Annotated in this window: 43 protein-coding genes and 1 pseudogene; 24 read left to right on the forward strand and 20 right to left on the reverse strand. The window is 61.9% G+C overall.

Features of this window, described 5'->3' with window-relative positions; genetic code table 11:
* Positions 1-60 precede the first annotated feature (60 nt).
* The 8 genes from NKI20_RS24075 (at position 61) to NKI20_RS24110 (ending at position 8,370) form a co-directional block, all read left to right on the forward strand.
* Positions 61-1,101: a branched-chain amino acid ABC transporter permease gene (locus NKI20_RS24075; RefSeq protein WP_352834974.1), complete on the forward strand. Its 1,041-nt coding sequence runs from the start codon at positions 61-63 to the stop codon at positions 1,099-1,101.
* Between the two features lie 83 nt (positions 1,102-1,184).
* Positions 1,185-2,522 (forward strand): ABC transporter substrate-binding protein, encoded by a 1,338-nt coding sequence (locus NKI20_RS24080; RefSeq protein WP_352727289.1) that lies wholly within the window; start codon positions 1,185-1,187, stop codon positions 2,520-2,522.
* A gap of 84 nt (positions 2,523-2,606) precedes the next feature.
* Positions 2,607-3,413, forward strand: coding sequence for an ABC transporter ATP-binding protein (locus NKI20_RS24085; protein ID WP_352834977.1), 807 nt, complete (start codon positions 2,607-2,609; stop codon positions 3,411-3,413).
* Positions 3,414-3,436: 23 nt separating this feature from the next.
* A complete protein-coding gene (locus tag NKI20_RS24090) occupies positions 3,437-4,684 on the forward strand; it encodes an SfnB family sulfur acquisition oxidoreductase (protein WP_352834980.1) in 1,248 nt (415 codons plus the stop codon).
* A 68-nt stretch (positions 4,685-4,752) separates the two neighbouring features.
* Positions 4,753-5,313: an FMN reductase gene (gene msuE / locus NKI20_RS24095; protein WP_352608150.1), complete on the forward strand. Its 561-nt coding sequence runs from the start codon at positions 4,753-4,755 to the stop codon at positions 5,311-5,313.
* Between the two features lie 120 nt (positions 5,314-5,433).
* A complete protein-coding gene (locus tag NKI20_RS24100) occupies positions 5,434-5,919 on the forward strand; it encodes a hypothetical protein (RefSeq protein WP_352608152.1) in 486 nt (161 codons plus the stop codon).
* 330 nt (positions 5,920-6,249) lie between these two features.
* A complete protein-coding gene (locus NKI20_RS24105) occupies positions 6,250-7,689 on the forward strand; it encodes an aldehyde dehydrogenase family protein (RefSeq protein WP_352834985.1) in 1,440 nt (479 codons plus the stop codon).
* Between the two features lie 105 nt (positions 7,690-7,794).
* Complete coding sequence (locus tag NKI20_RS24110; protein WP_352608155.1) at positions 7,795-8,370, forward strand: DUF1349 domain-containing protein; 576 nt, start codon at positions 7,795-7,797, stop codon at positions 8,368-8,370.
* Between the two features lie 121 nt (positions 8,371-8,491).
* Here the strand turns inward: NKI20_RS24110 and NKI20_RS24115 are convergent, their stop codons facing one another.
* Positions 8,492-10,021: a mercuric reductase gene (locus tag NKI20_RS24115; protein WP_352834988.1), complete on the reverse strand. Its 1,530-nt coding sequence runs from the start codon at positions 10,019-10,021 to the stop codon at positions 8,492-8,494.
* Positions 10,011-11,360, reverse strand: a complete 1,350-nt coding sequence (locus tag NKI20_RS24120) for a glucoamylase family protein (protein WP_352834991.1) — start codon at positions 11,358-11,360, stop codon at positions 10,011-10,013. The genes NKI20_RS24115 and NKI20_RS24120 overlap by 11 nt, the downstream gene beginning before the upstream one ends.
* A 529-nt stretch (positions 11,361-11,889) precedes the next feature.
* On the opposite strand from NKI20_RS24120, the gene NKI20_RS24125 reads away from it, so the two are divergent.
* Positions 11,890-13,200, forward strand: coding sequence for an O-antigen ligase family protein (locus NKI20_RS24125; protein ID WP_352834994.1), 1,311 nt, complete (start codon positions 11,890-11,892; stop codon positions 13,198-13,200).
* A 433-nt stretch (positions 13,201-13,633) separates the two neighbouring features.
* Here NKI20_RS24125 and NKI20_RS24130 read toward each other — a convergent pair whose 3' ends face one another.
* Positions 13,634-14,902 (reverse strand): polysaccharide biosynthesis/export family protein, encoded by a 1,269-nt coding sequence (locus NKI20_RS24130; protein WP_031260783.1) that lies wholly within the window; start codon positions 14,900-14,902, stop codon positions 13,634-13,636.
* A 100-nt stretch (positions 14,903-15,002) separates the two neighbouring features.
* Positions 15,003-15,680 (reverse strand): sugar transferase, encoded by a 678-nt coding sequence (locus tag NKI20_RS24135; protein ID WP_023761497.1) that lies wholly within the window; start codon positions 15,678-15,680, stop codon positions 15,003-15,005.
* Between the two features lie 603 nt (positions 15,681-16,283).
* On the opposite strand from NKI20_RS24135, the gene NKI20_RS24140 reads away from it, so the two are divergent.
* The 9 genes from NKI20_RS24140 to NKI20_RS24180 all read left to right on the forward strand — a co-directional run bounded on the left by NKI20_RS24140 (position 16,284) and on the right by NKI20_RS24180 (position 26,821).
* Positions 16,284-16,556: an exopolysaccharide production repressor protein gene (locus NKI20_RS24140; RefSeq protein WP_352834998.1), complete on the forward strand. Its 273-nt coding sequence runs from the start codon at positions 16,284-16,286 to the stop codon at positions 16,554-16,556.
* 613 nt (positions 16,557-17,169) lie between these two features.
* Positions 17,170-18,192, forward strand: coding sequence for a glycosyltransferase (locus tag NKI20_RS24145; protein WP_352608165.1), 1,023 nt, complete (start codon positions 17,170-17,172; stop codon positions 18,190-18,192).
* 290 nt (positions 18,193-18,482) lie between these two features.
* Positions 18,483-18,878, forward strand: coding sequence for a hypothetical protein (locus tag NKI20_RS24150; RefSeq protein WP_352835001.1), 396 nt, complete (start codon positions 18,483-18,485; stop codon positions 18,876-18,878).
* Between the two features lie 151 nt (positions 18,879-19,029).
* Positions 19,030-19,893, forward strand: coding sequence for an endo-1,3-1,4-beta-glycanase ExoK (gene exoK, locus NKI20_RS24155; RefSeq protein WP_352835004.1), 864 nt, complete (start codon positions 19,030-19,032; stop codon positions 19,891-19,893).
* Between the two features lie 67 nt (positions 19,894-19,960).
* The gene (locus tag NKI20_RS24160; protein ID WP_023761503.1) at positions 19,961-21,292 is read left to right on the forward strand and encodes a UDP-glucose dehydrogenase family protein; all 1,332 of its coding nucleotides are present in this window, start codon (positions 19,961-19,963) and stop codon (positions 21,290-21,292) included.
* A gap of 31 nt (positions 21,293-21,323) precedes the next feature.
* Positions 21,324-22,403, forward strand: a complete 1,080-nt coding sequence (locus NKI20_RS24165; protein WP_023761504.1) for a glycosyltransferase — start codon at positions 21,324-21,326, stop codon at positions 22,401-22,403.
* Positions 22,404-22,643: 240 nt separating this feature from the next.
* Positions 22,644-23,894 carry a glycosyltransferase gene (locus NKI20_RS24170; protein ID WP_352835008.1) on the forward strand — a complete coding sequence of 417 codons (1,251 nt, stop codon included), beginning with the start codon at positions 22,644-22,646 and terminating at the stop codon, positions 23,892-23,894.
* A gap of 294 nt (positions 23,895-24,188) precedes the next feature.
* Positions 24,189-25,358 (forward strand): glycosyltransferase, encoded by a 1,170-nt coding sequence (locus NKI20_RS24175; RefSeq protein ID WP_352835012.1) that lies wholly within the window; start codon positions 24,189-24,191, stop codon positions 25,356-25,358.
* A complete protein-coding gene (locus NKI20_RS24180; RefSeq protein WP_352835015.1) occupies positions 25,355-26,821 on the forward strand; it encodes a lipopolysaccharide biosynthesis protein in 1,467 nt (488 codons plus the stop codon). Before NKI20_RS24175 ends, NKI20_RS24180 begins: the two co-directional genes overlap by 4 nt.
* A 225-nt stretch (positions 26,822-27,046) precedes the next feature.
* Here NKI20_RS24180 and NKI20_RS24185 read toward each other — a convergent pair.
* A pseudogene (locus NKI20_RS24185) lies at positions 27,047-28,096 on the reverse strand (polysaccharide pyruvyl transferase family protein); the annotation flags it as partial.
* 292 nt (positions 28,097-28,388) lie between these two features.
* Here NKI20_RS24185 and NKI20_RS24190 point away from each other — a divergent pair.
* The 6 genes from NKI20_RS24190 (at position 28,389) to NKI20_RS24215 (ending at position 36,083) form a co-directional block, all read left to right on the forward strand.
* Positions 28,389-29,561, forward strand: coding sequence for a glycosyltransferase (locus NKI20_RS24190; protein ID WP_352835018.1), 1,173 nt, complete (start codon positions 28,389-28,391; stop codon positions 29,559-29,561).
* A gap of 40 nt (positions 29,562-29,601) precedes the next feature.
* Positions 29,602-30,597, forward strand: a complete 996-nt coding sequence (locus tag NKI20_RS24195; protein WP_352835021.1) for a glycosyltransferase family 2 protein — start codon at positions 29,602-29,604, stop codon at positions 30,595-30,597.
* Positions 30,597-31,547 (forward strand): glycosyltransferase family 2 protein, encoded by a 951-nt coding sequence (locus NKI20_RS24200; protein ID WP_352835024.1) that lies wholly within the window; start codon positions 30,597-30,599, stop codon positions 31,545-31,547. Before NKI20_RS24195 ends, NKI20_RS24200 begins: the two co-directional genes overlap by 1 nt.
* Positions 31,537-32,487: a glycosyltransferase family 2 protein gene (locus NKI20_RS24205; protein WP_352835027.1), complete on the forward strand. Its 951-nt coding sequence runs from the start codon at positions 31,537-31,539 to the stop codon at positions 32,485-32,487. The genes NKI20_RS24200 and NKI20_RS24205 overlap by 11 nt, the downstream gene beginning before the upstream one ends.
* A 73-nt stretch (positions 32,488-32,560) precedes the next feature.
* Complete coding sequence (locus tag NKI20_RS24210) at positions 32,561-33,457, forward strand: UTP--glucose-1-phosphate uridylyltransferase (protein ID WP_352608186.1); 897 nt, start codon at positions 32,561-32,563, stop codon at positions 33,455-33,457.
* Between the two features lie 238 nt (positions 33,458-33,695).
* On the forward strand, positions 33,696-36,083 hold the full coding sequence (locus NKI20_RS24215; RefSeq protein ID WP_352608188.1) for a polysaccharide biosynthesis tyrosine autokinase: 2,388 nt from the start codon (positions 33,696-33,698) through the stop codon (positions 36,081-36,083).
* A gap of 193 nt (positions 36,084-36,276) precedes the next feature.
* Here NKI20_RS24215 and NKI20_RS24220 read toward each other — a convergent pair whose 3' ends face one another.
* From NKI20_RS24220 to NKI20_RS24290, 15 genes are all read right to left on the reverse strand, one after another.
* Complete coding sequence (locus NKI20_RS24220; RefSeq protein ID WP_352727329.1) at positions 36,277-38,184, reverse strand: propionyl-CoA synthetase; 1,908 nt, start codon at positions 38,182-38,184, stop codon at positions 36,277-36,279.
* A gap of 635 nt (positions 38,185-38,819) precedes the next feature.
* A complete protein-coding gene (dhaK, locus tag NKI20_RS24225) occupies positions 38,820-39,806 on the reverse strand; it encodes a dihydroxyacetone kinase subunit DhaK (RefSeq protein WP_352835032.1) in 987 nt (328 codons plus the stop codon).
* A gap of 95 nt (positions 39,807-39,901) precedes the next feature.
* Positions 39,902-40,324 carry a hypothetical protein gene (locus tag NKI20_RS24230; RefSeq protein ID WP_023761518.1) on the reverse strand — a complete coding sequence of 141 codons (423 nt, stop codon included), beginning with the start codon at positions 40,322-40,324 and terminating at the stop codon, positions 39,902-39,904.
* An 11-nt stretch (positions 40,325-40,335) separates the two neighbouring features.
* Entirely contained in the window at positions 40,336-41,922 is a 1,587-nt protein-coding gene (gene ptsP / locus NKI20_RS24235; protein WP_352835035.1) for a phosphoenolpyruvate--protein phosphotransferase, read from the reverse strand.
* Positions 41,906-42,208, reverse strand: coding sequence for an HPr family phosphocarrier protein (locus NKI20_RS24240; protein WP_023761520.1), 303 nt, complete (start codon positions 42,206-42,208; stop codon positions 41,906-41,908). The genes ptsP and NKI20_RS24240 overlap by 17 nt, the downstream gene beginning before the upstream one ends.
* A gap of 21 nt (positions 42,209-42,229) precedes the next feature.
* Positions 42,230-42,619: a dihydroxyacetone kinase phosphoryl donor subunit DhaM gene (gene dhaM, locus NKI20_RS24245; protein WP_352608200.1), complete on the reverse strand. Its 390-nt coding sequence runs from the start codon at positions 42,617-42,619 to the stop codon at positions 42,230-42,232.
* The gene (dhaL, locus tag NKI20_RS24250) at positions 42,616-43,218 is read right to left on the reverse strand and encodes a dihydroxyacetone kinase subunit DhaL (protein ID WP_352835039.1); all 603 of its coding nucleotides are present in this window, start codon (positions 43,216-43,218) and stop codon (positions 42,616-42,618) included. Before dhaL ends, dhaM begins: the two co-directional genes overlap by 4 nt.
* Before the next feature lie 72 nt (positions 43,219-43,290).
* Positions 43,291-44,934: a dihydroxyacetone kinase subunit DhaK gene (locus NKI20_RS24255; RefSeq protein WP_352835042.1), complete on the reverse strand. Its 1,644-nt coding sequence runs from the start codon at positions 44,932-44,934 to the stop codon at positions 43,291-43,293.
* Between the two features lie 85 nt (positions 44,935-45,019).
* On the reverse strand, positions 45,020-46,033 hold the full coding sequence (locus NKI20_RS24260; protein WP_352835044.1) for an ABC transporter ATP-binding protein: 1,014 nt from the start codon (positions 46,031-46,033) through the stop codon (positions 45,020-45,022).
* A complete protein-coding gene (locus NKI20_RS24265) occupies positions 46,026-47,138 on the reverse strand; it encodes an ABC transporter ATP-binding protein (RefSeq protein WP_352835047.1) in 1,113 nt (370 codons plus the stop codon). Before NKI20_RS24265 ends, NKI20_RS24260 begins: the two co-directional genes overlap by 8 nt.
* A gap of 2 nt (positions 47,139-47,140) precedes the next feature.
* Positions 47,141-47,344 (reverse strand): hypothetical protein, encoded by a 204-nt coding sequence (locus NKI20_RS24270; RefSeq protein ID WP_352608210.1) that lies wholly within the window; start codon positions 47,342-47,344, stop codon positions 47,141-47,143.
* Positions 47,345-47,687: 343 nt separating this feature from the next.
* Positions 47,688-48,638 carry a carbohydrate ABC transporter permease gene (locus tag NKI20_RS24275; protein WP_352634341.1) on the reverse strand — a complete coding sequence of 317 codons (951 nt, stop codon included), beginning with the start codon at positions 48,636-48,638 and terminating at the stop codon, positions 47,688-47,690.
* Positions 48,635-49,582, reverse strand: a complete 948-nt coding sequence (locus NKI20_RS24280; RefSeq protein ID WP_032907930.1) for a carbohydrate ABC transporter permease — start codon at positions 49,580-49,582, stop codon at positions 48,635-48,637. Before NKI20_RS24280 ends, NKI20_RS24275 begins: the two co-directional genes overlap by 4 nt.
* A gap of 218 nt (positions 49,583-49,800) precedes the next feature.
* Complete coding sequence (locus tag NKI20_RS24285) at positions 49,801-51,132, reverse strand: ABC transporter substrate-binding protein (RefSeq protein WP_352835052.1); 1,332 nt, start codon at positions 51,130-51,132, stop codon at positions 49,801-49,803.
* A gap of 274 nt (positions 51,133-51,406) precedes the next feature.
* On the reverse strand, positions 51,407-52,084 hold a 678-nt coding region (locus tag NKI20_RS24290), incomplete at its 5' end, for a PIG-L deacetylase family protein (protein ID WP_352835055.1).

A 52,084-nucleotide genomic window follows, 5' to 3' on the forward strand; every position in this document is an offset into this window, starting at 1 on the left:
CTTCCTGTTGATCCGCCCTTCCGGCCTGTTCGGCCAGAAGCTTGTCGAGAGGATCTGAGCATGACCGCGATATCAAGCGATTTCTCGTCGGCGCCGGTGCTGCCGAAATGGGTCGCGCCCGTGCTGCTGCTCGCCTTCGCCTATGGCGTCGTGCCGCTGATCGGCTCGAACTATCTGTTCGAGGCCATCCTGCTGCCGTTCCTGGCGCTCAGCCTCGCCGGCGTGGGCTTGAACATCCTCACCGGCTATGCCGGCCAGGTTTCGCTTGGGAGTGCTGCTTTCATGGCGGCCGGCGCCTTTGCCGCCTACAATCTCAACCTGCGCATCGAGGGCCTGCCGTTGATCGGCAGTATCTTTCTCGCCGGCATTGTCGCGGCCGCGATCGGCATCGTCTTTGGTTTGCCGAGCTTGCGACTAAAGGGTTTCTATCTCGCGGTTTCGACGCTTGCCGCGCAGTTCTTCGTCCAATGGGCGTTGACCAAGTTCAGCTGGTTCTCCAACAACTCGGCGTCCGGCGTCATTGATGCGCCGAAGCTGTCGATTTCAGGCTTTGCGCTCGACGGCGCCGTCGGCCGCTATCTCTTCGCGCTGACCATCGTCGCCATCCTCACCTTCCTGGCCCACCGGCTGGTATCGTCTCAGACCGGGCGCAATTTCATCGCCATCCGCGACAATGAAACAGCCGCCCGCATCATCGGCATCCCGGTGCTGAAGACCAAGCTTCTGGCCTTCGCCGTCTCCTCCTTCATCATCGGCGTCGCCGGCGTCATCTGGGCCTTCGCGTATCTGCGGACCGTCGAGCCGGACGGCTTCGATCTCGACCGCTCGTTCCAGATACTGTTCATCATCATCATCGGCGGCCTGGCTTCGATACGCGGCGCGTTCTTCGGCGCCGCCCTGATCGTCGTCTTTCCGCTGGCTCTGTCTCGCCTCGGCGGCTTCTTGCTCGGCGATCTCTTCGATTCGGGCGTGCTCGACATGAGCCAGCGCATTGTGCTGGGCGCGCTCATCATCCTGTTTCTGATCCTCGAACCCGACGGGCTGGTGGCGCTGTGGGACAGGCTCCGAAGACGGCTCTTGTTCGCCTGGCAAACGACCTGAGCCCGTGCATTTGAAAATAGATCACATTCGAAAATGAACCAGGGGCCGAACCCAAGACGGCCCATACCGGGAGTACCTCGACAATGAATTTCCTCAGCGCAATCAAGGCGGCGGCGCTGTCCGCGGCGATGATCGTCTCGGTGGCCTTGCCCGCCGCGCATGCCGACGAGCAATATTTCCCGCTGCAAAGCTATCGCGTCGGGCCTTATGCGGCTGGCGGCACCGGCTTCTTCGGCGGCTTCATCGACTATCTCAACCTCATCAACATCCGCGACGGCGGCGTCAACGGCGTCAAGCTGACCTGGGACGAATGCGAGACCCAGTATGAGGTCGAGCGCGGCGTCGAATGCTACGAGCGGCAGAAGAGCCATGCCGGTGCCGCCGCGTGGAATCCGCTTTCGGTAGGCATCGCCTACGCCATGATCGACCGCATCACCGGCGACAAGGTGCCGCTGATCACCGTCAACCATGGCCGCACCGACTCCACCGACGGGCGTGTCTTCCCCTATGTGTTCCCGCTGCTGCTCAATCCTTACAGCGAAACATCCGGCATCGTGAACTACATCGCCTCCAAGGAAGGCGGCATCGACAAGCTGAAGGGCAAGAAGATCGTCGTGCTCTATCACGGCTCGCCCTACGGCAAGGAGACCATCCCGATCTATGAATTGCTGGCGCAGAAATACGGCTTCACCGTTCAGCAGATCGAGGTGCCGCATCCCGGCAACGAGCAGCAGTCGCAGTGGCTGACCATCCGCCGCGCCAAGCCGGACTTCGTCGTCCTGCGCGGCTGGGGCGTAATGAACCCGGTGGCGCTGAAGACGGCCGTCAAGGTCGGCTATCCCGTCGATCACATCGTCGGTAATGTCTGGTCGAATTCGGAAGAGGACGTGATCCCGGCCGGTGACGCCGCCAAGGGCTACACCGCTATCACCACCCAGGCTTCCGGCAACTCCTACCCGGTAGTGCAGGAGATCGTGAAGACGGTCTACGGCGCCGGCAAGGGCAATCTGGAAGACAAGTCGCGCATCGGCTCGGTCTACCACAACCTCGGCATCGTCAACGGCATCCTCAATGTCGAGGCGATCCGCGTCGCGCAGGAGAAGTTCGGCCATCGCACACTGACCGGCGACGAGGTCCGCTGGGGCTTCGAGCATCTCAAGCTCGATCCGGCCAAGGTCGAGGCGCTCGGCGCCAAGGATTTGTTCCACTCGATCAACGTCAGCTGGGACAATCATGAAGGCGAAGGCTACGTGACCTTCCAGCAGTGGGACGGCAAGAAGTGGAACGTCGTCTCCGACTGGATCGCGCCGGACTGGGCGCTGCTGCGGCCGATCATCGAAAAGTCCGCCGAGGCCTACGCCGCCGAAAAGGGCATCAAGCTGCGTACCGCCGATGACGCCGACGCGGTGACCACCAACTGATCAGCCAAGGCCGGGCGCTGCGAACGACTTTCCACACGCAGCCCCCGGCCTATTTCGGTTATCGAACCACGGGAATAAGAGCCCATGCCGGACAATGACGTCATTCTTGCCGTGGACGCGGTCCATGCCACCTACAATCACGCCATCACGGCGCTGCACGGCGTCAGCTTCGTGTTGCGGCGCGGCCAGATGCTTGCCTTGCTCGGTGCCAATGGCGCCGGCAAGACCACGACGCTGAAGGCCGTCTCCAACCTGTTGCCGGCCGAGCGCGGCCAGGTCAATGCCGGCACCATCCGCTATGAAGGCAGCGATGTCTCGCGCCGCAAGCCGGGCGATCTCGTGCGTGGCGGCCTGGTCCAGGTGCTGGAAGGCCGCCACTGCTTCAAGAGCCTCACTGTCGAGGAAAATCTGATTGCCGGTGGCATCGGCCGCAGCGGAAGCCGCGCCGAGATCAACAGGGATCTCGAACGGATCTACGGCTATTTTCCACGTCTCAGGGAAAAGCGCCGGACATTGTCCGGCCTGACTTCGGGCGGCGAACAGCAGATGACAGCGATTGGCCGGGCGCTGATGTCGCGGCCGCGTCTGCTGGTCCTCGACGAACCGTCGATGGGGCTCGCCCCGCTCATCGTCCAGGACATCTTCCAGACGCTTAGAAAACTCAATCGCGAGACCGGCCTGTCGATCCTGGTCGCCGAGCAGAACTCGGCGGTCGCGCTCAGATATGCCGACCATGCCACCGTCCTCGAAAACGGTGTCTCCGTTCTCTCTGGCACGGCTGCCGATCTTCGCCAGCGCGAGGACGTCCGGTCCTTCTATCTCGGTCAATCGACCCGCGAGCAACAGGCATCGCCTGCCGCCAAGCCAGCCCATCTCCACGCCGTTGCCTGAACCGAATCTCAAGGAGCAGTGAAATGACCGTTTCGACCGTCAAGACCGACCACGCTTCCGCCGCCGTGCCGCCAGTCGCGCGACCAACCGTGCCTGCGCACATCATCAAGGACGATGCCGAGGCGATTGCCATCGCCCATGCGCTCGCCGCCGAATTCGTCAAGGAGTCCTCCAAGCGAGACCGCGAGCGGATCTGGCCGGTTGCCGAACTCGACGCTTTTTCGCAAAGCGGCCTGTGGTCGATCAATGTACCCAAGGCATTCGGCGGGCCGGAGGTATCCTATGCGACGCTGGCGAAGGTGATCGAGATCATCTCGGCGGCGGACTCCTCGATCGGCCAGGTGGCGCAGAACCATCTCGGCGTCGTCGCCGCCATCCGCACGGTGTCCGACGCGGATCAGCAGAAGCTGCTGTTCGCCGAAGCGCTGAAGGGCACCCGGTTCGGCAACGCCTTTTCCGAGTTCGGCTCCAAGTGCGCCGCCGATTTCGAGACCCGCTTCACCGATGCCGGCGATCATGTGGTCGTCAACGGCCGGAAATTCTATTCGTCCGGCGCGCTGCTCGCCCACCTGGTGCCGATCGTCGCGCTCGACGACGAGGGCCGCGCCTGGTACGCCATCGCCGACCGCGGCGCGCCCGGCCTGACGGTCATCGACGACTGGTCGAGCTTCGGTCAGCGCACGACGCTGTCCGGCACCGTTATCATCGACAACGTCAAGGTGCCGAAGACGCATCTGGTGCCCGGCTACAAGGGCTACGACAGACCGACGGTAGACGGCGCCATCTTCCAGATCATCCAGGTGGCTGTCGACACCGGCATCGCACAGGCGGCGATCGACGAGACGGTCAGTTTCGTCAGGACCAAGAGCCGCGCCTGGATCGACAGCGGCGTCGACAATGCATGGGACGATCCTTACACCATCCAGGCCGTCGGTGACCTGACGCTGCGCCTGCACGCGGCGCAGGCGCTGCTGGAAAAGGCCGGACTGGCAATCGACCGGGCGGTGATCGAACCGACCGCCGAGACGGTGGCACACGCCCAGATCGTGACTGCTGAAGCCAAGATACTGTCGACCGAAATCGCCATCGCTGCGACCAACAAGCTGTTCGAGCTGGCGGGAACCCGCTCGACCCTTGCTGAACACAATCTCGACCGGCATTGGCGCAACGCGCGCACGCACACGCTGCACGATCCGGTGCGCTGGAAGTACTCGATCCTCGGCAAATATTTCCTCAACGGCGAAAACCCGCCGTTGCACGCCTGGAGCTGATTTCCATCGGCGGGCAGGCAGCTCGCCACGTCGACCTTCGACCATCATTCGCAAGAGGCCCCACTGCCATGTCAAATCCAACAGTCGTCGGTTTTTCCGGCAACATCACCCGGCCGTCAAAGACACGTGCCTTCGTCGATTTGGTCACCAGGGACATCGCCGCCAGCCACGGCCTGTCCGCGAGCACCTACGATATCGAGGATCTCGGTCCGTCGCTGGGACCCGCGAAATGGGCCCGCGATCTCGATGGGCAGGCGCGCGCGATACTGGAACAAATCCTCGCAGCCGACGTCCTCGTCGTCGGGTCGCCGACCTACAAGGGCAGCTATACCGGCCTGTTCAAGCACTTCTTCGACCTGATCGATCCGGCAGCGCTGCGGGGCAAGCCTATCGTATTGACGGCGACCGGCGGTGGCGAGCGCCATGCCCTGATCGTCGAACACCAGCTGCGGCCCCTATTCGGCTTCTTCGAGGCCTTTGCCCTGCCTACCGCCGTCTATGCCACCGACAAGGATTTCACCGACGGTGTACTGCACTCCGAGGCCATCCTGAAGCGTGCGGCGCAGGCGGTCGACGAGGTAGGCTTCGTGCTGGCCAACCGCTCGGCCGGCAGGATCGCCGCCGAATAGTCTGGAGCCACCAGATTTCGCCACGATCAAAATAAGCGAGGACAGCGCCCTCGCTTACGCGCAGTTTACGACCGCACGCTACATCCTGTTCCTGTCTGATTCGTCTGGGATAGGAACATCATGAGCAAAGCCCTCACATCCTTCGCACTGGTCGCCGTGCTGATCGCCTTGCTCATGGCCTTGAGCCTGGCTGTAGCCAGGCACGGCTATCCCTATGGCGCGATCGGCGTCAGGCGCCTTGACGGCATTGCCGATGCCGGCGTGTTCATCCCGATTGCCGCTGTCTATTTCTTCAGCGCGATGCTGATGATGATCCTGCCGATCAGGGCGGCTGGCGTCGTCCTGACCCATGCCGCCGACGCCGTCTTCTGGACCGTGATTACACTTTTTGCGGCCATCGTCGGCTGTCTGGCCGCCAGATGGGCCTTCGGCCAGGGCAGCGCCGTGTGGGCGCTGTTGAACTGGCGGTTCCTGTTTGCGGCAGCGATCGTCGGGTGTCACTTCATCATGAACGAGTTGCGCCGCAATGTGCTCTTGCGCAGCCTGTTTTTCGCCGTCTTTGCCGCCGCTACGCTAGCCTGCCTGTTGTGGTCGTTCACCCTCTGACCAGCCGGCTCCAGTCCTTGCGTGCAGTGGATGGCCGTTGACGTTTGCGCGAATTCATCTCCACGAAACAGCGCGAAAAAATCCTCGATATCCTTGGCTCCTCTTCCCAATGACCATGGCGCATGAACATGTCGCGGATGGCGTTGACGCGCTCCTCGTCGGGGCCAGCCGAGTTGAGCTCGATGGGCGTTCTCGCCGCCCACGTCGCAAGCGAGGGGGATTTTTGTCGCGGCAAGCGACGCAGTGTTTGCTTTCCCGCAAGGCAATTGTCTGGCAAATACCAATTCAGACAGATGCCGCCGCGCGGCCAACCAGCAGGGAAGACAGGATATGACGCTGTTTCGACAGAACCTCATCGATGGCGAATGGGTCGGCGAAGCCGGTTCCCGTAACATCAACCCCTCGGATACCGGCGATGTCGTCGGCGATTATGCCTCGGCGGGAGTCGAGCAGGCCAAGCAGGCGATCGCTGCAGCCAAGGCGGCGTTTCCGGCATGGTCCCGTTCCGGTCCGCTGGCGCGCCACGCGGTTCTGAAAAAGGCCGCGGACGAGATCATGGCACGCAAGGACGAGATCGGCCGCAACCTGGCGCGCGAGGAAGGCAAGACGCTGGCCGAGGGCATCGGCGAGACCATTCGCGCCGCCCAGATTTTCGATTTCTTTGCCGGCGAGACATTGCGCCTCTCAGGAGAGGTCGTGCCAAGCGTGCGGCCGGGCGTCGGCGTCGAGATCACGCGCGAGGCGGTCGGCGTGGTCGGCATCATCACGCCATGGAATTTCCCGATCGCCATTCCGGCCTGGAAGATCGCACCGGCGCTGTGCCACGGCAACACTGTCGTCTTCAAGCCGGCCGAGCTGGTTCCGGAGAGCGCCTGGACCATCGTCGATATCCTGCACCGCGCCGGCCTGCCGAAGGGCGTGCTCAATCTCGTCATGGGCAAAGGCTCGGTGGTCGGTCAGGCGATGCTCGACAGCCCCGATATCAACGCCATCACGTTCACCGGCTCGGTCGGCACCGGCAAGCGGGTCGCCGCGGCAAGCGTCGAGCATATGCGCAAGTTCCAGCTCGAAATGGGCGGCAAGAACCCGCTGGTCGTGCTCGACGATGCCGATCTCGCGGTCGCTGTCGATTGCGCGCTCAACGGCGCCTTCTTCTCGACCGGCCAGCGCTGCACCGCCTCGTCCAGGCTGATCGTGACGGATGCCATTCACGACCGTTTCGTCGACGCCCTCAAGGATCGCATGAGCAAGCTGGTTATCGGCGACGCGCTCGACGCGCAGACCCAGATCGGTCCGGTCGTCGACGCCACACAGTTGAAGCAGGACGAGGACTACATCGCCATCGGCGTCAGGGAGGGCGCCACGCTTGCCTTCGGCGGTGAGCGGCTCGACCGCAAGACGCCGGGCTTCTACCTGCAGCCGGCCCTGCTGACGCAGGCCACCAACGCCATGCGCAGTTCGCGCGAGGAGATATTCGGACCCGTCGCCAGCGTCATCCGCGTCAAGGATTATGACGAGGCGCTTTCCGTCGCCAACGACACGCCGTTCGGGCTGACATCGGGCATCTGCACCTTGAGCCTCAAGCACGCCACCCACTTCAAGCGAAATTCGGAGGCTGGCATGGTGATGGTCAACCTGCCAACAGCGGGTGTCGACTTCCATGTTCCCTTCGGCGGCCGCAAGGGCTCGAGCTACGGCCCGCGCGAACAAGGCCGCTACGCGGCGGAATTCTACACCACGGTGAAAACCGCCTATACGTTCCCAGGCTGATCGGCCATTGGCCGATCATGCCGGGCTGATCGGTCGCCTCTGATCGGGCCCGCAACCCCCTACGTACGGTCACTGGGCACATCGAGATTGGAGTGGTGCGAAGCGATGACGGTGCAGAACCTGACCTGGCTCAATCCGCCGCCGCACCATTCCATCGACGGCGATGCCGTTCGTGTGCGAACCGGTAAGGAGACCGATTTCTGGCGCGAGACGTTCTACGAGTTCTGGCGCGACAACGGTCACTTTCTTTACCGGCAGGTCGAGGGCGATTTCACCGCCGAGGTCACCGTCAAAGGCGACTACAAGGTGCTTTATGATCAAGCCGGACTGATGGTCCGGCTGAGCGAAACGCATTGGATCAAGGCCGGCATCGAATACAGCGACGGCGTGATGTACTTTTCCGTCGTCGTCACCAACGATGCCTCCGACTGGTCGCTGGCCACAATTCCGGCCAGTCCCGACGGTGTCAGGATCCGAGTGACCCGTCACGCCGAGACGATCCGCGTCCAGTACCTCGATGCTTCCGACAGCCACTGGAAGCCGGTGCGGCTTGCCTATTTTCCGATCTCGAAGACGGTCGATGTTGGTATGATGTGCTGCTCGCCGCAGCGCGAGGGTTTCGAGGTCACATTCTCCGATTTTTCCGTCGGACCACCGATTTCGCGCGAACTGCACGATTGATCGAAGAGAGCCTCGGCCCCTCACCATGGACGTGCCTGGACGCGTGTATGCGAAGCAGGTCCCGCACAGCACGATGATTGAGCAGCGGGCGCTCCGGACTTTGCGCCGGAGCACGGCGTGGTCACCGCCTGGACCACGCCAGCCAGCGGCCCGCCAGATGTTTCCAGGATGAGGTGAGCTTTGTCCGCCGATAGGCGTCGCCGGCCATCTTGATGCCTTGTGCCTGGGTCGGGAAAGGGTGGATGACGTCGGCCAGCGCGTGCAATCCCATGCCCGACTTGATCGCCAGCGACACCGCATTGATCATCTCGCCCGCATGACTGGCGACGATCGTGGCACCAAGGATGCGGTCGGACCCCTCCCTGACGTGGATTTTGGCGAAACCCTCCTCCTCGCCGTCCATGACTGCGCGGGCGACGTCGTGCATCAGCACCGTATAGGTCTTGACTGGGATGCCGTTCTGGCGCGCCTCCGTTGGATAGAGGCCGACATGGGCGATCTCCGGATCGGTGTAGGTGCACCACGGAATAACCAGTTCGCTTAATTTCCTGCGTCCGAGAAACAGGGCATTGCCCACAACAATCCGCGCCGTCGCCTCGGCGGTATGGGTGAATTTGTATGCGAGGCAGACGTCGCCCGCCGCATAGATGCGCGGATTGGTGGTTCTCAGATAGTCGTCCACTTTGATCCCGGTGGCGTCATACGCCACCCCGGCGTTCTCCAGGTCGAGCCCGTCGACATTGGGCGAACGGCCGATGCCGGTGATGATCTCGTCGACGGAAACCGTCATCGTGTCGCCGTCGCACACAAGGTCGGCGAGCTTCTTGCCGCCTTCTGTCCGTACCGCCACCGCCTCGGTATTCAGGCGAACCTCGACCCCTTCGCGCGCCAGCGCGTCGGAAAGGATCTGGGCGGCGTCGCGTTCCTCGCCAGGCAGAAACATCGGCTCCCGCTGCACCAGGATGACGCTGGCGCCCAGCAGGCAGAAGGCCTGCGCCGCCTCGCACCCGAGCGGTCCGCCGCCAATGACCAGAAGCCGTTTCGGGCACTCTGTGAGATCGAACATCGTTTCGTTGCTGAGATAGCCGGCCTCGGTGAGGCCCGGAATCGTCGGCAGGGCCGGACGCGCGCCCGTCGCAACCAGCGCCTTCTTGAAACGCAGAGTCTTCCCGGCAACCGTGACCTCGTCCGGCCCGGAAAAACGTGCTTCGCCGAAGTAGAGGTCGATGCCTGCGGAAACCACGCTCGCAGCCGAATCGGCGCGGCTGATCCGCTGCCGGATCTGCCGCATCCTCGTCATTGCCCGCTGAAAGTCGATGCGAAGACGGTCCGGCGTGTCGCCGCCGAGATTTTCGGCATCGCGCATATCCGCATAGAGCCTGGCCGTGCGGATGATCGCTTTCGACGGGATGCAGCCGACGTTGATGCAGGTGCCGCCGATCAGCCCGCGCTCGATCAGCGCGACTTTCGCACCGAGGTTTGCCGCCTCGCTGGCAGCGGTCAAGCCGGCCGGCCCGGCGCCGATGACGAGGAGATTGTATGGGCCATTGGGCTCAGGGTTCTTCCACAGCGGTGGATGGGCACCCCTGATCAGCTCGATGTCATGGCGGTCGACAGGGAAGGCGGTGGCCATGGTCCGGTCACGCGACATCGCCACCACCTGACGCCGGGCTTGCCGGCTTAGACAGCCAACCGCCGCTGAATCCGGCTCTGCCCAGGCCGCGGCGGATGTGCGGGTTGGACCGCATCAGTTCCCAGATCAGGCGCGACCGATGGTTCTCGATCATCATCACCACGATGCCCTGATCCAACCCGAAATGGCCTTCCGACACCCAGCCGTTGCGGCCGAATTGTCGCCGGTTGGCCAATGTCGGATTGAAGCCGCTCGGCAGCCGGAAATTGTCAATCACCTCGGGGTAGCGGTCCCTGAGATGGCGCAAGGCCGCCAGGCAGATATCCGGCGCGAAGGGCAGCGACGCCAAACAGGACCATGGGGCGATCGTTCCGTCGTCCGGCCCGAAAGGCGCGCCGCGCGCGGCATAGCCGGAAAACCGGCGACGCTGTCGCTGTACGCTGGCACGAAAGCTGCCGGGTCCGTCGCCCGCCGAAAGTCCCCACAGGTTCGCGTCGTAGCCGCCGTAGCCGTAAGGGTTGTGGCGCGCATAGTCGCGGTGCAAGTACGTCGAACGGCGGCTGTTTTCGAAATAGTCCGAGTTCTTCTCACGCATGAAAGCGTCGCGGATGCCGGCGAAGTCGATCCAGGCATGCGAGAACTGGTGCATGAACAGAGGACCGCCATAGAGCACGTCGTAGCCGTAGATGTTTTCCCACTGATAGGTCGCCGTCCAACCCTCGTAGCTGTCGTCCGAGGTCGGGTTGTCGGGCGAGGCCATCGACAGCACGTAGAGGATCGTCGCTTCGTTGTAGCCTTCCCAGCCATAGTGGAGAAAGCCGCTCTTCGGCTTCCAGCCCTGCCGGAGCGTCGGGCTCGAGCCTTGCGCCCACCGCCAGTCGACGCGCCGGTAGAGCGCCTCGGCCAGTTGGCGGATTTCGGCTTCGTCGCCATCGTCGTCGGAGAAATAGGCGCCTGCCACCAGCATGCCTGATATCAACAATGCGGTATCCACCATCGACAGTTCGCAGCGCCAGACGCGCAGGCCGGTCCGCATGTCGAGGAAATGGTAGTAAAAACCCTTGTGGCCGGTGACCTCGTCGCCATTGCCTTGCCGGCTGGTCGAGAAGAAACGCAGAGCGGCAAGCGTCAGCTTCACGGCCGCATCGCGCGCCATCCAGCCGCGCTCGACGCCGATCGGGTAGCAGGACAGCGCGAAACCGACGACAGCGATGCTGGCCGGCGAATTCGGCCGCGACGTATCGGCGACCAGTCCATTTTCCGGGTTCACGTTCTCGATGAAATAATCGAAGGCGGCGCGCTGATAGCGCTCCAGAAGCTCGTCGTCGGACAGCACGGCAGGTTCGACCTTAAGCAAAAGAAGCAACCTCCCGCCCGATTGCTGTCAATTGCCAAGCGGTGGCATAGCACCGGCAGGTCATTGCCGAACTGTCACGCCGTGTCATGGCTTTCCCCGCATAGCTTTGTTGCATCTCCGTCGATTCGAAGTCTGGGATTATACGCCGCTGCGCACCCGTTCGTTGCACCGTCACGCGGAATTGAGATGCGTCCTGCTTAGTAGGTGGCGCGGCCGCTGGAAAAGTCGAACATGGCGGCCGTCGTGAACGAGCACTCCTCCGAGGCGATCCGCAGGTTAGCGCCACTCGTCGGCCTCGCCAACGCGGGCCATCAGTATCTTTGGCAGTATGAAGTCGATGTGCTGCCGGGCGCCTCTCCGCAAATGCCTCGCTGTAAGACAAGGTGACCGGATTTGCCATTGAGCGCCGGGCGCGATAGGTTATATTGCGCTGCACAATGGAGACGCCGTTTATTGCACGCCCATGTTTGCGAAAATTCCGGCCGGCTCATGGCTTGCCGGCCGTGGGTCGTGCCGGCGGGACTCTGAGATGAAGATTCCAAAGTCGTTGCTGATCGATCCCGAGAAAAACTCGGTCTATGGCGCCTTTGCCGTGGCCGTGTCGATCTGGGCGTTTTCCTACTCCGTCATTTTCGGCCAGGTGCTGATTCTCGCCTATTATGCGGTCTGGCTTCCGCTCATCCTGGTCGATTACCGGCGGTTTATGCGCCAACTGTCCAGCGCCTGGCTGCCGTTGCTGTTTGCGGCCTATGTCTGCTCCTCCGTCTTCTGGTCGCAGGCGCCCGGCGTCACGGCGAGAACGGCCGTCCAGTATTTTTCCCATATAGCCTGCGCCTATGTCGCTGCGCGCACCGTCAGCGTGCGCACGCTGACCATAGGTGCTCTGGTCGGGATATTCGTCGTCCTCATCTATTCGCTGAAGGTCGCGAACTATTCCGAAGACGTTCTGGATGGCACTGTCAACTTTGTCGGCGCCTTCGCTTCCAAGAACCAGATAGGCTTTGTCGGTTCGCTCGGCATCTATTTCTGCGCCGTCTTCCTCGCCTTTTACAGGCGCGGCCGGCTGAGCCTCATCCTGACGGCGCCCGTCGTGCTGCTGTCGGCCTATGTGCTCATCGTATCGCATTCCGCCACCTCGATGGCCTCGATCCCGGCGGTTCTGGCGCTGGTGGCGCTTCTTGCGATGAGCAAACTTTTGTCACGGCGCTATCGCCGCGTGATCTTCCTGATCGGCGCCGGGCTGCTGGTCGTGGTTGCGTTTGTCGCCTTGAATCTCGGGCTGATGGACTTCGTCCTCGGCCTCTTCGGCAAGGATTCAACGTTGACCGGGCGGACCTATCTGTGGGAACAGGGCTGGAATACCGTGCAGAAATCGCCAATTCTCGGTGTTGGCTATGCCGCCTATTGGGTGCAGGGTTTCGCCGAAGCCGAGCGGCTGTGGAACGAATTCTACATCACCACACGCACCGGCTTCCACTTCCACAACACCTACATCGAAGCCCTCGTCGAACTTGGCTTCGTCGGGGCGACGCTGGTATCGCTGATCATGTTGCGCACGCTCTACGGCCACGTCGCCGCTGTGATCTTCAGGACATGGCAGGCGGATTCGGTGATCCTCGCCGGCGTGATGGTGCTGCTGCTGATCCGCTCCTTCGTCGAGGTCGAGGTACTCAATCCCTACATCATGGGCTCTTTCCTGATGTACTTCAGCTTCTTCAAGCTGGCGCGAGTGCCCGTTACCAGCAGGCGACGGTCACAAGCCATAGAACAGGCAGAGGCCAGGGGAGAGGCCGATTGGCCCCGGCATGCTGGCCGTCCGGCGGCCGCCGATCCGTCATGACCCACCGGCTCGCAGGTTGAACTCAGCGCTCGCAAAAACAGTAGTGCCGCTGCGCTTTTCGCGATCTGGGCCGAACTCTGATATACCTGCTGCAATGCATGGGAGGTTTTCATGCCATATGCTGTTGAGACATGCCCAGACGACGTTGATCGATTAAAAACGCTTCTGCACAGCCTTGGTGAAGAGGGCAGTAAGATCGTCAACGTAATCTGGCAGCCCACGCGAGATATTCCGGCGGAGAACGGTCCATTCACAACGCCGTCTGGCTACATAATCATTTTGGAATACCCACGCTAAGTGCCGGCCAGAAACGCCCCACTGACGTGATCGGATTGCCACAGACGACCAAGCCGCCGCCCGTTGATTTCAAATTTCCAACACTGAAACACGTCCCAACCCTATCGGATCGAAATACTGGGCGGTGCCGGCGCGTCTATTGGCTGGCCAGCGGCGCCAGCTTGACCTTGATCACATCGCCAGGCAGCACCGGCGTATCTTCCTTCGCGGCAATTTCGCTGGTCTTGCCGTCGACGATTCTCACCAGTGTGTAGAGCAGGGTAGGCTCTTCATTGGTAGCACTGGCGGCCGCCGTCGTGGCAGGATCGGTTGCCTGGGCGATCAGGCCTTTCTGCATATTCGCCTTCAGCGCCGCCTCGTTCAGCTCGGCTTCGGTCTGCTGCCGGTCGGTGGCGAGCCTTGAACTCAAGGTATTCTGGGCATCGATGGCATCCTGCGTAGCCTTGCTGATCGCCTGTTTGGCGGTGAGGATGGCCGTTTCGTAGTCCAGGATCTTGCCCTGCAGATCGGCAACGTTTTGGCGCGAATCCAGCAGTCGGGCGTTGGCGATCAGGCCTTTCTGCGCCAGCGGGCCGATGCTGGTGAGTTGCTGCTGCGCCAGATCGACCTGCTGCTGCTGGTTGACGATCTTCTTCTGCAGGGATTCGATCTCGGACTGTAGAACCCTCTTCAGCTCGTCGAGCGCCTCGAGTTTCAGCTTTAGCGCTTTTTGGTCGGCCGTCAGGATCGTCATCTCGTCGGCGACGATGGCTGGCAGTCTCGGATCGCCCTCGACCTCCTTCGGTACGTCGAAACTTGTCTTGCCGGTCATGTCCGCGTCGATGCGGGCGCGCTTGACGATTAGCCGAATGCGCAAGTCGTCAGAGATATCGAAGTTACCCTTGGCTGTGACCAGATCCTTGCCTAGCTGAGGACCATAGTCGGGGTTTCGCCTGATGCCACCGGCGACGCTGATCGCCTGCAACACTGTCAGGTCGGGCACATAAGGAAATTTGCCGGGGTTCTGTACTTCGCCCGAAATGTAGAATGGCCGGAACTGCGCCATTTCGACCGAGGCTTCCGGCCTATCCGACAGAGCGAGCTTGCGTTGCAGCGCCTCACCGATCGTCGTTGCGATTTCGGACGTGGTCTTGCCTGCTGCCGGCACTTCGCCGACGAACGGCACCGACAGCGTGCCCGATGGACCGACCGTGTACTCGCCATTCACCGCCGACCAGTCACGAAACGTGCCTTCCACGGTCTGCCATTCGGCAACTCGAATGGTGAGTTTGTCCTGCGAGCCGAGGCGGTAGTCGCCTGCGACGGCGATGTGGGGGACGACGAGCGACATGGCGAGGCACGTGGCCAGCAAACGCGCCCGCCGCAGGCGGCCGGAAACCGGGCTGCTGCGAAGGGCTTCGAACATATCTTTTTTCAACTGAACATTCCGATCCGCTTTAGCCCCATCGCCCGATGAGCTTGCGTCGAATGGCCGGCGCCAATATCTGGCGTTGGCCACCGGCCGGTCAGTAAGAGCCGCGCGACATCCAGACGGCCGGGACGGTCTTGATGATGATGCGAACGTCCTCGAACAGCGACCAGTTCTCGACATAGTGGCGGTCGAAGGCGACGCGGCTGTCATAGGACACATCGTTGCGCCCGCTGACCTGCCACAGGCCGGTCAGGCCCGGGCGGGATTTCAGGTAGTAGACCGCTGACGTGCCATAGATTTCCAGCTCGTCGCGCACGACCGGACGAGGGCCGACTAGGCTCATGTCGCCCTGCAGGATGTTGATGATCTGCGGCAGTTCATCCAGGCTGAGTTTCCTCAGTACGGCTCCGACACGGGTGACGCGCGGGTCGTTCTTCAGCTTGCGGGTCGCGATCCACTCGGCGTTGGCGTCCGGGTTGGTGGCGAGATAGGCCGCCAGCACCTTGTCGCCGTCCGGAACCATGGTGCGGAACTTCAGGCACGAAAAAATCCGCCCGCCGCGCCCGATTCGCCTGTGGCCGTAGAAGATCGAGCCGCCGTCGGAAAACTTGACGAGCAGCGCTATCATGACGAACAGTGGGCTGAGAGCGATCAAGCCAATCAGTGAACCGGTAATGTCGAAACTGCGTTTGAGCAGGCCGCCGATCGGCGGCGGAAAATCGATGTCAGCCTGCGAAAAGCCCGCTGTGGCTGACTTGGCAACATCCCTCATGCCATAAACTCCATGCGTTGAACGAATGGTTCGCGGCAAGATACCAAAAAAATGTTGCAGCGCAACACACAATTTCCAACCGCATTGAAATAGTCGCGTCATGAATTGACTAAATAATAAGCTAGTCATGCACAAATTTCGGCGTACTTAGCACGTTTGTGACAAGAAATGGGCATAGTCGGAAAAATACCGACATTTGTAGGGCGGTTTTTAGGCAAGCCTACCTGCCGACCAAGGTGCGGCGCATGTTAGTGCTTTAGCGTTAGGCGGTGCTTGGACAAAACCATCTAAAATACTACTCAATATTGGCTATTCTACTGAAAAATGCTGATGGCGGGAGATCGGCTTGAATCTCGTTGCGTGCGTTGCAGCATGGCGGAGTCGATCGCAAAAGCCCGATGAAAAATATCCGGAGTTGCCCTTGCCGCCTACTGCTCGTCTTAATAGAATTGCAAATTATATCTGTCACAGTGGCGACAGGTAGAAAAGGCCGGAAGCAACCGGCCGAGAGTGGGCGACCTTAACAAGCCCACATGACAAGGGACGGCGCTCGGGTGGGGCAAAACGTTATATGTACCCGAGCCGGTTTATGGGCTGTTGGGTATGGCACTTCCAAAATTCATCCTCGGGATGATTTTCGCTCTGGCTATCGTGGTCGGCTGGTCCTGGCTGGGCGGCGCATCGATAGGCACAATACTGGTGCGCGTCATCATCTGCGCGGTTGTCATCCAGGCGGGTTACTTCGTGCTCGTCTACGCTATGATCGCCAGGAGCCCGCCGACGCCGGCCGACATGGCTCGTGACGCTGGGCGAAAACTGAATGCGCCCGAAGTTGCCGAAGGCGAGAAACTGAGCGCAAGGCGCGGCCTGCACTAGACGCGGCTTATCAGCCTTACGCAACGTTGGCGGGTTCGCTCTCCGGCTGTTCCCCCGACGGCATCCTCGACGACCGGCTGCCGTTTTTTCCTTCAGCCGCTGATATTTGGCCTCGGCGATACGGCCGCATGGTAGCCTTTTTATGGGTCAAGGCTGTTTATCATCTGTCGATCAATTGCAGGTTTGTCGGCGTCACCCAATGTGAGCCACGCCCAAACCCCGAGATCTTTTGAGCCGATTCCTTGTGCGTAGGGCAGGCGATCTCGGTAACGCTCTGGCTGCAGAATTCCGCACTGCAAAAGGAAGGGCTTTACGGCATCGAGGTTTTTGGTGATGCTTGCTTCGCAACCGCAGCATACGCGTCGCGCAACCGCTTTCTTTGGGAGACTGTGCGCCAAAGTGGCCTTGCCGGATGGTTCATACGAAGGATTGCGCGCCGCCGACTGTGACGACGAGGTGGCCTGTGTGCAGGCCTGCTTTCGCCGGGCCGGACGCCGACTCCGGCGACGTGCCTACGCCTTGGTCCGCTTCCTCGGCGAACAGCATATGACTCGCGGCGACGGCAAGTACGGGGCGAGGGCAAAGCGATATCACCTGTACGAGAGGCAAATCCATGTCGATGACGAAATCCGAGGTCTGCGTGATCATCGCGGCAAGAAACGCGGCAGCGACGATCGCTGTCGCTATCGCGTCCGCGTTGCGTGAGGCGGAAGTGGCGGAGGTCGTCGTCGTCGATGACGCATCCACCGACGACACCGCTGATGTCGCGCGATCCGCAGACGATGGTAGCGGGCGGCTCAAGGTGATGCGCCTCGATATCAATCGCGGCCCCTCCTTTGCCCGCAACGCAGCCATCGCCGGCTCGAAATCGCCGTTCATCAGCATTCTCGATGCCGACGATTTTTTCCTTGAAGGCCGATTTCGCAACCTGTTCGCCGGCGCCGATTGGGATTTCGCGGCAGACAACATCATGCTGATCAGGGATGACGCGACAGGCGATGCGACGAAAATCGTCGCGCCGCAGTTTGCCGCCGATCCGGAATTCCTCGATTTCGAGCGCTTCGTCGAAGGCAACATCTCCAGACGCCGCGTGCAAAGGGGTGAACTGGGCTTTTTGAAGCCGGTGATCAGCCGCGCCTTCCTCGACCGCCATGGCTTGCGCTACGACGAGGGCCTGCGGCTGGGCGAGGACTATGAACTCTACGCCCGCGCGGTCGCCCGTGGGGCGCGGTTCAAGGTCATTCGCTCCTGCGGCTACGGCGCCATCGTCCGCGCCGATTCGCTGAGCGGCCGCCACAAGACGCAGGATCTGAAGCGTCTGGCCGATGCGGACCTGGCGCTGCTGGCGATCGACACCCTGCCGGAAGGCTCGAAAGCGGTGCTGCGGCGGCATGAGCGGCACGTGCGCGACAAGTACCGGCTGCGCAATTTCCTCGACGTCAAGGCCGAGCGGGGGCTGGCATCGGCCGCTGCCTACGCCTTATCAAGCCAATCCAACCTCGTTCCTATCGTGCAGGGCGTCGCTTCCGACAAGCTTGAGGCGCTGTTTCGCCGTGTTGGCCTCGTGTCCAGGCAGAAGCACGTGCCGCCGCTGCGTTTTTTGATGGCCGGAACCAGCATGGGCAAGCAACGTTGACAGCGGCGCCGATCAGGCGCGATCTATTCACCGAGGGCACGTTCATCACGCAAACCATTTCGGCCGGATTTATGAGTTTACGAATTGGGTGGTTGCCTGTCGGCTCCGACGATGGCAGTCTATGGTGCGGTGCAGCAAATTGGATGACCAGCCGAACTGGCCCCCGATCGGATTGGTGTGATGTCTCCTTGATTGGAGCAGGACAATGCGACACGAGTTTTCTGAGCCCCGGCTGCGGGGATCGGCCAGAAGCCCGGCCCAAGAGCCGGCGATGACGGGAATCTGAGTTCATGGCCTCGATATTCGGTTTCAGATCAAGGGATCCGGCCCGCGACCGGCAGACCGACGTTTCGCGCCTTGATCGCCTGGCAAAGCTGTTCGAGCAGATCGCGGCTGAGATCGAGTCCGAGAAAGCCGGGCTTGAGAATCGCTACCGGACCAAGGCGACCAATGCCGCCTTCCTGATCGAAGCGATGGAAAACGGCTCCGCCTCCGACAAACGGTCTTCGGAAGTCAGCGCCCTGACGCAGTCGATCCTGAATTGCGAACGCCGCATCGCGGCGCTGTCGCGCCAGGACGGCATGATGAAAGAGCTCCGTCATTCGCTGCATATGGTCTTCGATGACAATGCCGGTTCGGAAATAGCGGCCAAATTCGCCAAGGCCGCGGGCGCCAGCAGAGGTTGATGGTGGCGGCTCGAAACTGTTCAACGGATTTGATGCAAGGCAGGAAAATCAATTCGGGAGGGTCACAAAAGCAGGTCAAGGTTGCCCGTTTCAGGAGCGGTTCGAACGTCTACTTTGGGTTGGGGACGTGCAGCGCAAAGGTGAGTTTGATATGAATTCGGTTCCGAAACCTACGTCCACGACAGCATTTGGCGCACCGCCGCTCGCACAGCGGACCGCGCAAGCCAGCCGGCGGCGATTGCGTTCGCTCAGTGCCTTGCTGCTGGCTGCTCTTGGAAGTTTCCTGGTAACCCCCTCCTATGCCCAGGACATTCCGACATCGCCGTCCTTTGTCGACGATTTCAAAAGCTTCGATCGTGCTCGCTGGTATGTTTCCGATGGCTGGAACAATGGCAGCCATCAGAATTGCACCTGGTCGAAGCGACAGGTCAGCCTTTCGGACGGGGTGCTGTCGCTGGGCTTCGAGAAGCAGCAACTGAAAAACCGTGAGTTTGCCTGTGGCGAGGTCCAGACCAAGCAGCGCTTCGGCTATGGCACTTATGAGGCGCGGATGAAGACCGATACCGGCTCCGGCCTCAATGCGGCGTTCTTCTCCTATATCGGTCCATCCGACAAGCAGCCTTGGGATGAGATCGATTTCGAGGTCCTGACCAAGAACACTTCCAAGGTGCAGGTCAACGCCTATATTGCGGGCAAGGGCAAGAACGAGAAGCTGGTCGACGTGCCGGGTGGCACCGAGAGTGCTTTCAACGATTACGCCTTCGTCTGGCACAAGGACAGTTTGCGTTGGTACGTGAACGGTCAACTGGTCAACACCATCACCGATCCGGCGAAATTGCCGACCCATGCGCAGAAGATATTCTTCAGCTTCTGGGGCAGCGATACGATGACCGGCTGGATGGGCGCTTTCACGGATCCGGGCCGCAAACTTTCGCTGCAAATCGACCGCGTCGCATTCACGGCCCAGGGTGAACCCTGTCAATTTCCGGAATCGCTGGCATGCAGCGTAAAGTAGTTGGGAAAGTCGTGTTGAACTGGCCGGGCCGAAAACGGCCCGCTGCCTTGCATGGGAACGAAACCGAATGAATTTGACGGTGTTTGGAATTGGCTATGTTGGCCTCGTACAGGCGGCGGTGCTTGCCGAGGTCGGGCACCAGGTGGTGTGCGTCGACATAGACGCCGCCAAGGTCGAGCGGCTCAATCAGGGCCTGGTTCCCATCTTCGAACCTGGACTGGAAAGCCTGGTCAGGGAGAACCACGCCGCCGGCCGAATCAAGTTCACCACCGATGCCGCCGCTGCCGTCAGGCATGGCGAGATTCAGATGATCGCGGTCGGCACGCCGCCCGGCGAGGACGGCTCGGCCGACCTCAAATATGTGCTGGCCGTCGCCGAGACCATCGGCCGTGAGATGGACAAATCCAAGATCGTCGTCGGCAAGTCGACGGTGCCGGTCGGCACCTGCGAAAAGGTCAAGGCCAGGATCGCCGAAACGCTGAAGAAACGAGGCCGCGAGGATCTGACCTTCGACGTCGCTTCCAACCCGGAATTCCTCAAGGAAGGGTCCGCGGTCGCCGACTGCATGAAGCCGGATCGGATCATCGTCGGCACCGGCAGCGAGGACACCGAGGCGGTGATGCGCGAACTCTACGCGCCGTTCAACCGCAACCACGAGAAGATGATCGTGATGGACGTGCGCAGCGCCGAATTCACCAAATATGCCGCCAATTGCATGCTGGCGACCAAGATCAGCTTCATGAACGAGATGGCCAATTTGGCCGAGCAGCTCGGCGCCGACATCGAGGAGGTCCGCAAGGGCATCGGCAGCGATCCGCGCATCGGCTACCATTTCATCTATCCGGGTCTTGGTTATGGCGGCTCCTGCTTCCCAAAGGACGTGCGCGCGCTGATCAAGACCGCCGAAGGTGTCCAGTTCGATGCCAAGCTGCTGCGCGCGGTCGAGGAGCGCAACAACGCACAGAAATCGGTTCTCTTCGACAAGGTGGACCGCTATTTCAAGGGCAACCTCAAGGGCAGGACCTTTGCGCTGTGGGGTCTCGCCTTCAAGCCCGACACCGACGATATGCGCGAGGCTCCGGCGCGCACGCTGATGGAAGCGCTGTGGAAGGCTGGCGCCAATGTGCAAGCCTATGATCCCGAGGCGATGCAGGAATGCCAGGCCATCTACGGGCTGCGCGACGACCTGCTTCTGTGCGGCACCAAGGAGGCGGCACTGCGGGGCGCCGATGCGCTGCTGATCGCCACCGAATGGAAGAGTTTCCGCGCGCCGTCCTTCGACGCGCTGCGAGATGCACTGACCACACCGATCATCTTCGACGGCCGCAACCTCTATGACCCCAAGGTCATCGCCCGCCATGGCATCGAATATCACTCGATCGGCAGAATGGCGGCGTGACGGGAGGGCGGCACAACAAGGAGCCAGGTCCATGAAAGTTCTGTTTGCAGGCGGCAGCGGCTACACGCCGCAATTCAGCGGCGGCGTGCAGTCGAGCACCCACCATCTGGTGGAACAATTGCGCGAGAACGGTCATGATGCTTCCGTTCTGGCGGCGCTGTTCGGCGACGGCATGTTCGGCTTCAGGGCGCGCGCCAAGATGAAGCTCCTTCGTCAGCGCGCCGTCATCGACACTTTCCCGGGCTATCCGGTGGTGCGGGCATGGTTTCCCTGGGAAGCGGTCGGCTTTGCGGTCGAAAAGCTGAGGCCGGATGTCGCCGTGGTGCAATGCCACAACTCGGTTCCGATCGGCAGGGCACTGCAGGCCGAAGGCGTGCCCGTCGTCGTCTATCTGAGGAATGTCGAATTCCGCGAACTGGCCGGCGACCTGCGCGACCTGCATTCGGCGCTCTATATCGCCAATTCCGAGTTCACGGCGCGCACCTACAAGGCAAAATTCGATATCGATTCGACGGTCATTCCGCCGACCATCAATCCCGCGTTCTACTGCACACCGACGACCGGTGAATTTGTCACGCTCATCAATCCCTATGAGGAAAAAGGCTTCGACCTTGCAGTCCGCATTGCCGCCGCCTGTCCTGAGATCCCATTCCTGTTCGTCGAAAGCTGGAAGCTCGATGACGATCATCGGGCCCGGATCGAAGCGACGATTTCTCCATTGCAAAACGTCAAGCTTGAAGGCCGCACCAGTGACATGAAGACGGTCTACGGCCGCACGAAGATCCTGCTTGCACCCAGCAAATGGGAAGAGGCCTGGGGCAGGGTAGCCTCGGAAGCGCATTGCAGCGGCATTCCCGTGGTCGGCTCACGTCGCGGCGGTCTGCCGGAAGCGATCGGCTCCGGCGGCGTGGTGCTGGACTACGACGCACCGCTTGCCGACTGGGTCTCGGCCGTCAGACGGCTGTGGAGCGACGAGGCCGAGTACAAGCGTCTATCGGCGGCGGCGACTCAGTTTTCAGAGCGACCGCAAATGAACCCGGACCGTCAGTTCGCTACGTTCATGGACGTTCTCGACAGCGCTCGGCGTGTCGGCCTGGAGCGGGCTGCCTAAGACGCGGTACGTTGGAATCGACTTACCTGGCGCCCTACGCTGCCAGGCGACTGCAATCGCATAAACGCCCCTGAGCCAGTTCCAGGTCCAGCCATCCGCCGGGCAGTTCGATTCAAATGCTGCAGCGCAATATTCCTGTGGCAATGCAGCAATCAACGTGTATTCTGTCCGCATACATTAGGGCTGGCGCAACGCGGACCGCTTGGGGTCTAGGGCAAGCCCCAACCTTGCAGGCGGGCTATGCGTGTGGGCTTTGTCGTCGGCGAATTCCCTTTGCTTTCAGAAACCTTCGTCGTGGACCAGATGGCTGGGCTGCTGGCGCGGGGCTTCGATGTTGAGGTCGTCTGCGACAGGACGAAAGGCGACGATCGGATAGACCGGCAAATGGAGCCGATGGCGACGCTGCTCGCCAGAACCCAACATTGGTGGAGATGGGCCGCTGGAATCAGCGAATTTGTACGCCGGCTGCCGCCGCGCCTGCGATACAAGGCGTCGACCGCCCTTGATATGGTTTTCGCACGCCGCCTGAACCACTGTGACGTGATTGTCGCTCACTTCGGACAGAACGGGGAAAGAGCGGCGGCGCTGAAGAAATGGAAGGCCCTCAAACCGCCTATCATAACCATCTTTCACGGCGCGGATGTCGCGATCCCCGCGCGACAGGCAGTGCTTGCGACGCAATACGCTGGGCTAATCAAGCACGGCAGCTTGAACCTGCCGGTCAACGATTTCTTCCGCAGGATGTTGCTGGAAGCCGGTGCGTCTCAGGCAAGCACAACGGTCCATCACATGGGAATCGATCCCCGCGAAATCAGCTATCGCTGGGAATCGTGGGAAGGCACCCAGCTGATCGTGACTACGGTTTGTCGCCTGGTGGAGAAGAAAGGCGTCGAGTTCGCCTTGCGCGCCCTTGCCTCTCTAGCAGCGTCCCATCCTGAGATAGACTGGCGCTACGATATTGTCGGCGACGGTCCATTGCGGGTTGGCTTGGAGAAGCTGGCTGTGGAATTGGGCTTGGCGGGTCGCGTAACATTCCTTGGCAGCCTCCCGCACATGGAGGTGAAGAGACGGCTTCGCATGGCGCATCTCTTCTTGCTTCCAAGCGTCACCGCCAGCGACGGGGACATGGAAGGCATTCCGGTCGCGCTCATGGAGGCCATGGCCGCCGGATTGATTGCGGTCAGCACGCATCACTCGGGAATCCCCGAGCTCATCGAGGATCAGGAGACAGGGTTGCTTGCACCCGAGCGAGACGTTTCAGTGCTTGCCGCCAAGCTTGCTTGGGCAGCCGAACATCCGCAGGACTGCGGACGTATCGCAGTTGCCGCGCGCCGCAAGGTCGAGGACGACTTCAACGCCGATGTTCTGAATGAACGTTTTGCACAAATGGTTACCCAACTGGCCACGCCGGCCTCTGCACCTGAACCCGGCAAGCATGCCGGCGCTGCCGAGGTCCTGGCGAGTCCTTCATCTGCGGGCCTTGGTGGTTGATCGGCAGACACGCCAAATTGCCGGAAATCTTGCTCCGCCGCACCAAAAATGTTGCAGTGCAGCAAAGCCTGTACTAATGTCCGTCCCGGGTGGCCAACAGCGGTAGAATTCTATGCTGCATGTCTCGTGCCTTGGGCACGATGTTTTCGGCCCGGCCGTCGTCGGGCGCGCACCGGCTCCCAGTGCGGTTGACCTGCAGCCACCTTGCGAGGTTTCCGTGTCCCCTGCCGGTCCCCATGCGGGGCGGTTCACAACGGGCTGCTTGATCGGTATTCGCATGAATGCATCCTGCCGATGAAGATTTGCTTCGTAGTCGACAAGTTCCCCTCATTGTCGGAGACGTTCGTTCTCGACCAGATAGCCGGGTGCCTTGAGCGCGGCATGGAAGTCGGAGTCGTCTGCAATGAGATGTCCTTTGGCAAGGACGCCAATATCGACGATTCGCGCTGGCACGCGCTGCCGGGAAAGGTCGTATGCTGGTGGGGTCGCCTAGCTCGCTATCGCCCGCTGCTCAGGAAGTGGTCTGGCAGGTTCTGGGATAAACTCTCGACCGCCATCGACATTGCTCATGCGCATAGGTTGCAGAATGCCGACGTGATCGTCGCCCATTTTGGCAACAACGGCATGCGCGTGGCCCGCGCTATTAAACGAGGCAGAATTTCCGCTCCCCTTATGACGATATTTCATGGCCGCGATGTCGGCGAGCCGCTGCATGACGATACACTCTCGCGCTACACGATTGTGTTCGAGAAGGGCGCTCTTCAACTGCCGGTGAATGCGTTTTTCCGCGATGCCTTGATCGACGTTGGTGCATCGCCGACGCAGGTTATGGTTCACCATATGGGCGTGCGGCCGAGCGAGATCGGCTATCGGTGGCGTTCATGGGAGCAAGCCACGCTATCTTTCATCTCGGTCTGCCGCCTGACAGAAAAAAAGGGCATCGAATATGCGCTTCGCGCGCTCGCCAGCCTGCCGCGGCGCAATTGGGTCTATTCGGTGATCGGAGGCGGAGAACTTCTGGAGGAGCTGAAGGGGATCGCCGCAAATCTCGGCATCGCCGACAGGGTGACTTTTCTTGGCCCGCGTCCGCACAGCGAAGTGAAGCAGCGTCTGCGCGATGCCCATGTGTTCCTGCTGCCTAGCGTCACTGCGCGCGATGGCGATCTGGAAGGTATCCCGGTTTCTCTGATGGAGGCGATGGCCGCCGGCCTGACGGTGGTCAGCACATATCACTCGGGGATTCCCGAACTGATCGAGGATCAGAAGACAGGTTTTCTGGCTCCCGAGCGAGATATCGCGGCACTGACTCGCAAACTTGCCTGGATCGCCGAGAATCCGAAGCCCTGCGAGCAAATTGCCCTCGCCGCGCGCAAGAAGATCGAGGCGGATTTCAACGCAGACGTGCTGAACGAACGTTTCGCACAAATCGCCGAGCAGCTTGGCGAAACGAGGGTCGGTTCATGAATGTCAATCCACCGCCCACTCATTTCGGTCGTGTCGCCCTTCGTGGCGGGTTGGTAACGATCGGTGCGCAGGGCTTCAAGATGGCGATCCAGTTTCTCTCCGTCATCGTGCTCGCCCGTCTGCTCGTTCCCGAGGATTTCGGCCTGGTGGCTTCCGTCGGGCCGATCGTGGCCTTCGTTGGTTTGCTTCAAAACCTGGGCCTCCAGCAGGCTGTGGTTCAGCGCAAGGACATCAGCGACCAGCAACTCAACCAGGTTTTCTGGATCAGTGCGCTCGTCGGGCTGGGCAGTACCGTGGTAGTGGCCGGCATGGCGCCTGCGATTGCCGCTTTCTACGGCGATCAGCGCATGTCCGGCATCACTCTTGGCTCCGCCTTGCCGCTGCTCCTCGGCAGTCTTGCCGCGGTGCCGCTGGCACTGATGAATCGCCACCTGCAATTCGGCCAGCTCGCCGTGAATGATGTGATAAGCGCCGCCGCCGGACTTCTGGCCGCTGCGGTCGCGGCCTATGCGGGGCTTGGCTACTGGTCGCTGGTCATCGGCCCGGCTGTTTCAGCGGTTGTCGCGTTGGCGGCCGCGTGGCGCGTGGCGCGGTGGAAGCCGCTACGCCCGGATTTGAAAGTCGATGCCGACATATTGTCGTTCGGCGCCAATCTGACGGGCTTCAATCTTGCCAACTTCTTCTCGCGCAATCTCGACAACATTCTCATCGGAAAATATTCCGGCGCGATCGAGCTCGGCTATTACGACCGCGCCTATAAGCTCCTGTTGTTCCCGCTGCAGAACATCAACCAGCCGCTGACGCGCGTGATGGTGCCTCTGCTAAGCCGCATCCATGAGGACAAGGCTCGATTTCGCGACATTTACGTGCGGACCAACTGGATGCTGGCTGCCGTTACCATGCCCGGCATCGCGGCGCTGACGATGACCTCCGATCAGGTCGTGGCGCTTCTCTTTGGCCAGGGTTGGGCGCCGGTGGCGCCGATTTTCGCCTGGCTGGGCATCGCTAGCCTGGTCCAGTCCGTTTCAAGCACCACAGGCTGGATATTCATCTGTCAGGGCAAGACGAAGACCATGTTCCACTGGGGCATCTATTCGTCACTGACGACCGTAGCCGCCTTCATCGTCGGCCTGCACTGGGGTGCCGTCGGCGTTGCCGCGGCCTATGCCATCAGCGGTTACGTGCTGCGCGTTCCCGTGCTTGCCGTGCTGGTCCATCGAGTCGGTCCCGTCACAGCCGCCGACTTTCTGGTCATGCAGGGGCTTTTCATTGCCTCGTCCCTGCTCGCCTGGCACGCGTACTCGTGGTTGCCGGCGTCGCTGACCGGACAGTCAGACCTGCTCGCGGTCTTTCTCGCGATTGCTCTCAATTACGGGATCGGTCTCATTCTCATGCTTTCGGTCGCCCAGTCGCGCCGCGCGTTGTTCACCACCCTGTCCAATGCCGCGCGCAACATCCGCTGAGTGACCGTCGATCAACGGTGCCAGCAGGTTTGTGGCCGACATCGCCGAGGCATGCTCCTCAAGCACGGCCTGAAGGCTGGTCTGGCGATAGAGGTTGAGGTTTGCTGCAAATCTGCCGAGCTTTTCACTCGCTTCCTCTGACGTCACTGTGTCGATGTCGAGCAGCACGTCGGCGACACCGATCCGTTTGGCCACTTCCTTGGTCTTGAACTCATAGGCGATTGGCAGCACCGGCGTGCCGACACAAAGCGACATGATCATCATGTGCATACGCGTGGCGACCACGAAGTCGAAGCCTTTCACCAGCGCCATCAACTGTTCCGGCGTGTGAAACGCAGCATCTACGGTCACATGTTTGGCGATCTCCGGATCGAGTTCGGCGACGATCGCCCGCGCGGTCTTGGAATCGTCATGCGCGTATTCCGGCACCCCCTGACACGTGGAGACGAACGTCACCTCCTTGCCGTGGTCCCTGACGAGAATCGACGCGATCTCGCGGATCGAATCGAGATAGCGGCGCATGCCGCCTTCGCCATCGCTGACGTAATTCCAGTGGCGGACGGAAATGGCGACACGGCCCGTCGGCGCCGGCGGCTGACCGGAGGCTAGAATTTTCTCGATCCTGTCGGTATCGGCAAGGGCGAAGACGGCATCGGCCACCACGTGGCATTTGCCGAAATCCTTCACCAGATCCTGGATATGGTTTCTGGACCGTTCGTCACGCAGCAGGATGAGCGGGCTGCGGTCGAAGATCGGGCTCAGTTCCTGGCGGTTGTAACTTTTATTGAACGGGCCGAGGGATTGCGTGAAGAAGACCGGATCCTTGCCGAGCACGGCATCAAGCCGGAACTGATTGAGACGTCTTTCGAGATTGTAGTTCTCGACGAGATAGGTCCCGCCTGTCGTGACCACGAGATCGGCGCCAGTGTAGATATCGAGGCTGCGACGGTCACTCCGGCTGAAGAAAGTGCCAATCGCGCTGCTCCCGAACCACCGCAGGGCCTGAAGGACAATTTTGTTGTAGATCGGCTTGATCCAGTTCTTCAGTCCATCGCCATTCTTATACCGGAAAAGGGACTCCGACAGCAGCTTGTGAAATTCAAGGTCCGGATAATCCCTTTGCGGGTAGAGCCTCGCCGCGACCTCGGGCTGGCTGTCGAAGATGAAGAATTGCAGGTCAGTTCGGGCGACTGCCTTTAGGATGTGCCGGATCGCTAGCAAAATAGCTGCATCCCCGGTGTTCAGGCAGACTGTGTTTTCGACCACGATCTTCATGGAATTACCTCATATCGTCAGCAGGTTCCGCGGCCAGGCCAGCGGTGCTTAAGACGGGGGTGACCGAAAAATGCTGCACGCCAGGACGATCCCGATGCGCTCCGCGTCACGATTTAGGGCGCCGCACCAGGTGACCAACCGCACGGTCCGAGTGGCGCTAAAAGCTAGCCCGAGATTAACGCCTCAATTTTGCAGTGCAACAGAAAAGGTGGATCGTTGCACCAAAAATGTTGCGATGCAGCAAGACCTGTACTAGGATTCCTATGGGTGGGCCAACAGCGGTCGAGTTTTCATGCTGCATGTCTTGTACCTTGTGCACGACGTTTCCGACCCGGCAGTGCGCCGAAGGATTACGATGCTCAGGGCAGGTGGGGCCCAGGTCACCTTGGCCGGCTTCCGTCGCACCACGAATCCGATTGCGGATGTCGAGGGATTGCGGCCGATCGACCTTGGCGCGACGCGTGACGGGCGATTCGGCCAGCGCCTCGCGGCGATCGCCAAGGCGACACTATCGATGGGCTCGAAGCTTGCCGGAGTGCCGAGGCCAGATCTCATCATCGCGCGCAACCTGGAAATGCTGGCGCTCGCCCGCCGCGCCAGGTCAGCCTTAGGTGCGTCGGTTCCGATCGTATACGAGTGCCTCGATATTCATCGCCTGGTGCTGCGCAACGATGCCCTGGGCAAGGCGCTGCGCGCCACCGAACGCTTTCTGGCAAGGGACGTGAAGCTGCTGGTGACCAGTTCGCCGGCCTTCATAGTCAATTACTTCAAGCCGTTCGGTCAGGTCGCGGCACCCATCGAGCTGGTCGAAAACAAGTATTTCGAGATCGCGGCGGTCTTGCCTGGCGATGCTGAAGCGGTTGAGAGCCCGCCCGGCCCGCCGTGGCGGATCGGCTGGTTCGGCGCCTTGCGCTGCCGCCGTTCGCTTGAGTTGCTGGCCGATTTCTCCCGCCGAATGGAGGGACGCTTCGAGGTCGTGCTGCGCGGCCGCCCGGCTTTGTCCGAATTCCCGGATTTCCATGGCTTCGTCGAAGCCGAGCCGTGGCTGTCGTTTCGCGGGCCCTACCGCAACCCGGAGGACATGGCGGCGATCTACAAGGAAGTCCATTTTTCCTGGGCAATCGATTTCTTCGAAGCCGGGCAGAACTCCGAATGGCTTCTGCCAAACCGGCTCTATGAGGGCTGCCGTTTTGGCGCGGTGCCGATCTCGATGGGCAACACCGAGACCGGGCGGTTCCTAAAACAGCAGGATATCGGTGTGTTGTTGCCGCAGGCGTCGCCCGAAGCGCTCGAAGCCGAACTCGGCAAGATGGAGGAGCATCGCTTTGCCAGGCTGAAAGGGCGTGTTCTTGCCCGCAACCCGAGGACCTGGAGCTACGATCGCAGCGATTGCCGGGCGCTCGTCGAGCGGCTGCGCAGCCTGACCGCCGTGCCCGGCTCCTTTGCCGCCGAGGCATTGGCATAGGATGGGCAGATATGGACAGTGGCAGGATGGACAGAGGTTGATGACGCAGACTGAAAAACCCTCATCCAGCCTGATCGTTATCCCGTGTCTGAACGAAGCCGCCCATATCGGCGCGCTGCTCGATCAATTGCGACCCGCGGCAGCCAGGCTTGACGCCCGGATCATTGTCGCCGACGGCGGCAGCACCGACGGCACGCTGGCCATCGTCAAGGATATCGTTGCGCAGGACCAGCGCGTTGTCCTGCTTAACAATAGGCGGCGCATCCAGAGCGCGGCGATCAATCTCGCCGTCGGCACGTTCGGCGAGGGGGCCGACTATCTGATCCGCATCGATGCGCATGGTGGCTATCCCGACGACTATTGCGACCGTCTGGTCGAGGAGGCATTGGCCACCGGGGCGGATTCGGTTGTCGTTTCGATGCTGACCAGCGGCAGCGGCACCGTGCAGAAGGCCGCCGCCGCGGCACAGAATTCCAAGCTCGGCACCGGCGGCTCGAAGCATCGGCACCTTTCGGGGGGAGAGTGGATCGACCACGGCCATCACGCACTGATGCGGATATCGGCCTTCGAGGCAGTCGGCGGTTATGACGAGACGTTCAGTCACAATGAGGACGCGGAGCTCGATTACCGGCTGAGACAAGCCGGCTACAAGATCTGGATGAGCGGCAAGACGCAGATGGTCTACTATCCACGCTCCTCGCTCAGCGGCCTCTATTTCCAGTATCTCGGCTACGGCCGCGGCCGCGCCAAGAACGTCCTCAAGCACCGCGTCATCCCCAAGGTTCGGCAGATGGTGCCGCTGTTGGTGTTTCCGGTCGTGCTGTTGGCCGCCTTCTCATTTGTGTATTGGCTGGCGGCGGTGCCGCTGCTGGTCTGGGCTTCGGTATGCCTCTTCTATGGCCTGTCGACGGCCATCCGCCAGCGCAATGCCGATATCGCGCTTGCCGGCGTTTCGGCGATGGTCATGCATCTTGGCTGGTCGGTCGGCTTCTGGCTGCAGCTTCTCGGCCTCGGGTCGCGGCGCGAGGCGGCGTGATGGCGGCGCAGGCCAAGAAGCGCAGCATTGACGTCGGCGTCTGCACGTTCCGCCGGCCGGAACTGGCCGACACGCTACGCTCGCTCGACGCCATGGACATGCCTGAAGGGTTCGATGTAGGCATCGTCGTCGCCGACAATGACGACACCCCGACCGCCCGCGACCTGGTGACGGCGCTGTCGCGGGAATTGACGGTGCCGATCCGCTATCAGCATGCTCCGGCGCGCAACATTTCGATCGCCCGCAACGCCTGCCTCGATGCCAGCACTGCGGATTTCGTCGCCTTCATCGATGACGACGAGACGGCTACGCCCGCATGGCTCGCCGAACTGGTCGCCATGGCTGAAGCAAGCGATGCTGCCGCTGTGCTCGGCCCGGTCAGGGCGCACTATCGCCCGGATGCGCCGGACTGGATGCGGCGCGGCGATTTCCATTCGACCTTGCCCGTCTGGGTGCGCGGCGAGATCCAGACCGGCTACACCTGCAACGTCCTGCTCCGGATGGGATCTGGGAGCCTGCGCGGCCGCCGCTTCAGCCTGGCGCGCGGCCAGACCGGCGGCGAGGACACCGAGTTCTTCGACCAGATGCACAAGTCCGGCGGCCGCATCGCTTTTGCGCCGGAAGCCTGGGTCGACGAGGTAGTGCCGCGCACAAGGGCGGCATTCGACTGGCTCGGCCGCCGCCGCTTCCGCGTCGGGCAGACGCATGGCCATCTTCTGGGGCGCAACGCGCGCGGCATCGGCCTGGTCAAGCAGGTCGGCCTGGCGTCGGCGAAGGCCATCTATTGCTTCGCCTCGGCGCTTCCGGTCCTCATCAGTCCGGTTCGAAGGAACCGAAGCGTGCTGCGCGGCATTATGCATGTCGGCGTCGTCAGTGGTCTGGTCGGCATTCGCGAAATCCGGCTCTACGGCCAGCCTTCGCCACAGGAGGGAGGCAAGCGTGCAGCCTGATGTGAGCTTCGTGATTGCCGCCTTCAACGCCGAGGCGACCCTCGACCGGGCGATCGCCAGCGCCATCGCCCAGAACAACGTCCGCGTCGAAATCATCGTTGTCGACGACAAGTCGAGCGACGCGACGCTCGATGTGGCGCGGGCCTATCCGCAGGATATCGTCCGCGTCGTCGCTCTGGCCAGCAATCGCGGCCCTGGCGGGGCCAGGAATGCTGGCCTCGACGCCGCCCGAGGAAGGTGGATCGCGGTTCTCGATTCCGACGACGCCGTCTTTCCCAATCGGCTCGCCGCCATGATCGCGCGTGCCGAGAGTGCAGGCGCCCAGATTGCCGTCGACAACCTCCAGGTCATTCGCGAGGACGGTATCATCGAGGCCGCGATGTTCCCGCGGCACTATCTGGAAGGCTTGCGGGAAATTTCGCTGGCCACTTACATCGCCGGCAACATCCTCTTCGAATCGAAGTTCAATCTCGGCTATCTCAAGCCGATCTTCCAGCGCGAGTTCCTGAACGAGAACGGGCTTCGCTACGATGAAAAACTGATCATCGGAGAAGACTACATCCTCCTGGCCAACGCCTTGGCCATGGGCGGCAAATGCGTCGTCGAACCTGATATCGGCTATGCCTATCATATCCGCAGCGGCTCCATCTCCCGTGTGCTCGAGCTTCACCATATCGAAGCCATGCACAGGGCAGATGCGGTGTTCGCTCAAACCCATCAGATGGATGACGCCGCGCGGGCCGCGTTCGCCCGGCGCGGCCGCAGCCTGCGCACGGCCGCCTCATTCCTGTCGATGGTTCAGCACATCAAGGCGCGGTCGCCATTCAAGGCGATCCTGACAGCACTCGGCGACCCGGCGGCGGTCAGGCATATGGGCATGCCGATCGCCGTGCGGTTGCGAAGAATGGCGGCGCAGTTTGCCGTTGGGGTGGGCAGGTGAAGATGCAGGCACATGGAGAGTTTTTCGTGGCCTGTGAATGGACTGAAGTCGATCTCCTCAGAAGGAATTTGCGATGAAGAAAATCAGGAAGGCCGTCATACCGGTGGCGGGGCTTGGAACACGGTTCCTGCCGGCGACCAAATCGATGCCGAAGGAAATGCTTCCTGTCGTTGATAGACCAGTCGTGCAATATGCGGTGGACGAGGCCTTCGAGGCCGGCATCGAGCACATCGTGTTCGTGACCGGTCGCAACAAGGCGGTAATCGAGGACTATTTCGACCTCCATCCGGAACTGATCGGAACCCTGGAACAGACCGGCAAGAAGACGCAGTTGCAGTCGCTGGAAAGCCTCTTGCCGGTGGCCGGCGCCACCAGCTTCATCCGCCAGCAATCGCCGCAAGGGCTCGGCCATGCCGTCTGGTGCGCGCGCGAAGTCATCGGCAACGAGCCCTTCGCCTTGCTGCTGCCGGACATGGTCTCCTTTGGCGGGCGCGGATGCCTCGCCGAAACCGTCGACCTATATGAACGCACCGGCGGCAATGTCATCGCCGTCGAGCGTTGCGAACCGACCGAGACCAACAAATACGGCATCGTTGGCCGCGGCGCCGAGATCGGCAGTGGCTTCGAGGTGACGGCGATGGTCGAAAAGCCGGCGCCAGCCAACGCGCCGTCGAATTTCTACATCAACGGCCGCTACGTCCTGCAGCCCGAGATCTTCGCGCTTCTGGGCAATCAGCAGCGCGGCGCCGGCAACGAGATCCAGCTGACGGACGCCATGGTGCGTCTATCAAAGGATCAGCCGTTCTTCGCCCAGCCTTTCAAGGGTCGCATGTTCGACTGCGGTTCCAAGGAAGGGTTCATCCAGGCCAACATCGCCTTCGCGCTCGCGCGCGACGACATGAAGGGCCCGGTTTTCGAGATGCTTCAGGAGTTCGTCCGGTCGCATGAACGTCAGGAAGAAGCCGCATAATGCCCATGTTTTGGGAGCATTTTCAGATGGTGGATGGCGCGGGGCTATAGGCCCCGCGCTGTCTGGCACGAAGTTTGCGTCGCTTTTGCGCAAACACTCCCGATCCTGGCGGCGCCTGCAAGCCAAAGCATGATCCCGGAAAGTGGGTCCCGGTTTCCGGAAAAGATCATGTTCAAATAGTGAGATAGAGCCCATTGCGATCAATCGGAATGGGACCGGCTCTAGAATTGGACCGAAGATGAACTATGCCAACTTTCCTCTCGACAAGAGGATGCCATTGCCGAATTCCGACGCAGGAGACGGCGAAGACTTCATCGATATCGAGCGGCTGCTTGGCATGGCTGCGCGGCAGGCCAAGGTGGTTGCCGTGTGCGCTGTCATTGGCCTTTTCCTGGGCGTGCTCTATTTGCAGACGACGCCGCCCAAATATCAGTCGTACGCGAGCGTGCTGATCGACGAGGGCTTGAACAAGATTGTCGACGACATTTCGGCCGCGTCGACAACCATGCAGACCGATTCCGCCATCCTGAGCCAGATCGAAATCCTGACCTCGACGCGGCTTGCTTCGGTCGTCGTCGACAAGCTGAAGCTCGACCAGAATGATGCGTTCATGAATCCGCCCGTATCGGCTCTGGCGACGGGCGTCGGTTTCGTCCGAAGCGTGATCCAGTATGTCCGCCCCAGCCCTTCCATGCCGGGTGTTGGCGACATCAGCAAGCTCGACCCCGCCGCCCGCGACGCGCTGATGGCGACGTCGCGTCGCGACTACGCAATCCTCAAGCTGCAAAGCGAGGTGCAGGCGGAGCGCGTCGGGCGAAGCTTCGTGATCACGCTAGGTTATCAGGCGACGGATCCGACCCTCGCAAACGCGGTCACCAAAGCCTATGCCGATGCCTATCTCGCCGATCAGCTCGATGCCAGCTTCGACGCCACCGAGCGGGCGGCGGTCTGGCTGCAGGGTCGGCTGACGGAACTGCGCCAGAGTTCCCAGGCAGCCTCGCTCGCCGTTGAGAAATTCAGGGCCGAACACGGGCTCGCCGCCAACAGCGATGGCCAGCTGATGAGCGACAAGCAGCTCTCCGATCTCAATGCGCAGCTCATCGTGGCGCAGGCCGACACCGCGCGCGCCAGCGCCCGCTACCAGCAGTACAAGGCGATTGTCGACAGCGGTTCCGACAACGCCTTCAAGGATGCCGCCATATCGAGCGACCAGCCGAGCAGTTCGGTCATCGCGGCGCTCAAGACCCGCTACCTGGCGGTGTCCAAGCGGCTGCAGGACGTCGAGGCGAATTTCGGTCCCGAGCATCCACAGGCGGTTGCACTCGCCAAAGAGAAGGCCGACATCTCGACCCAGATTTTCGGCGAACTGAAGCAGCTGACCGAAAGCTATCGCAACGAATATGAGGTGGCGCAGACCCGCGAGACCGCGCTCAGGGCCAACGTAGCGGCCGCACAAGGCAAGAGCTCCGTCGACAACCAGACGCAAGTCAAGCTGCGTGAACTCGATCAGCAGGCGACGGCGCTCACCACGCTCTATCAGACATTCCTCGGCCGTTATGAGGAAGCCGCGCAGCAGCAATCCTTCCCGGTCGGCAAGATCCGCATCATCTCGGACGCTTCGATGCCGCTTAGCGCGTCAAGCCCGCGCACAATTGTCGTGCTTGGCCTTTCGCTGGTTCTTGGCATGCTGATGGGCGCCGGCTTCGGAGGCCTGAACGAGTTCAACGAACGGTTCTTCAGGACCGGCGAGGATGTACGCGACCGCGTCGGTCTGAAATTCCTCGGCTATCTGCCGATGATCGGCGGCAAACTCGGCAAGGAGGAAAAGCCGGGCGAGACCCAGGTGGATGCCAAGACCGCCAAATCGCTGTCGGCTGCGGAAAAACGGGCGCGCATGCGGGTCAGCATCGATTCGCCTGCCTCGATGTTCTCCGAGACGCTGCGCAGCGCCAAGATCGCCTTCGACGTCGTATTGGAAGGGCAAGGCAGCCGCGTCATCGGCATCATCTCGGTGCTCCCCGGCGAGGGCAAGTCGACGGTCGCGGCCAATCTCGCCGGCCTGCTTGCCACCAACGGTGCCAAGACCTTGCTGATCGACGGTGACATGCGCAATCCCGGCCTCAGCCGGGGCCTTGGCATGGAAGCCGAGCAGGGCTTGATGGAGGCGGTGGTCAACGGCCTGACCTGGCAGTCCGTCGGCAAGATCGACAGGCAGACGAAGCTGGCGATCATCCCGGCAGCGCTGCGCGGCAACTTCTCACATACGAGCGAACTTCTCTCTTCGGCGGGCATGCGGCGTTTTGTCGAGAACGCCAAGGAGACATTCGAATACATAGTCGTCGATCTGCCGCCGCTCGGACCTGTGGTCGATGCCAAGGCCTTCGCGCCGCTGGTCGACGGTTTTGTGCTCGTCACCGAATGGGGGAGCACGCCGCGCGCAATGGTCAGGTCTATGCTGGAATCCGAACCCTACGTAGCCAACAAGATCGTCGGCGCGGTGCTGAACAAGGTCGATCTGAAGAAGCTGGCCAAATACGGGTCGTTCGGCGGCTCGGAGAAATTCTTCGACAAATACTCGACTTACTATCTGGAAAAGTCGGAGGTGCGCGGCAAGGCACCGGTCTGATTTGACCGCTGCCAGGACAAAGCCGGCCGCGTTCCGTTCATCGTGACTGGACGCTCCGGCGCGGACGATCGCCACCCAAGCATCGCCGCGCCGACGACGTCGTGGATCGTGTAGAGTGCATTCTCCGTGAACAATAAAAGACTGCCCGCCGATCCGGAAAAGCCGCGCCGACAGGTAAAACCGCTTCAGCGGCTCAAAGGCCGATCCCGCGCGCCTTCAGGGCGGCGGAGATCTCGTCGAGAATGACCGGATCGTCGATCGTCGCCGGCATCGTCCATTCTTCCTTGTCGGCGATCTTTTGCATGGTGCCGCGCAGGATCTTGCCCGAGCGCGTCTTGGGCAGGCGCTTGATCGTCACCACCGTCTTGAAGGCGGCGACCGGGCCGATGCGTTCGCGCACCAGGCCGACCACTTCACCTTCGATCAGGCCGATATCGCGCGTCACGCCCGCATTCAGCACCACAAAGCCGAGCGGAATCTGCCCCTTCATCGCATCGGCAATGCCGATGACCGCGCATTCGGCGACATCGGGATGGGCCGAAAGCACCTCCTCCATGGCGCCGGTCGACAGCCGGTGGCCGGCGACATTGATGATGTCGTCGGTGCGGGCCATGACGTAGAGATAGCCGTCCTCGTCGACCATGCCGGCATCCGCGGTCTTGTAGAAGCCAGGGAACTCGTCGAGATAGGCTTGGCGGAAGCGTTGATCGGCGTTCCACAGCGTCGGCAGGCAGCCGGCTGGCAGCGGCAGCTTGACCACCACATTGCCCAGTGTGCCGCGCGGCACCTCGTGGCCCGCATCGTCGAGCACGCGAATGTCGTAGCCCGGCATAGGCACGCCCGGCGAGCCGTATTTCACCGGCAGCAGGCCAAGGCCGGCGGGATTGATCGTCATCGGTGAGCCGGTCTCGGTCTGCCACCAATGGTCGATGACCGGCACGTTCAGCTTCTGCTCCGCCCATTTGATGGTTTCCGGGTCGGCGCGCTCGCCGGCAAGGAACAGCGTGCGGAATTTCGACAAATCGTATTTAGCAATGAACTCGCCCTTCGGATCCTGCCCCTTGATGGCGCGGAATGCGGTCGGCGCAGTGAAAAGTGCGACGACGCCATATTCCGATATCACGCGCCAGTAGGTGCCGGCATCGGGCGTGCCGACAGGCTTGCCCTCGAACAGGATGCTGGTGCAGCCATGCAGCAGCGGCCCGTAGACGATGTAGGAATGCCCGACTACCCAGCCGACATCGGATGCTGCCCAGAACACCTCGCCCGGCTTGACGCCGAACTCGTTCTCCATCGTCCATTTCAGAGCGACCATGTGACCGCCATTGTCGCGCACGATGCCCTTGGGCTGGCCGGTCGTGCCCGATGTGTAGATGATGTAGAGCGGGTCGGTGGCAAACACCGGCACGCAATCGACATTGGCGCCCGCTGCCCGTTCGCGGGCGACGGCATCGGCGTAGTCGATGTCGAAATGCTCCTTGAGGTCGCAGCGCAGCTGGTCGCGCTGCAGGATCAGGCAGGCGTCCGGCTTGTGGCGGGAGATCTCTATCGCCTTGTCGAGCAGCGGCTTGTAGGCGACGACGCGACCCGGCTCCAGGCCGCAGGAAGCGGAAATGATCAGCTTCGGTCTGGCATCGTCGATGCGGGTGGCAAGCTCATGCGAGGCAAAGCCGCCGAACACCACGGAATGCACCGCGCCGATGCGGGCACAGGCAAGCATGGCGATGGCCGCCTCCGCCACCATCGGCATGTAGATAATGACGCGGTCGCCCTTGCCGATGTCGCGGTTCTTCAGCACCGAGGTGAGTGCGACCACCTCGCGCTTGAGTTCGGCATAGGTGAACTTCTTGACCGTACCGGTGATGGCGCTGTCATGGATCAGCGCGATCTGGTCGGCGCGTCCGCCCGCCACATGGCGGTCGATGGCGTTGTAGCAGGTGTTGCAGGTGGCGCCGGTAAACCAGCGGCCATAGACGCCGGCAGCGGCATCGAACACCTTGTCATAGGGCGAATACCAGTCGATGGCGCGGGCCGCATCCGCCCAGAATTGTTCCGGGTCGCGTTTCCAGCCCTCATAGACCTCGTGATAGCGTGAAGTCATCCGGCTCCTCCCCAGGAATGATTTTCAACTCTCCAGATAGCGCGCTCTATCCTTAGCCGCAAATGCACGCTGTTGTGCTATGACATTTGAGCTGGGCGCCAGGGGCAAGCGCTATCAAGGCCGCGACCGCCGCCTCATTGCCGTGACCGGTCAGCCGCGCCAACACGCATCGAGCGCCCTGACAGGCGGAATCCGCTTGGTGAAAGCAAGTTGTTCTAGATCGGCAAGGCCATAAGCATGAGGCCAATTCCGCCAGCAATCAGAATAGCTGTCGCCAGTGCTCTTCTGTGACGTTCGAAGCTCGTTGGAGCCCGCTCCCAATTGTAACGCATTACGCTATCTCCCCACGACCCAGGCAGGTTTTACCTTACTCCACGGAAGAAAAGCAACGGCCGAGCCGGTCAGTTCGGTTGCTTGTCGCCTCGCCTTGACGACTATTTCTGGACGTTTCCTGTCGGGAACGGCCAGCGGAGGCGATTTCGCGACCGGGAGGATTTGTCAAAAGGCAAACCGCAGGTGCCTCCCGGCGGCGGGGAGTTCGAGGTCGGGTGGCGTGAGAGATGGCAGCATCAACCCGGACTATGTTGCGGATCAAAGGGAGAAGATGGTGCAGAAAACCGGGGTGGAAGCCAGCTTTACATGCCCCAGCGCAGCGCCGCCGTGTGTACCGGCGCGTCCCAGAATGCGGTCGTCTCATCGTCGAGCATGGTGAGTGTGATCGAGCAGCCGGCCATGTCGAGCGAGGTGACGTAGGAGCCGACCAGCGAACGGGTCACCGTCACGCCATGAGTCTCAAAGATCGCCCGCGCGCTGTTGTACATCAGGTAGAGTTCCATCAGCGGCGTGCCGCCGAAGCCATTGACGAACAGCAGCGCCGGGCCTTTCGCCCTGTCGCCGAGATCGCCCAGGATCGCGGCACAAATCTCCTGTGCGATAGCATCGGCGCTTTTCAACGTGTCGCGCCGGCGGCCGGGTTCGCCATGGATGCCGACGCCGAATTCCATTTCGCCGTCGCCGATGTCGAAAGTTGGCTTGCCCGATGCCGGGACCGTGCAACTGGTCAGTGCCACGCCCATCGAGCGGGTTGCAGCGTTGACGCGATCGCCCAGATTTTTCAAGGCCGCCAGCGCCAGGCCATGTTCGGCCGCCGCTCCAACGATCTTTTCCACCACCAGCGTGCCGGCGACGCCGCGCCGGCCGGTTGTAAAGGATGAGTTCTCGACGGCGACATCGTCATTGGTCACGATCTGCTGGACGCCTTCCGACATCTCGGCCGCCATGTCGAAATTCATCACGTCGCCCTCATAGTTCTTGACGATGAACAGGCAGCCGGCGCCGGTGTCGACGGCTTCGGCCGCTGCCAGCATCTGGTCCGGTGTCGGCGAGGTGAACACCTGGCCGGGGCAGGCGGCGTCCAGCATGCCGTGACCGACAAAGCCGCCATGCAGCGGCTCGTGGCCGGAGCCGCCGCCTGAGATCAGCGCCACCTTGCCCGGCCGCAAGGTCTTGCGGCGGACAAATTTGCGCTCGTCGCCAAGCACGAGAATGTCGGCATGGGCAGCCGCGAAACCGTCGAGGCTCTCTGTCAGCACCGTGTCCACCGAATTCATGAATTTCTTCACGGCCGTCTCCTCCCGAAATAGGCCTGACATCAAAGCAATTCCAGGAAAAGTGTGTAACGGTTTTCCGTCCGGAATTGCGTACAAACTCCAAGGGGTCAGCCACCCTTGCCGGTGATGCTGGTGATCTTCTGGATGAAATCGTTCACAGCCCTGTCGAGCGCGGCGTTCTGCTTGTCGTCGCCGAAATCCGGCACGACGAGCGAGACATGACGCGTCTTGCGCATGCCTGCCGCGACCGACATTTTTCCCGGATGCGCCTGATGATAGGCCGCGAGAAACTGATCGCGCTCTGCCGGGCTGAAATGGCACACCGAAAATATAGCCGGCAAATGTTTGGACGGAATCGGGATCGAATAGGCCGGACTGGAAATCTGCGTGACGAAGCTGCGGTGTTTGCCGAGCGCGTCTGCAAGGCGCTGGCGCATGCCGGACGGACGCTGGTCGATGACGTTCGACAGGATCGTCTTGTAGGCGCGGATTGCCTCTTCGGAGCCGGGTTCGGGTTTCTTGTCGATCATGCCAGCCGCGCCTAAATCGAAACGTCGGCGATGGCCGCCTTGGCCATGGCGAGTTGCGCCGGAGCGACGGAAAGGTCGCGCAGGCCGGCTTCGAGCAGTGACGGGATCGAGGCGGGATCGCCGCCGGCATCGCCGCACAGGCTGACCGGGATTTCTTCACGCAGGCCAAACGCGGAGACGGCAGCGATCAGCCGCAGCACGGCAGGATGACGAACCGAATTCAGATGTGCCACCGCGGCATTGTCGCGGGCCGCCGCCATGACGTATTGGGTGAGATCGTTTGAGCCGATAGAGAAAAAGGCGGCCTCGGCAAACGCTTCCGGCGCGATCGCCACCGAAGGCACTTCGGCCATGATGCCGAGTGGCGGCATCTTTTGGGCGATGCCGCGCGCGGCAAGCGCGGCCTGTTCCTCAGCGAACATCGCCGCTGCCTGCCTGTATTCCTCAATAACCGCGATCATCGGGAACATCACCTTCAGGCTGCCGTGCACGGCAGCGCGCAACAGCGCACGGATCTGTACACGAAAAACCTCCGGTCTTGCCAGCGACAGCCTGATGCCGCGCAGGCCAAGAAACGGGTTGCTCTCCTCGACGGTGAAGCCGGGCACCGGCTTGTCGCCGCCGGCATCGACGGTACGGATCGTCACCGGCTTGTCGCCGGCCCACTCCAGCACCTTGCGGTAGGCGCGATATTGCGTCTCCTCATCCGGAAGCGTCCTGCCGAAGAGGAATTCGGTGCGCATCAGCCCGACACCGTCGCAGGTGGCGATGTCGATGCCGTCGACTTCGGACGGGTCGGCGATGTTGACCTGCACGCGAACGGGCGTGCCGGTTCTGGTCACCGCCGGCCGTGCCAGGAAAGTCCCGGCCCGGTAGCGGCGCGCCGAGAACGATGACGACGATTGGCGAAAGGCGGCGATATCGGCCTTGGAGGGCGACAGCACGATGCCGCCATGTTCTGCGTCGAGCAGGGCGATGCCCGAGGGGTGAGCCGGCGAAGCGCCCAGCCCGACGACCATGGGAACGCCGCGCGAGCGCGCCAGCATGGCGACGTGGCTGGCGGTGCTGCCTGCCTCCAGCGCGATGCCGCCGCCGCCGCTCCAATCGGTTTCGAGAAAGCGCGTCGGCGCGATGTCCTCGCCATAGAGAATGGCGCCGGCCGGTGCCTGGATGTCGCTATCCTTGACCAGTGCCCGCAGCACCTGGTCCCTTATGTCGCGTATGTCGGCGGCACGTGCGCGGAAATAGTCCTGGTCCGAGGCATCGTAGCCGGCAATCTCGGCGTCGAGCGCCTGTCGCCACGCCACATCGGCGGGTTGACCAGCCCCTATCGCGGCAAAGGCCGGGCGGCTCAGTGCATCGTCCTCCAGCATGGCGATTTGAAATTCAAGAATGTCGGCAGCGTCGTCGTCGGCGGTTTGGATCAAAGCGGCGAGACGAGCCGCCGCACTGCCGATTGCGGTCTCAAGCGCGGCTTTCTCATCGTCGGCTGTTTCCTTGCCGACATAGGATGCGGCAATCCGGTCGAAATCGAACAGCGGCCCCTCGGCATAGCCGGCCGAGGCCGAAATGCCTTGCAGCCTAAGCGGTTCGGACATGGTCCGTGCCTTCATCGAAATCGCGGCGCACCAGCTCGACCAGCGCGTCAACGGCATCATTGGCGCCGTCGCCGCTGGCCCTGATATGCAGCACCGTACCCTTCGGCGCCTTGGTCGCCATCACCTTGACGATGCTCTTGGCGTCGAACCATGGCCCGTTGGCGGCCAGCGCTATTTCCACCTCAGCGGCAAAAGTCTTGGCCAGCTTGGTGAACTTCACCGAAGGACGCGCGTGCAGGCCCACCTCGTGGGTGATCACAACGGTCGCTTCGGCGGATGCGGACATGTCTTCAAGCTTCCCGTTCGCTCACGACGGCGACAATTCATGCGCCGTCGCCACCACTTCCTTCAGCGAGGCGCCGCCGGACGCCTCGGTCGCCGCCATCACCGCGCCTTCGACGATCGGCGCGTTGCACACGATGATCTTTTGCGACCGGGGCTCGCCGATCAAATCCACCGCCATTTCACTGTTGGTCTCGGCGCCGCCGAGATCGACCAGGATGGCGACACCGGCCTCCGACCAGGCTCTGTCGATGGCGGCCATGATGGCCTCGACATTGGTGCCGAGTCCGCCATGGCCGTTTCCGCCGCACCACGCAAGCGGCACTTCGTCGCCCACCATCTGCCGCACCATGTCGGCCGTGCCCTCGGCGACCAGCGGCGAATGCGAAACGATGACGATGCCGACATTGCTCATGGCTGACGTTCCAGCATCTCGACGATCGTGCGTACCAGAAGCGCGGTCGAACGTGCGCCGGCATCCATGTGGCCGATCGAGCGGTCGCCGAGGAACGAGGCGCGGCCACGCAGGGCCTTCATCGGCACGGTCGCCTTAGCCGCAGCGTCGGCGACATCGGCGATTTCCGATCCAGTCTTGCCCACGACCAACGCATCATGCGCCGGCTGTAGGACGTCGAGCATGGTTTTTTGTCCAACCTGTGACTTGCCGCGCGCGGCCACCGCTTCGATCGCCTTGCCGAAGGCCGCGGTCAGATTGGTGCGATCGGGCTCCGCCGAAATTTCCTTGCCGAGCGCCATGAACAAAGTTCCGAACAGCGGGCCGGAAGCGCCGCCGACCGTCATTACCAGCTTGGTGCCGATCGCCTTCAGCGCCTCGGGCACTGGCTTGGCAGCAAACATCTCGGCCTCGGCCCGCACCGCCTCGAAGCCGCGCTTCATGTTCAACCCGTGGTCGCCGTCGCCGATCGCCTGGTCGAGCGCCGTCAACTCTTCGGCGTGCGCGGCAATCGTGTCCGCGGCAGCCGTTATCAGCCCGGCAAGGTTCAGCGCCGCCATATCACCCGCATTCCTGGTTTCCACCCTTCCGGCAGTATCGAAAGAACGCTCATTCGACAACTGGAGCATGCATCAGGCCGCTTCGTGCAGCGCGGCGGCGGCCGCGAAGACCTCGGCCACCGCATAGGCGCCGGGGTCCACAACGCCTTGCAGCTTGCTGCCGACATAGGCGGATCGTCCGGCTTTCGCCTTCTCCATGGAGGAGGTAGCCTCTGCGCCGCGTCGGGCCGCTGTTGCCGCATCTTCCAGGCCATTGGCGTCGAGCGCTTTCAGGGCCGGTTCCAAGGCATCGACCATGGTCCGGTCCCCGATCCTTGCACCGCCATAGAAGGTCATCCGCTCCAGGCCGGCCAGCAGCGCCTTGGCCAGTTTGGCCCCGCTGTCCAAACCCTGAGCCGCCGCCGTGAAAAAGATCGACAGCAGCACGCCGCTGGAGCCGCCCATGGACGCGCTCAGAATGTCACCTATCGCACCAAGGGTCGCGGCAGGTTCGGCAAGCGGCAGCGTGTCGAGCCGTTCCAGAACGCTGCGTGCGCCGGTCGCTGCCGTCGAGCCGGTGTCGCCGTCACCCGCCTTGGCATCCAGCACGTTCAAGGTGCCTTCGAGCGCGATCAATCTTTCGCAGACCGTGACGATCAGGCGTCTGGTGTTTGCATCCTGGCTGGGCTTGCACGCCGCACTTTGCCCGGCCGCTTTCGACATCGGCAAGACGGCAGGCGGCACAACAGGCTTTGCCGGCATCCAGGCATGCGGGCCGACTGGCGCCAGCAAGGCTGTTTCGCGTGCCGCGTCGAGCCGGATCAGCGACAGCGAAAAACCGTTCATGTTGAGCGCCGTCATCAGCGGGCCTGGGCCGATGGTCAGCTTGATCGCTTTGGCCAGCGGCGAAGCCAGCACCGCGTTGGCGATGACAGACATTTCGAGTGGTGGCACCGAGCCGAGATTGTTGATCAGCAGGGCGTAGCTGGCCGCAGGGTCGAGCCGTGCCGACAGGCGCTCGGCCATGACCGCGACCAGCCTGTCGGCGCTCTGCACTGCAATGCGCTCGACGCCCGGCTCGCCATGAATGCCGAGGCCGAGCTCGCCGTCATTTTCGCCGAACCGGTCTTCATGCGGCTGACCGGGGATCGAGCAGGACGACAGCGACATGCCGAACGAAACGATATCCTTCGCCGCCGCGCGCGCGGCTGCCGCAACGGACGCCAGGTCATGGCCGGTTTCCGACAGATGGCCAGCGATCTTGTGCACGAACAAGGTGCCGGCAACGCCGCGCGGCTGGGTGATGTCAGGCAAAGCGATGTCGTCGGCGACGATCACCATCTCGACGCGAAACCCTTCGGCGCGCGCCTTCTCGGCCGCGAGGCCGAAATTGAGGCGGTCACCTGTGTAGTTCTTGACGATGAGCAGGCAGCCGGCCGGGCCGGTCACCGCGCGGATGGCCGCCAGCACCGCTTCGACGCTTGGCGAGGCAAAGATCTCGCCCGAGACCGCCGCTGTCAGCATGCCATTGCCGACGAAGCCGGTATGCGATGGTTCGTGCCCGGCGCCACCGCCGGAGACGATGCTGACCTTCGTCTTGTCCCAACCGGCGCGCAGGATGACCTTGATTTCGGGATAGCCATCGAGACGGGCGAGATCGCCCGCGCCAATAGTTCGCAACAGGCCGTCCAGCGCCTCGGTGACGATCGTTTCCCTGCGATTGAAAAAGTGCTTCATCGAATTGATCCCGTACCCGCAAAGTCAAAAAACCGGTGCTGAACCCTTGGCAGGCAAACACCGAAAACCGCTCACATCAGCCCGTTCACATCAGTCGTTGTCCATCGGCGCCAAAATACAGCGGCGACCGGTAGCGGATCACCACTCTGTCGCCCTGCGCCAGATCCGTGTCGGGATCGGTAAGCGTCACCAGTTTCTTGGTTCCCATCGTCACATGCAGGTGGTTCTGGTCGCCGAGATGCTCCACCCAGTCGACGACGCCGTCGGCATGGCCGTTGACAGCCTTCTCGATCGCCAGATGTTCGGTGCGGGCGCCGATCGTCTTGGTTCCCGCCGGCGCGCCACTATCGGGCAGCAATCCCGTCGGCAGGAGATTGATTGCCGGCTGGCCGAGTCTTGCTGCGACATGCAGGTTAGCCGGCTCAGAATAGATCGTCCGCGGAGAACCGATCTGCACCAGCTCGCCATCGGCAAGAATGCCGATGCGATCGGCCATGGTCATCGCCTCGATCTGGTCATGCGTGACGTAGAGCATGGTGGCGCCGAGCTCGGTCTGGATGCGCTTGAGCTCAAGCCTGAGGTCCCCGCGCAGCTTGGCGTCCAGCGATGACAGCGGCTCGTCCATCAGATAAATCGATGGCTTGCGCACCAGCGCGCGGCCGATGGCGACGCGCTGCATTTCGCCGCCCGAAAGCTTGGTCGAACGGTTGGCGAGCTTGTGATGGATGCGCACCATCCTCGCCACCTCCTCGACCCGGCGGCGGATCTGGTCTTCCGGCATTTTCCGCGCCGGCGAGCGCAGCGGGAAGGCGAGATTGTCGAACACCGACAGATGCGGATAGAGCGAATATTGCTGGAACACGAAAGCCGTGTCGCGCTCGGCCGGCGACAGCGTCGTGGCAATGTGGCCGCCGATTTCGATCGTGCCGGAATCCGGCCGCTCCAGCCCGGCGATGAGCCGCAGCGTCGTCGTCTTGCCGGCCCCGGTCGGTCCGAGCAGCACGACGAACTCACCATCAGATATATGCAGGTCGAGGCCGTTGACGGCGGCATGATCGCCAAAACTCTTGGTCACGTTCCTGATGCACACGTCAGCCATGACGAACCCTCCGCTCAGAGGCGACATCGTGGATCGCGGTTCGCACCGCACGACCGGATCCTTTCTCGAACAGCGACAGCCGCGCGCTGCTAAGCGTTAGGCCGACATGATCGCCGGTGGAGAGCCGGATTTCGGCCGGCACGCGTGCCTTGATGATGCCGTCCGCCGTCTCCACCGCGACAATCTGCGTGGTGCCGAGATATTCGGTGCCATAGATGGCGCCGCGCAGCTTCGAATTGTCGTCGAAGCGGATGTGCTCAGGCCTGATGCCGAGCGCCATGTCGGCCGGCGCAATATCCTCGCGCACCTCCGGCACCGCTACTTTCGCACCCTGCACGACGATCTCCCTGGCACCTTTCGCCAATCCACCGCCAAATCCCAAGAAATTCATCGGCGGCGAGCCGATGAAGTCGGCGACGAACATGGTCGCCGGGCGGTCGTAGATTTCGCGTGGTGTGCCGAACTGTTCGATGACGCCATGATTCATCACCGCGATCTTGTCGGCCATCGACATCGCTTCCATCTGGTCGTGCGTGACATAGACCGTCGTGGCGTGGATGCGGTTGTGCAACTCGCGCAGCTCATGCACCATCAAATCGCGGAATTCGGTGTCGAGCGTGCCAAGTGGCTCGTCCATCAGGAAGCATTTTGGCCGTCGCACGATGGCACGGCCGAGCGCCACGCGCTGGCGGTCGCCACCGGCAAGGCCGGAGACGGATTTGTCGAGCAGATGGTCGATGCGCAGCAGCTTCGCAGTCTCCTCGACCCGCGTGCGGATCTCGGCCGACGGCATGCCTTGCGCGAGGAGCGGAAAGCCGATGTTCTTGCGCACGTTCATGTGCGGATAGAGCGCGAACAACTGGAAGACGAAGGCGATGTCGCGCTCGCGTGCCCGCAGCATGGTGACATCGTCGCCGCCAAGCAGGATCTGGCCGCCGGTCGGCAATTCGAGCCCGGCGATCATACGCAATGTCGTCGTCTTGCCGCAGCCCGATGGCCCGAGCATGACGAAGAACTCGCCATCCTCGACGACGAAGTTGGAATCCTGCACGGCGACGAAATCGCCGAAGGCCTTTCTCAGGTGCTGGACGCGAATTTCGGCCATGATTATTCCGGGAACTTCGAGACGACGATGAACATCACCGTGCCGGCGAGCATGGTGATGAAGGAATAGGTGTAGAGCGACAGCGCGAAGGGCTGGAACAGCATCAGGAAGCCGACGGCGATCAGCGCCGTGGCGATGTTTTCCATCAGCCCGCGCCTGGCCCAGCGAGGCCATGATGATTTCCTGGAGATGGCGGCGCGCGTCATACGTAGCCTTCCTTTTCCACACCCAAAGGGAGAGATGGCTGCCAGGTGGTTCCCCCACTCCGTCGCTGTTTCGCAGCGCCACCTCTCCCCCCTCCGGAGGGAGAGGAAGGGAGCCTGGCTGAATTAGGTTCGCGCCCTTCCTCTACCCCGTCGATCGGGGGAGAGGTGTCGTGCTATGCTCGACGGTGTGGGGGTCGACCTGGCGCGGCGCCAGACGATACATGTGCCCGCTTGCCATGCGCGCTATCGCTAAATGCTAAGCGTTCGCAAGTGTGTCGATCCCGTAGCCGTGAACGAGGAGAAGGGAAACGGTGACACCGGCGGTCTCTTATTCCCACATCAATCATTTGCGCACCGCGCCGAAGGTGATGCCGCGCAGCAATTGTTTGCGAAGCAGGATTGTGAAGACCAGGATCGGCACCAGGAAGATCGTCGTGCCGGCTGCCACCGCCGGCCAGTCCTGGCCGCCTTCGCCGATGATGGTCGGGATGAAGGGCGGCGCGGTCTGCGCCGTGCCGGAGGTCAGGAGAGCGGCGAAGGCATATTCGTTCCAGGCGAAGATCAGGCAGAAGATGGCGGTCGCGGCGATGCCGGTCGTCGCCTGCGGCAGCACGGTGCGCCAGAACGCCTGCAGCCGAGTATAGCCGTCGATCATCGCCGCTTCCTCATATTCGCGCGGGATCTCGTCGATGAAGCCTTTCAGCAGCCATACAGCCAGCGACACGTTGACCGCCGTGTAGAGCAGGATCATGCCGAGAGCGGTGTCCGACAGGCCAAGCTCGCGGTACATCAGGTAGATCGGAATGGCGACGGCGATCGGTGGCATGAAGCGCGTCGACAGGATGAAGAACAAAAGGTCGTCGGCGAGCGGCACCTTGAAGCGCGAGAAGCCGTAGGCCGACAGCGTGCCGAGAAACACCGCGCAGAAGGTCGAACCGAAGGCGATGATCAGCGAGTTGACGAAACGCGGCAGGAAGTTGGACGGACCGGCGATCACCATGTTGCGCTTGCGCGTGGTCTCGTCGCAGAAGCCGGTCGCCGGACCCAGCGAGTTGATATATTCGGGCGTCTGCCGGGTCCGCGTCGTGAACAGGTTGCAGTAGCCCTCGAGGCTAGGCTGGAACAGGATCTTCGGCGGATAGGCGATCGAATCCGGCGGCGTCTTGAAGCTGGTGGCGAATATCCACAGCAGCGGCACGATCGAGATCAACGCATAGGCAATGATGATCGCGCCGGCGATGCGCTTCGAGTTGGCCGAGGGTGCGACGACCGAGTGGGCTGTGGTCAGGCTCATCTCTGCTTCACCTTGTTGAGCGCCTTGACGTAGATGTTGGCCAGCCCGAACACCGCGACGAACAGGATGATGGCGAAAGCCGAGGAATAGCCCGTACGCCAGCTCTCGAAGGCCTGCCGCTTCAGCGTGATCGAGGCGACTTCGGTGGTCGAGCCCGGCCCGCCTCCGGTCAACAGGTTGACCATGTCGAACATCTTGAAGTTCTCGATGCCGCGAAACAGCACCGCCAGCATGATGAAGGGCAGCGCCATCGGCAGCGTGATCGACCAGAACTGCCGCCAGTTTGAGGCGCGGTCGACCTCGGCCGCCTCATAGATGTATTCGGGGATGGAGCGTAAGCCCGCGAGGCAGATCAGCATCACATAGGGCGTCCACATCCACGTATCGACGATGATGATCGACCAGGGCGCCAGCGAGACGTTGGAGAGCATCTGGATATCGGTAGGCGGAATCCTCGTGACGAAGGAAATCGCATAGGCGAACAGGCCGATCTGCGGCTCGTAGAGGAAGCGCCAGAAATTGCCGACCACCGCCGGCGACAGCATCATCGGCACCAGGATCAGCGTCGTCCAGAAGGCATGGCCGCGAAACTTCCTGTCGATCAGCCAGGCCAGCGTGAAGCCGATCAGCGTCTGCAACAGGATGGTCCAGAACACGAAATGCGCCGTGGTCTGCATGGCGAGCCAGATATCCTTGTCGCCGAGGATGCGCTGGTAGTTGGCAAAGCCGAGGTTCTTCACCACTTCGTTCGGGCGGTTGGCCCGGTAGTTGGTAAACGACAGGTAGATCGCCCAAAACAGCGGGAAGATGTTGATGGCGAGCAGCAACAGGATCGTCGGCGAGATGAACAGCCAGGCGAGACCCTTGTCGCTGATGCCCCGGACCTTGCGGGCCAACGGTTCCGGGGTCGCCCGGGCAACGTTCTCCGCGGTCCGATTGAGCATGGTCAGTCCTGCTTCGGTCACTTGGTCGTCTCTGTCATGGAATTTATCTGAACCGCGTCCCGTGCCAAGGCGGCACGGGACCAAGAGCATGATGCCGAAAAGTGTGCAGCGGTTTCGGACGACATCATGCTCTCTCTTTTTTCCCCGGAGGCGGATGATTTCTGGTCGATTCGACCTGAAAATCATCCGCCTCTGGGGCCTAGCTCGGGAGGAGCCGATTACATCTTGCCATCGTCCTGGAAGACCTGCGTCCAGTCTTTGACGAGACCGTCGAGTGCGTCCTTGGCCGATCCCTGGCCGGCGACGACATAGTCGTGGAAGCGCTTCTGCGAGGCCTGCAGCAGCGGTGCGTAGCTAGGCTCGGCCCAGAAGTCCTTCACGATGGCCATCGAGTCGAGGAAGGTCTGCGCGTAGGGCTGGCTGGCCGGGAAGGCCGGATCCTTGACCACCGCGTTCAGGCAGGAATAGCCGCCGAGCGACCACCACTTGGACTGCACGTCCTTGTTGGCGAACCACTTGATGTATTTCAGCGCCGCTTCCTGCTTGTCGGAATAGGACACCACCGAGATGCCCTGGCCGCCGAGTTGGGCGAACTGCTCGCCGTCGGGACCCTTCGGGTTGACGAAGTAGCCGATCTTGTCGCCGCCGACATTCTCGTCCTTCTGCAGGCCCGGCCATGTGAAGGCGAAATTCATATGCATCGCCACCTGGCCGGATTTGAAGGCATCGACACCTTCGCCCATGTAGCTGTTCGAGGCGCCTGGCGGCGTGCAGCAATCATAGAGCGCCTTGTAGAACTCCAGCCCCTTCACCGACTTGTCGGAGTTGACGAAGCCTTCCATCTCGTAGGGTTTCTTGGGGTTCTCGTATTGGAAGCCATGGCTGTAGAGTACATCCATGGCGCCCATGGTGATGCCTTCAGAGCCGCGCTCGGTATAGATCGAGGCGCCGTAGACGGTCTTGCCGTCGATCTCACGCTTCTGGAAGAATTCGGCGACCTGCTTCAGCTGGTCGAAGGTGGTCGGCGGGCCGAGATCCCAGCCATACTTCTCCTTGAATTCCTTCTGCAGTTCCGGCTTGGAGAACCAGTCCTTGCGATAGGTCCAGCCGACGACGTCGCCCATGGCCGGCAGCGCCCAGTAGTTCGGCGTGTTCTTCGGCCATTCGGAGTAACCGACGACCGTCGCCGGCACGAAGTCGTCCATGCTGATCTTCTCCTTGTCGAAGAAGTCGTTCAGCTTGACGTAGTGGCCGTTCTCGGCGGCGCCGCCGATCCATTGGCTGTCGCCGATGATCAGGTCGCACAGCTTGCCATGCGAATTCAGCTCGTTGAGGAACCGGTCGGCATAATTGGTCCACGGCACGAATTCGAATTTCATGCCGATGCCGGTTTCCTTGGTAAAATCCTTGGACAGTTCGACAAGCGCGTTTGCCGGATCCCAGGCAGCCCAGCACAGCGTCAGGTCTTCAGCGTGCGCGACGTTCGAGACGGCTGTCGACGCTGTAATCGCCGAGGTGAGTCCCAACGCCAGTTTCAATCTCGATTTCATGCCTTCCTCCCATTTGCGAAACGCGTCCGGATGACGGTTTCAAAAGCCCTCAACCCCTCTCCTCAGGGGCCCAAACATGGCGGCGCGGCAGCGCGGCAGATGTTTAGTAATTTGTTTAGTGATGCAATTTTTACTAAACAAGGCAAGCGAATTCGTTGCTGCGCCGCAGCATGCCGGGGACGGTGTCTGAAAACGTTCGACAAAGTGCTGCTCGCTCGTCGGGCGTTCGAAGCGGTGCAGCCAACAGGAGCAGGGCCGAGGGGGGTCGCGCCGATCAGTCGACCTGTTTGGTGCTCACCATGACCGGCCTGATTGGCGGCGGTGGTGGCAGCAGCGCACGAATGTCGGCGAACGGGAAAACAGGTTCGAAGCGGAAGGCCTCGGCCAGTGAACCTGGCGCGCCGTTGCACTGGCCTGAGCGAAAAAGGTTCTGCGTTCGCGTGCCGTCGACGAAGCGCTCGGGATCCTGCGACTGATGCTTGCGGATCGCCTTGGCCTTGACGTCGGCATGCGCGGAAATGTCGACATAATGCGTCGGCGAAAAACCGGTGCCGCCCATCGTGTCGGCATGCAGCACCGGGACTGTGAACGAGGCCGCGATGCGCACGCCGTCGGAAAGCGCACGATGGTCGGCGTGATAGTCGTTGGGCGCATGCGTGATCGCCAGATCCGGCATGGTCTCGCCGATCAGCATTTTCAGCGCACCAATCAACGCCGCATCGGCCACCAGTTCGCCGTCGGGAAAGTCGAGGAAGCGCAGCGTCGCCCCGAGCAGCGCGGCCGCGGCCGTCGCTTCCGCACGACGAACGCGAGCGAGAATCGTGGGATCGCTCGTGCCGCCCCTGGCACCATCCGTGGCTATGGCAGAAGTGAGTTCTGCGCCTTGCGCGGCATAGGCGGCCATCGTACCGAACATGAAGATCTCGATGTCGTCCGGATGCGCACCGAGCGC

This window comes from Mesorhizobium sp. M0830 (assembly GCF_040319965.1).
In the GTDB taxonomy this organism is placed as follows: Bacteria; Pseudomonadota; Alphaproteobacteria; order Rhizobiales; family Rhizobiaceae; genus Mesorhizobium.

Bases quoted from the DNA above. Each gene is read 5' to 3' on its own strand.
- NKI20_RS24075 (WP_352834974.1), top strand. From the start codon at position 61: ATGACCGCGATATCAAGCGATTTCTCGTCGGCGCCGGTGCTGCCGAAA.
- NKI20_RS24080 (WP_352727289.1), top strand. From the start codon at position 1,185: ATGAATTTCCTCAGCGCAATCAAGGCGGCGGCGCTGTCCGCGGCGATG.
- NKI20_RS24085 (WP_352834977.1), top strand. From the start codon at position 2,607: ATGCCGGACAATGACGTCATTCTTGCCGTGGACGCGGTCCATGCCACC.
- NKI20_RS24090 (WP_352834980.1), top strand. From the start codon at position 3,437: ATGACCGTTTCGACCGTCAAGACCGACCACGCTTCCGCCGCCGTGCCG.
- msuE (WP_352608150.1), top strand. From the start codon at position 4,753: ATGTCAAATCCAACAGTCGTCGGTTTTTCCGGCAACATCACCCGGCCG.
- NKI20_RS24100 (WP_352608152.1), top strand. From the start codon at position 5,434: ATGAGCAAAGCCCTCACATCCTTCGCACTGGTCGCCGTGCTGATCGCC.
- NKI20_RS24105 (WP_352834985.1), top strand. From the start codon at position 6,250: ATGACGCTGTTTCGACAGAACCTCATCGATGGCGAATGGGTCGGCGAA.
- NKI20_RS24110 (WP_352608155.1), top strand. From the start codon at position 7,795: ATGACGGTGCAGAACCTGACCTGGCTCAATCCGCCGCCGCACCATTCC.
- NKI20_RS24115 (WP_352834988.1), bottom strand. From the start codon at position 10,021: ATGTCGCGTGACCGGACCATGGCCACCGCCTTCCCTGTCGACCGCCAT.
- NKI20_RS24125 (WP_352834994.1), top strand. From the start codon at position 11,890: ATGAAGATTCCAAAGTCGTTGCTGATCGATCCCGAGAAAAACTCGGTC.
- NKI20_RS24130 (WP_031260783.1), bottom strand. From the start codon at position 14,902: ATGTTCGAAGCCCTTCGCAGCAGCCCGGTTTCCGGCCGCCTGCGGCGG.
- NKI20_RS24135 (WP_023761497.1), bottom strand. From the start codon at position 15,680: ATGAGGGATGTTGCCAAGTCAGCCACAGCGGGCTTTTCGCAGGCTGAC.
- NKI20_RS24140 (WP_352834998.1), top strand. From the start codon at position 16,284: ATGGCACTTCCAAAATTCATCCTCGGGATGATTTTCGCTCTGGCTATC.
- NKI20_RS24145 (WP_352608165.1), top strand. From the start codon at position 17,170: ATGTCGATGACGAAATCCGAGGTCTGCGTGATCATCGCGGCAAGAAAC.
- NKI20_RS24150 (WP_352835001.1), top strand. From the start codon at position 18,483: ATGGCCTCGATATTCGGTTTCAGATCAAGGGATCCGGCCCGCGACCGG.
- exoK (WP_352835004.1), top strand. From the start codon at position 19,030: ATGAATTCGGTTCCGAAACCTACGTCCACGACAGCATTTGGCGCACCG.
- NKI20_RS24160 (WP_023761503.1), top strand. From the start codon at position 19,961: ATGAATTTGACGGTGTTTGGAATTGGCTATGTTGGCCTCGTACAGGCG.
- NKI20_RS24165 (WP_023761504.1), top strand. From the start codon at position 21,324: ATGAAAGTTCTGTTTGCAGGCGGCAGCGGCTACACGCCGCAATTCAGC.
- NKI20_RS24170 (WP_352835008.1), top strand. From the start codon at position 22,644: ATGCGTGTGGGCTTTGTCGTCGGCGAATTCCCTTTGCTTTCAGAAACC.
- NKI20_RS24175 (WP_352835012.1), top strand. From the start codon at position 24,189: ATGAAGATTTGCTTCGTAGTCGACAAGTTCCCCTCATTGTCGGAGACG.
- NKI20_RS24180 (WP_352835015.1), top strand. From the start codon at position 25,355: ATGAATGTCAATCCACCGCCCACTCATTTCGGTCGTGTCGCCCTTCGT.
- NKI20_RS24190 (WP_352835018.1), top strand. From the start codon at position 28,389: ATGCTGCATGTCTTGTACCTTGTGCACGACGTTTCCGACCCGGCAGTG.
- NKI20_RS24195 (WP_352835021.1), top strand. From the start codon at position 29,602: ATGACGCAGACTGAAAAACCCTCATCCAGCCTGATCGTTATCCCGTGT.
- NKI20_RS24200 (WP_352835024.1), top strand. From the start codon at position 30,597: ATGGCGGCGCAGGCCAAGAAGCGCAGCATTGACGTCGGCGTCTGCACG.
- NKI20_RS24210 (WP_352608186.1), top strand. From the start codon at position 32,561: ATGAAGAAAATCAGGAAGGCCGTCATACCGGTGGCGGGGCTTGGAACA.
- NKI20_RS24215 (WP_352608188.1), top strand. From the start codon at position 33,696: ATGAACTATGCCAACTTTCCTCTCGACAAGAGGATGCCATTGCCGAAT.
- NKI20_RS24220 (WP_352727329.1), bottom strand. From the start codon at position 38,184: ATGACTTCACGCTATCACGAGGTCTATGAGGGCTGGAAACGCGACCCG.
- NKI20_RS24230 (WP_023761518.1), bottom strand. From the start codon at position 40,324: ATGATCGACAAGAAACCCGAACCCGGCTCCGAAGAGGCAATCCGCGCC.
- ptsP (WP_352835035.1), bottom strand. From the start codon at position 41,922: ATGTCCGAACCGCTTAGGCTGCAAGGCATTTCGGCCTCGGCCGGCTAT.
- NKI20_RS24240 (WP_023761520.1), bottom strand. From the start codon at position 42,208: ATGTCCGCATCCGCCGAAGCGACCGTTGTGATCACCCACGAGGTGGGC.
- dhaM (WP_352608200.1), bottom strand. From the start codon at position 42,619: ATGAGCAATGTCGGCATCGTCATCGTTTCGCATTCGCCGCTGGTCGCC.
- dhaL (WP_352835039.1), bottom strand. From the start codon at position 43,218: ATGGCGGCGCTGAACCTTGCCGGGCTGATAACGGCTGCCGCGGACACG.
- NKI20_RS24255 (WP_352835042.1), bottom strand. From the start codon at position 44,934: ATGAAGCACTTTTTCAATCGCAGGGAAACGATCGTCACCGAGGCGCTG.
- NKI20_RS24260 (WP_352835044.1), bottom strand. From the start codon at position 46,033: ATGGCTGACGTGTGCATCAGGAACGTGACCAAGAGTTTTGGCGATCAT.
- NKI20_RS24265 (WP_352835047.1), bottom strand. From the start codon at position 47,138: ATGGCCGAAATTCGCGTCCAGCACCTGAGAAAGGCCTTCGGCGATTTC.
- NKI20_RS24270 (WP_352608210.1), bottom strand. From the start codon at position 47,344: ATGACGCGCGCCGCCATCTCCAGGAAATCATCATGGCCTCGCTGGGCC.
- NKI20_RS24275 (WP_352634341.1), bottom strand. From the start codon at position 48,638: ATGAGCCTGACCACAGCCCACTCGGTCGTCGCACCCTCGGCCAACTCG.
- NKI20_RS24280 (WP_032907930.1), bottom strand. From the start codon at position 49,582: ATGCTCAATCGGACCGCGGAGAACGTTGCCCGGGCGACCCCGGAACCG.
- NKI20_RS24285 (WP_352835052.1), bottom strand. From the start codon at position 51,132: ATGAAATCGAGATTGAAACTGGCGTTGGGACTCACCTCGGCGATTACA.